Below are 57,671 nucleotides of genomic sequence, written 5' to 3' on the forward strand. Positions count from 1 at the left end.
ATAGCAACATTTGATAGCGTTCATACAAATTTTGAGCATGCCTTTCACTCGTTGGAATGCCTTGTTCGTTCAATGCTTCGGCAACTTCTGAAACCGTTCGATGTTGCTTAAAGCGCAGTTCCCCAATGAGAGCAAGCACGTCATATCCATATGATGAATGTTTCATGCTAAGCATCTCAGCTTCAGCAGATTTATACGCAACTCCTGAATGTGAACAATCTGGATTCTTGCAAGCATAAGCCATACTCCATGCATGGATGATTCCGTCTCTTGTGACAATTTTTTTCTCCCATGCCGTATGGGTTCTCCGCAATTTCGAATCACAGTGCGGACAGTTTTTAAACTCAGGTCTGAAGTAAACTCTGGGTGCAGCACCCAATCTATTTTTCTCAAGCATGAAGGTCATCTCCTAGGATAAATTCTGACCTCTACACCTTCGACAAAAGATTGGAAATACCTGCTAGTTAATTGTGCTGTCGTAGAAAAAAAAGTAAACCGATGATTTTGAATATGCTCCATCAGGATGATATACAGTCTTTGATTTTAAAGGATAACAGTATGATTGACGAATATTTTAATGAATTCAAAGGGGGTGTGGACCATCGTGCATGATGAGTTTGTATGGGGGATTTTTGTAGCTGAAAATACAGGTCGTTTGCCGAACTTCTTCCCAATAGCTTTATATACAACGAGTGATAGAGCATTAGAAAATATTGTTTTTGCAAGAACACCAGTGCCTTATTCAATCTCATAGAAGGGCAGAGGAAATGGTTAAAGAAGTTCTACCACATTCGAATGAACGTCGCGGCCTTTATGAGGCGCCTCAATGCCAACCCCATGGAAGTCATTGACCGGCTCTGTGTTCGACTGTAAAACAAAAGTTTAATTTATCTTAGTTGGTGCGTGGTGCGGCAGTGGTGGGAGGCGAGTTGCTTGGTGCGGTGAGCAACACTAACTGGTGGGAGTGGTGAGCGACACTAACAGGCGGAGAGCGCGCCTAGCGTCTTCGTCCCTCTGCTGCTGATCTTTTCGTTGTTGAAACATTGGATTTATCCAGTGTTTTCCTCGTTTTTGCGCTTCAGAAACCTCTTTCATTGGGTATTTCCAATGGAATTCCCAGAATTGGCTCTTGTAGAGCCATTCCCTGTTAAAAGATTGGATAAATCCAGTGAGAGGTTGATTTTAACTGCTTTAAAGCTGATTTCATTGGATTAATCCAATGAAACTTTTTGTTTGGTGTCTTGAATTACGAAATGGAGTCCGTTCTCTGCCGAGACGGCGAATAAACGATGTTGATGGTTACAAAGGGAGCAGCACAAGGAGAGAGATCCAGTATGCTGAAGGAAAAGGAAAAATAAATAGGGAACGAGAGCACACGTGGGTTGACTGACGGCAGCTTCATTACTCTGTTGTGCTGACTACTCATAGTAAATCGCATCAAAAGGAAACTCGAGTTGTTTTAACCGATATTCCTTCGGTGTCATAGTCATATACGTTCGAAAAATTTTGCCAAAGTAGCTAGGACTGTCGAAGCCGCAATGTTGGCCAATGTCTTGAATTGGCAAATCTGTGGTTCGAAGAAGAGCAAGGGCAGCCTCCACTCTCCGATCGCGCAGATAGGCTAGTGGCGAGGTTTGTTCGGAGCGCTGAAACAGTCTGCATAGGTAATGTTTATTGATTTCACAGTGCTGAGAGATCATGTCGAGTGTAAGAGGCTTTGCATAGTGCTCTTTCATGAAATTCTTGGCTGTTTGGATTATCGTGCTTGAGTTTGGGCTCATGTCCTTCGTCAGCTCTCGGCTCGATTGGAGCAAGGTTAGCATCCATTCATATACCGCGATTGACAGTTGGTACTTATCGGTGGCCTTACCTTCAGCAACCATGCGCAGCAGCTTCCAGAGTCCTTGAATCAGTGGGGACCCCGATTCTCTGCGAATCACAGGTCCTTCCAAGGCGATCACCAAATCCCAGATGCGGTTCGCCTCATCTCCACGCAAATTCAGCCAAATAGCCTCCCATGGCTCTCCCTGATTTTGATAAAAGTATCTGTGACTGCTTGGCACTTTAACAAGGAAGGCTGTACCTTTCGGCAACGCGATGCTTTGCTGTTCATAGTCAAGATAGCCTTGACCGCTCAGCGTATATTGAAAAATGACATGCCCGCAGTCGGGACGGTTATCGCCGGTGAAACTATAGGCAGAGCTATTGATCGTCTGCCACCCGATAGAATCCATTGTCAGGATAGAGGTATCGTCATTGCGAAAGGCGTACGAAGAAGGTTTCAGCATAGGATTCTCCCGAAAAGTCAATTTTGTTATAGTATAAATCACAACTTTAAGATTGTCGCCTTATTATATGGAGGATACAATCATTCTTAGATAAAGGAGTGATTGTTGGAATGGCTAATCATGAAATAGGAATACAATTATTGCCTGATGAATATTGGTGGGGAGGCCGTGTAGCAGATGGCACAAGTATGCCTTTCGGTAAATCCCTTTTCCATATCGATTTAGCTGCTGACAGCGGAGCGAATCAAGCCAGCCCGCTGCTCATCTCGAGTAAGGGCCGATTTATTTGGAGTGAAGAGCCGTTTGTTTTTCAAATGGATGGAGAGCGTTTGCAAGTGGAAAGCGAGCATGGGCCGCTGATTGTAGGAGAGGGACATGAAAGTTTAAAAGGGGCTTACCTCTATGCGTCTCGCACGTACTTTCCGCCGGTTCCATCCATTCCTGAACCGTTGTTGTTCACGGCTCCGCAGTATAATCTATGGATCGAGCTGCTGTATGAGCCAACGCAGGAGAAAGTGCTGCAGTACGCAAGAGATGTGCTGGCAAATGGCATGCCGCCTGGCGTCATCATGATTGATGACAATTGGCATGAGCCTTATGGTACGTGGATGTTTCATTCTGGGCGTTTTCCAAAGCCTGAACAGATGGTCGAAGAGCTTCATACGTTGGGCTTCCAAGTCATGCTCTGGGTATGCCCGTTTATCAGCCCGGATTCTATCACCTTTCGAAAGCTGGAACCGGAGGGCATTCTTCTGCAAGATCGCGACGGCAAGACGGCTATTCGTAAATGGTGGAACGGGCACAGTGCCGTTCTGGACTGCACCAACCCGCTGGCTGTCGCGTGGATTCAAGATCAGCTTGACGCCCTGCGGTCTGATTATGGCATTGACGGGTTCAAGTTGGACGCGGGCGATTTGGAATTTTACGAGCCTGATGACCGGAGTTACTTAAAAACGACACCAAACGGACAAAGTGAAGCATGGGCTCGCGTAGGTTTGAAGTACCCGCTTAATGAGTATCGTGCATGCTGGAAGCTGGCTGGCCAGCCTTTGGTTCAGCGACTGAAAGACAAGCAGCATAAGTGGGAGGGAAACGGGCTTGATTGCTTGATTCCTGACGGGCTGGCACAAGGGCTTCTCGGCTACGCGTATACATGCCCCGATATGATTGGTGGAGGCGAATTTTTGAGCTTTTCGGTAGAAAAGTTGGATTCAGAGCTGTTCGTTCGCTCAGCTCAATGCTCGGCTTTGTTTCCGATGATGCAGTTTTCGGCGGCGCCTTGGCGAGTTCTTGATTCAGAACATCTTCGTTATTGTGTGGAGGCTGCTCAGCTGCATGCATCCTTCGGTGGGGAAATTCTGGAGCTTGCGAATCAAGCGGCTATATCGGGAGAACCTATTTTACGCCACATGGCCTATGAATTTCCTGAGGAGAGGTTAGAGACGGCCCTTGATCAATTTATGTTGGGAAGCTCACTGCTGGTTGCTCCGGTTATCGTCAAAGGAGCACGTGCTCGTCACGTAATCTTCCCTACAGGGACTTGGGTAGGGGATGATGGCACCATCGTGTCGGGCCCGATCAAGAAGGAGATTGAAGTGCCGCTCGGAAGGCTGCCTTATTACAGGAAACAGTAACCTAAGGAGCAGAGCCGAAGTGCAAGTAGAATCAATCGGCGGGTCACCCTGATGGCGGTTTAACAAACTGCTTATGGGTGACTCTTGTTTTTTTGCTATCTTGAGTACATTTTCATCCTCTAAGTTGCAGCCCTGTTCTTGCATGCCATGTTTGTCAAAAAAAGTGCCGACTGAAAGTCAGATCACTCCACTATGAATAGTGAATCATCTCATTAATAGTTAAAGTATCCGCTTACATTATGAGAGTGAATCTGCTGGCGAGTTCAGGCGTTAAAAGAAAGAGTGGTGCACGGACACAATATCGTCGTCCCTTATCGAGATGAATGCCAGCCGCATATCGCCGTAGCTGTAGATATCCAGATGGAGAAGGTACTGGCTTATGCCCTAGAATCCGGGCCAAGAGATAAAGCCGTGGCAATGATCGATGAATGGTTCTATCTTTATGTGGAACAGGCGAAAACAAGCACCGAGGTGCACGAGAATATTTTGCTCCTGAGCTCACTAATCATTCATATCATAATCGAAGAGAGCATCAACGAAGATATCGGCTTTATGAGGTGGCAGGCAAGTTATATATTAATGCCTCTTACTTATCTAGATTGTTTAAGCAGCATCTGGGGCAATCCTTTACTTCCTATATCGTGGAGTTCAAAATGAAGCTAGCCATGCAGTGGCACCAAAGTATTTCGCAAGATGTGGGGAGTTACACCGGCTGATGTGAAGAATAAAAAATACATTTAGCATGAATGGATGTCAGTTTTATACAGACCGTTATCTAATCCCGACTATGGCACCGCGACGAATTACTATTAAATAAATCAAGTTGATTTTTATCGTATCGGCAAAAAGAGAGGGAGGAGCATAAGCTTATGAAATTAGGGCATATAATGATTTTCGTCAATGACATGACAAAAGCGAGATGGTTTTATTCTGAACTTCTGGGTTTGCAAACATTGTTAGAACAAGAGAATAAGCTTGTATTTGCTCTTGAAGGTTTTCAGCTCACAGCTTTTAAGTGTGAAAAAACTACGGAAATGAGGTCGCATCTGTGGAGCAATCTTTTAAGGAAATGAAGGAAAAGGGTATTCAATTTTTACATGATAAACCTACTCAAGGGCTAAATGCGGCATTTGTTGATCCATTTGGTAACGTGCATGAAATCGCTGAGTAGAGAATTGTAAATAGTAACTTGTACCTTTTTATTATATGATAGTGATATGTCAAATATTGAGAAAATAACGCGTCGTAGATTCTTAAAGAAAAGTGTCATGTGGACGGGTGGTCTACTATCAATACCACCTTTGAGTTACGGGTATGCTACATTGGTAGAGCCACGTTGGTTACAAGTGGAGCGTGTATCGTTGGCGTTTCCTAATCTGCCGGAAGCATTCAAAGGACTACGTGTGGTGCAATTCAGCGATCTTCATTATGGATTCCATCTAGATATAAAGCAATTAACCAACGTAGTAGAGCAAATTCAGGCGGAACAACCGGACATTGTATGCTTTACAGGCGATCTAGTAGATTATGCTCTCGGTCCCCACAGTAAAGACATTCGTGATGTATTAAATACGTTAAAAGCGAAACACGGCTGTTATGCTGTGCTTGGCAATCATGATTACTACGGGGATGCTGATGCAGTGGCAGGCGTTCTAGAGGATGCTGGTTTTCACTGCTTGCGTAATAAAGGTATTAGGGTACAAAAAGGGACCCAATCGATTTGGATTGCTGGAGTTGAGGATATGTGGGAGGGTGTTCCTAATCTAAAGAATGCTATGAAGATGGTGAAAAATGATGAGTGGGTGCTATTGCTATCCCATGCTCCAGATTTTGCCGATATTGCTGCCTTAGAACCCGTTCATTTGCAACTCTCTGGTCATAGTCACGGCGGTCAAGTGAGGCTTCCGCTAATCGGACCGCTGTCTTCGGTTCCTTATGGTGTCAAATATCCATCTGGACTTTATCATGTTGGGAAAGACAAATCGCTAACCCTTTATACAAATCGAGGTATCGGTGTGTCGGTTCATCCAATTCGATTTATGTGTCGACCGGAAATAACTGTTCTAACACTAGTTTAAAGACTTAACAGAGGAGGTATAATGCAGCTTTACGCATTATACCTCCTTTTATCATAATATCGGATTTTTAGTAGAATAATAAAACAGAATAAAGGAGCTGTTACGTTAAATGAAACAGATTACTTTTCGCCAATCCCAAAGTTCCGATGTTGAGACAATTGCTAATTTACGGGTAATTGCATTACGAAGTGATTTAATTAGGTTAGGAAGGTTTGATGAAGAGAAGGTTCGTCAACGGTTCCGTAACTCATTTGACTCAGATCAAACTTGGATTATTGAGTCAGATTCTTCTTTTGTTGGCTGCGTAGCTCTTAAACCAACGTTGGATGGTTATTTATTGGAACATTTTTATATTTATCCCAATTACCAAGGTAAAGGGGTCGGTAGTCATGTATTAAAAAAATTACTCGAACAAGATGAAGTAAAAGGAAAACGTGTAATATTAAATGTCTTACAAGGAAGTTCTGCTAAACGTCTTTATGAACGGTTTGGTTTTAAAGTTGAAAACGAGGATCTCATAGACGTTTATATGTCCTTAAATGACTTTAATGTTTTGGATAAAACGAAGGGAGGATAGGTAAGAAAAAGGGTTTCGCCGCCCTGAGAGATCAGCCTATAGGAAAGTGGAGAGCTTAAAGATTAAGCAACGGGTAGCAGTATAGTTAAAAAAGGAACTTAAATTTATATCTCGAATATCTAATGTAATCGGATAGCTAAAAATATAATGAAGACAGGAGTAGTTACCATGATAAAAGGTTTCGGAGGAATATTTTGGAGAACTAAGAATCTTGAAGTTGTAAAAAAATGGTACAGTGAAGTATTGAAGATTGAAATAGAAAATTGGAATGGGACAGTGATACAACCCCAATTAGGAAATGAGACTATCTTTTCTTTCTTTACCGAGAATGACAGTTATTTTCCAACAGAACAACAAGTGATGTTAAATTTCCAAGTACATAATCTAGACGAGACTATTAAGCATCTTGAACATTTGGGTGTACCTCTTGCCAAGCAAAAAGAGAGTAGTGACTTTGGAAAGTTTATTTGGATTGAAGATCCTGAAGGTCGACTGGTCGAGCTTTGGGAGAAATAACGAGTTGTCATTCATTTGCTATTGAGCAACCGGAAACGATAGCTTTATAAGAACAATCCGAGCAGGCGTCGCGGCGATCCTGCTTTTTCGTGGTAGAAATGCCAAAAGGCTTTGAGACAACTGGTCGAGTTATCATGAATATCGAAACAGCACGCCAGATGATTTTAAATATAGAAGGAAAAGGGTTGCGTACAGGACTTCGAGATATCGTTGAAGTTGTTTACGATCAGTTCACTAACGATGAACGATAGTTAAATATTTGTTACATGATTGAAATCATTGACCCTCAGCTAATTGCTGAGGGTCTCTTTTTACTATTAAACTAAGGGGCAGGATTCTACGGCAAGACATCGAATCAGAACGATTTTGCACGGAAAACTAGCTACAAAACTTCGAAGTATTTGATAGGATAGTTCCAATATGTGGTATTATTATAGCTGTGTAAAGCGACCCCGAAATACATAGAAAAATACACGGAGGTAATTATGCCCATAAATTTTTTAGCAAAGTTTACGAGAATATTATTGGTATACAGCTTAATATTAGCTATTACTTGCTGTAATCTTGTTATGGCTGATTCTGAGAACAAAAGCGGGTGGGCTGGAATTGCAGCATACGGTCTTGCATTTAAACAGGATGGTACGGTTTGGGCCTGGGGGAATAACCAATCAGGGCAGTTGGGGAACGGGGAAGGAGGGAGCAATGCTGCAACCTCCCTTATACCGACCCAAGTCAAGGGATTATCTGATGTGATAGCAGTTGCGAAAGGCCAAGGCTTTTCGCTAGCATTGAAAAAAGACGGAACTGTATGGGCATGGGGCAACAACAGTTCAGGTGAAATTGGTGATGGAACCCAATCCGTTTTCGATGAAAAGACCCATGCAACCTTAAAAAATGAAGATAGATACCTACCGGTTCAAGTAAGAGGACTATCCGATATTACTGCGATTGCAGCTAATTGGAATACAAGTTATGCCGTAAAGAAAGATGGTACCTTGTGGTCTTGGGGAGGAATCTATTATAGAAATAGAGACGGATCATATAGCAATAATACTACTCCCAAGCAGCTTGAAGGTTTTTCTGATATCGTTTCCGTTTCTCTTGGGTGGGGAAATATGATTGCCTTAAACAAGGACGGTACCGTATGGACTGGCTCGTCCGGAAGGGCCGTCCATATTAAAGGAACTTCCGACATAAAAGAAATAGCTGCGGGAGGACAATACTCATATGGGTTAAAAAAAGATGGTACAGTTTGGTTCTGGGGGTCAGGAGGACAAGGCGTTGTAGCAGGTAAGAATACCGCGGATCGGTCACAGCCTCAACTGCTTAAAGGTATTCATGATGTAGTATCTGTCAAAGCAAGTGCAGGAGGCCCCCTTTTATTAAAACGTGACGGAACCGTGTGGGCGAGCGGAGTGAATGACGGTGGTCAACTTGGCATTGGTTCTTACGAAGATAGTGAAGTTCCAGTACAAGTGAAAGGTTTGACGCGAATTAAAGAAATTAACGCGTCCGGAATTGATTTTAAATCAATGGCTTTTAAAGAAGATCATACCCTATGGTCATGGGGAAGCAATTACGTCGGGGACGGAACAGAATGGTATAGAACCATTCCAGTCTGGATCAAAAGCTATGATTCGGAAGTACTCCTGGAAGATCGAATAAGAGTAAAATTAGATGGAACTGAATTGGCATTTGATCAACCTCCTATTCTTATAAATGATGATACAATGGTGCCGTTGCGGAAAATATTCGAAGCGCTGGATGCAGATGTTACTTGGGACAATATCGCCTCAACTGTTACGGCAATAAAAGGTCAAATGGTGATTAATCTTACAGTTGGCAGCAATGAAGCTAAAGTTGACGGTGTTAGTCAAATGTTGGACTCGAAACCTATTCTCATTGGAGATAACATGTTTGTCCCGATAAGATTTATAGCCGAATCTTTCGGGGCAACGGTAAGTTGGGAAGAGGCGTCTAAAACAATTTTAATTAAAAGTAAATTAAAATAAGGGACAAAATCTGTTAAACAGACGAGAGCGATAATTCAATCATGACATTACGGCAGCCTGCACACGATGGATATTTTTGCTGTATTCCAATATTGGTTTTTGGGGTAGGAGTGAGCGAAGCGTACCCCTTCTCTTAATGAAGTAAATAGCATCGGAACTGGGATGCCTTTGTAGTAAAGAAGGAAGAAAGCATAAAGTACATAGGGCTACTAATGAATTGTATGATGCTTATAGACGAGAAAATGGCTACTTTTGCGATTTAATGAACTGAATTGGTGCTAACGAGCGATTTCAGGTGGAATGGTGATCATTTACTTGAAATAGCGCAGATGGAATTCATTAGATTTTCTGAAGGAGCGATTTTGAGCGAATAAAGGTTGCTGAGTTCGTAAGGGGAGATATGAGATTTGAAGATCCATAGAATAGATCATGTGGGTATAATCGTAAATGATCTCTCTGCCGCTAAAGAGTTTTCTCTCGATTTTGGCCTTATGGTGCAAGGGGAATGGGAAATGGAAGGAGAGTTGATGGATCAGGTATTTGTGCTTAATGACACCACTAGGGAGCTCATCCATCAAAGTCACGAAAACAAGAAGAACCAGCGTTAAGACGCTGGTTCTTCTTGTTTTCGCTCATTATGATTTTCTCCCCAAGCACACAACACTTCTGCTACTGGAATCAATGTTCTGCCATATTCACTAAGCGAATATTCTACTTTTGGCGGGACGGTGGGGTAGACCGTTCTTTCGATTACGCCTTCTTGTTCCAAGTCTCGAAGATGTTGCGTGAGCATTTTTTGGGAGACATCTGGTATCAGCTTTTCCAGATCGTTATACCGTTTGGTTGATTCCATCAAATGCCATAAAATCATCGGCTTCCATTTTCCACCTAAAACATGAATGACAGTCTCTATTGGACATTCGCGCTGATGAATCATTGATAAATCACTCCCTTACTTTTAAGTATGTACCGTACTTTAAAGTGCGTTCTTAACAGAATATTAGTACCGATATACAATAAAGTCAATCAAATCAATTGGGAAAAGGAGACAGTCAAATGAGTAAATCTTATTGGGGTCCAAAGACAGTAACATTTTGGTTAGTGGGCGTTGTTACACTGTTGATGTTGTTTTTAGGAGTAAAAGGTTTTATCCAGCCAGAAGCAGTGATTCGAGATTTTGGTATACCCCTGCATGACGTTTCTGATAAATATCTTGTTCTAATAAAAGCAGATCGTGATCTGTTTATTGGAATTTTCTTACTAGCCATGATGATACTTCGTATGAGAAAAGCATTGATCGTTGTTATGCTAACTTCTGTTTTAATGCCTGTAATTGATGCATTATTGGTATTAACGAATGCCGTAGATAAAACACCTTCTTGGATTCATATTATTACTGCGGTATATGGACTTGCAGTAGGTTGGATGTTGTATCGAGAAGAACAGCGAGTTCAAAAAGCAAATACTAGCACAGGATTATCATCAGAAAGGTATATCTAAAATAAGGGGGCAGTTCATGTATATTTACCTGTTGTTCATCCATATTATTTCCGCCGTGGTGGCCATGGCTGCAATCATCTGCTATCCCTTGATTATGAGCAGCGCCAGGACAGTAGGTCAAGCCAAGTTCGCGCTTGCGCTGCTGGAGAAGACGGCGATCCTGCCGAAATTCGGTGGCACACTGTTGCTTCTTACGGGGCTTGCTCTTGGTTTCTTAGAAATCTCTTTGTTCCGAGAGCTGTGGTATGTGTCCTCAATTGCCTTCTTCATTGTCATTCTAATTATCTTTGCTGGCCTAATTCCCTCCGGCATTAAACAGCAACTTAAGCTGCTTCAGCAGACGAAGGGCGATGTGCTACCTGACGCGTACCGATTGAATCGCAGACGCTCCGCTTGGTTGGAAGGGATCGCGAATCTTGCTGCGCTCATCTCGATCCTGCTAATGGTGTTCAAGCCATACTAATGTACTCAAGATAAGTGGAGGAGCTTGCAGTGATGCAGTTCCTCTTTGTCATTAAAGTATATGTTGGAAAAATTGTGCTGTTTCACAGCGTTATTGAAATGTGAGTGACGCGTCAGTAAAAAGGGATTTTATTCAGACTCAATATGAGTTACGATAAATAGTGGAAACATTCCCCAGATGGCAAACGGAGGTACGGAAATGGAAGAAGATTTTGCTTGCCTGTATGTCATTCGCGGTGAGCCCTACCGACCGGGTACCTGCGTGAGTCTGAGCGAGGATGAAACGCTCGTTGGTCGGGTATCCAATCAGTTGACTCCTGATTTGGCCTTTACGAATGCTTTTATTTCCCGGCAGCATTTCACCATTCGCAAGGAGCAGGACAAGGCGGTGCTTTACGATTTGGGGAGTCGCCACGGCACTGAGGTCAACGGCGAACGGCTAACGCCGCACCAGCCATATCTTTTAAATAATTTTGATATCATTACACTTGCCAAAGGGATGACTGTCCTCCACTTTTCCTATATGTTTGCAGATCAAACCCTTGAAATGGAACCGCTTAGCATCACTAGGCGGTTAGAAGTTCCAGAATTGCCACTGACGATTCATTGGGAGAAAAGGGAATGTGTGGTGGATGGTAAGCGGATCCCGATGTCTGAGAAAGAATATTTACTGATTCGCGTGCTGCATGAGAATGCGAACCAGCTCGTTACACTCCAGGAAATCAAATCCAGAGTATGGCCGGAACGACTGCCGGGCGTGAAAGGTGTCTCGAATGTGTCGTTCGATGAATTAAACGCCCTGATCTACCGTGTACGCAAAAAATACGGCAAAGACACCTTTCTTATTAGTGCAGTGCGCGGCAACGGTTACGTCCTTGAGTCGGAATTAATATCGTCATAACGAAAGTAGGAATACAGATATGAAATATATTCAGGCGGAGTATTCAGGCCAGTTGAACGGGAGTGTATATATACCGGGTGCTAAGAACAGTTCCCTTGCCCTGCTTGTCGCGGCTTGTCTGGCGGATGATATTGTTACACTGGGAGGCATTCCGTGCATTGACGATGTCAGTATTATTGCAGGGATCAGCCGAGATATCGGCATGGAGCTGAAACAAGAAGGTGGACAAGTTATCATCGACCCACGCAAGATTCACAGTGCCGTGATAGACCCAGGCAAGGCTTCGAGCTATCGCGCGTCTTATTATTTTGCAGGTGCTCTATTGGCCAAATTCGGCAGAGTCACGATCGGATTCCCAGGAGGTGACGATTTCGTTTCAAGACCGATCGATCAGCATATCAAGGTTTTTCAAGCGCTCGGCGCTCAGGTTCAAATCTTTGACGATTATTATGTAGTCGAGGCCGCCGAGCTGAAGGGCGCAGAAATTTATTTCGACACGGTTACCTCTGGCGCTACGATTAATGCGATGCTGGCGGCTGTGCGGGCCAAAGGGCGGACCCAACTGCATAACGCAGCTGTGGATCCGGAGGTGGTTGATACGGCAGTCTTTCTGAACCAGCTAGGCGCGAGGATTTACGGGGCAGGAACCGAACATATCCGCATCGAAGGCGTCTCCTATTTAAACGGGGGAACGCACGTGGCAATACCAGACAGGCTAATCGCCGGGGCTTTTCTAATGGCGGCAGGGCTCAACGGGGGGCAGGTTACCGTTAAGGATGTCATCCCTGAGCATCTTAGCGCCTGCCTCGCCAAGATGGGGGAGGTAGGCATTCATGTGGAATGCGGCGAGAGCCACATTACGGCATACGGTACGGGTTCGCTCAAAGCAACGCGGATTCGCACAGGCATGTATCCAGGCTTCGCCACCGATTTACAACAACCAATGACCGCGCTTCTGCTGCAGGCCAAGGGAAAGAGCATCGTTACCGACCGCGTCTTTCCGAAGCGGTTCGCTCACGTAGCTCAACTGCGTCGGCTCGGAGCAGAGATTGAGCTGCGGAAAGAAAGCGCTTTTATACGCGGAGGAGTTCCACTGCAAGGAAGCTGGGTACATGCGACGGATGTGCGTGCCGGCACTTGCTTGCTTCTTGCTGGTTTAGCGGCCGAAGGTAGCACGATTATTACAGGTGTCGAGCACATTGAGCGCGGATATGAGGATGTCATCGGCAGCTTCAAATCAATTGGGGCGAAGCTCTCTATGCGCGAGATGGATGCGCAGGAGTTGCCCGGCCTGATCCACCTGAGAGGTTAAAAGTGTGAGTACGAATGAAGAATGGGGGGCAAAAACGTGGTTCCAAAGCATATTGTTTCTGCGGCGGCAATTGTGATCAATGAGCGGAACGAAATATTATTAATAAAAGGTCCTAGGCGAGGTTGGGAAATGCCAGGCGGGCAGGTTGAAGAAGGCGAATCGTTGAAAGAAGCAGCGATCAGGGAAACAAAGGAAGAGAGCGGTCTAGATATAGAGGTAACAAAATTTTGTGGTGTTTTTCAAAATGTAAGTGAGTGTATATGTAACACTTTATTTTTAGGCAGACCAGTCGGAGGAGAATTAACAACAACCCCGGAGGCATTAGAAGTAGGATTTTTTCCAATCGAAGCAGCATTAGAGATGGTGATTTGGAAAAATTTCAGGGAAAGAATAGAGCTTTGTTTAAATGAGGAACTTCATCCATTTTATATTGAGTTTTGACTAAAATCATTACATTGAGGCAGAAAGTGGCATCTAAACAATAGAGTTGATCCAATTGTACCTCCTCAATTTACATGTAATAGAACCGTCAGGAAGTTTTCCTGACGGTTTTTCTTTTTCATCTGACTTCTTTACTTTGCAGGTTTTTGGTCTTAGATTTTCAGAGTGGGCGATTTTTTCATAATCTTAATTCTGGACATGAAGTCGAAAGATTGATGGGGACTCAAATGATAGCGGTTCCATTATAATAACGGATATAGAGCGGTGATCAAAGAGAAGGAGGAGAGAAATAATGAAAACACCGTTCATTCGCGATTTGATCAGTTACAGAACCATGCTGTTAATGCTTGTCCAGGTGAACTGAAAAAATGCAATCCGAATGCTTCACCATAGTATAATTTGATTCGCTCCTGAACGTTGCGAATCCCATATCCACTGCCGGTGGGATTTATGATCTTGTTGCCGGATCGAAGTGCTTCCAGGTGTATGTCGTCCATCCCAACGCCATCGTCAATGACAGACAGGACGATGCGATCTGCTTGGCGTTCGCAGGTTACCGTAATTCCTCCCTCACGGTTCTCATTCCTTAAAATTCCATGAAGAATGGCGTTCTCGATGATTGGCTGAAGGGTTAGCTTTGGAATGAGTCCCTGTTGAAATGCCTCATCGACCTGCAAGTTAAGCTCGATTCTTTGTTCGAAGCGAATGTTTTGGATTTCAACATAATAGGTGACCAGCTTCAATTCGTGTCCAATTGTTATGATATCCTGCCCGTTGCTAAGCGTGAGTTTATAGTATCCGGCTAGCGACTGCACAATTGTTGTGATTTGATCGTTCATCCCGAATTGAGCCATCCAATTGATTTGATCCAGTGTATTGTATAAGAAGTGAGGATTGATCTGGGATTGAAGAGCCATTAATTCAGATTTGATTGCCTTCACTTCTATATCCTTTAACAATGCCAGCTTATGCGACATATAATTATAGCTTTGGATGAGTTCTCCTACCTCATCATCTCCTGACGGCTTTACGATAGGCTCAAGGATTCCAGCCTCCATGGCCTTCATCTTTTGACTCAAGTGAGTAATTCGCCTTGTCATATGAAGGGAGATGAAATGGGCAAGTCCGATGGCTAACAGTCCGACGGCAAGCAAACTAATAAGAAGCTCCTGTTGAAGGCGTGTGCTTCTTGACACAATCTCCTGATGTGGAATCACGGTAACCATAGTCAGGTCAGTTTGCGGAATTTGCAGATGGTGGAATTCTAGCCTTTTGCCTTTTATGAACTGCGTATTATTGCTGTTGGCAGGCTGGAATAATGGAGGTGCGGTGCCTTCAGCAGGAAGATATTGCTCCAGGAGTGCATCATCCGAAGCAATCAGAACCAGACCATCACTACTTTGCAAATAAGTTAGACTATTCTTCACGGTGTTGGCACGAGAAACGATTTCTTTGAGCATTCGTTCATCCATGTCCAAACGCAGAATTCCGATGGTTTCGTTATAGTGATCGGGATGGCGAATGAGGCGGACAAGGGATATGACTGGATCCGTATCGGTCGTATTGGTTGGATAATCAAGTGAGGAGAACCCACATGAGCTTCGCCCTCGAAGTGACCAATTTGGCATACCATGTCGTGCTCAGCACATCTTGTAAGGGGAAGATGCTGCTGCCTTCATTGGCAAACAGGAAACCGTCCGGTAGGTAGAGTCGAATCTTACTTACATCTGTGCCATCGCGAAAGGAAGAAAGAAACTGGACCAGCTTATTTCCGTCTTGCAACTGATCTTGGAGTTTGTAGTCGGCCACGTTGGTGGTCAGTATGCGAGTCATTTGAACCTCGTCCAGTGCGATTAGATCTGAAACGTCGGTTATGCGATTCAGTTTATAAGCTAGAAAGGAATGAGTTTGGCTAAAGCTTTGATCAAATGAAAAGCTAACCATTTCCTGAATAATGCCAGCCACCCTGCCGGATGCATAGAATTGGAGATAGAGAATCGGAAGCAGGATAAGCAGCAGGTAAGAAAGAAGCAGCTTTTGTTTCAATCTCAGCTTTAGAAGTATGCGATTGAAGATATTAGACATCGGCAAGCCGCTTCCTATATTCCGAAGGCTGCAGTCCGGTTACTTTTTTAAATATTTTGCTAAAATATTCTCCGTCCCCATATCCCACCTGCAAGGCGATATCGAACAGCTTTAGCTCCCTGTTTACCAAAAGCTCTTTAGCCCGATCAATTCGATATTCCGACAGGAAATGCTTGATCGTCATGTCGGTACCTTCTTTAAAAACGAAACATAAGTGGGGGACTGTCACACCCACAAACTCGCTGATTTCGTTCAGGGACAGCTGGCGATTCCGGTAGTTTCGCTCAATGTAAAGCGTCACATGACGGATGATCGAGTTACCTTTGCGAGCTTCCAAATAATCAAAAAGCACATCGAGTTCATCGTTCAGGAGTTGATCTAGGTCGTCCAATGTCTGACAAGCGTACAATCGCTCTGCGTATTTAATTACAGAAGCCTCCTGTTTAAAGGAAGGAATACCGCTTTCTTTGCCGACTTGTTGAACCATTTGATAGAGCTGTAAATAAATTCCTTTGGTAAAAGTCACAGATGTATCCGGATATTTCCGAATGTCATTCATCAAATTTGCCAGCCAGTTCTTTGCCTTAGGGGCTCCATCTTGACGGACCCATCGATGAACTTTATCCTCGAAGGAAACATCTTTCTCCGAACGAGAGATCAAATGGATGACGACATGAAAATCGTCTTTCATCATGATAAAACAATTGAAACCTGCCGTCTGTGCAGCCGATTCAAGCTTGTGCAGAAGGCTCTCGGGCTGCTCAATAGGGTGATGCCATTTGAGAATGGAGGACAAACAGGAATTGGATTCACACAACTGCGACCCGATTAAAGGGAATAATCGTGCCAGCTTGTCTGCCTGATAGTGGGGAGAACAAAGCAGTGCGGCTATTTCCCGTTTAATTAGAGGTATGCTCTCTTCCTCGCCCATGTCGGTTTGCCGGTCTTTCTTGATCATGCTGGAAGCGTTGAGGATAGCTTTGCCCAGTTCGTCTGGATGGATGGGCTTTTCTACATAATCAACGGCTTGCATGGAAATAGCGGCTTTCAGGTACTCTTTGTCCGAGAAGCCGCTCATAAAGATGATGCAAACTTTCGGACAAAACATCCGAATGCAGCGCGCTGCTTCAATTCCGTCCATACGGGGCATTCGAATATCGGTCAGCAGGATGTCGGGGCGGAACAGTTCGGCGATCCGAACGGCATCACGGCCATCATCTGCCTGCTTCACTTCATCGATACCGTATTGTTGCCAGTCGGTCTTCATCAGTATCCCTTTGCGAATCAATTGTTCGTCATCCACAAGCAAAAGCTTCATGAAGATCCCCCTTACGGTACACCATAGTTGATAATTTCATTATAATAGGATTCTTGCGAATGCAACACGGAATCTTAATTCAAGACATGAAATCGAAAAATTGAGGGGGTTTTATAACTTACATGGTCGAAATCGTACAAGCAAGAAGTCAAAAACGGAGTAGTGATTTTCCTGTCCAATCACTATGATAAATATATTATTCTTGTTAACAGGCGAAGCCAGCAGATTGCTGGCTTTTTTTATTCGCATAATCCGTCAATAATGAGTAGAGAACAATATGAACAGGGGGAGCATGCATGACAAGCCGTTTTTTCCGAATTCCCTTCAATTCCATTCGTTTCAAACTGATCGTCGGCGTGGTGCTGATTACAGTTCCGCTGAGTTTGCTGCTCATTTATACCAACTATTATGCGATAGGCGTTGTTCGGAGCCAAGTGGCCGATTCCAACAAAAAAATGATGTCGTTGTATATGGGACAAATCGACGAGCAATTACGGTTCGCCGAATCGTCTTTAATGGGCTTGACGATCGCCGAAGCCGACTTTACCGGTATTGAGAATAAAGTTTCGGAGAGCGATCGCTACTTCGCTCTAAGAAGATTATCTAATCGAATTACTGAAAATATGTTGAATTTCAAATCGGTGGACGGCTTTTTTATTTATTCGGCTCCTAATCAATATTACATGAATGCTTTCCGGGAAGTTACGAATTACTCGGAACGCGAATCGGTCAGAAACTTTATTGAGGATGAAACAGGGAAAGCAACGCCCAATTTACCGATTAATAGCTGGTACGTGCAGGAAATCGGAGAAAAATATTATTTGTTGCGTACGATCAAGGTTAGCAATACGTATGTAGGTACTTGGATTTTATTCGACAATTTAATGATGCCGCTAAACCTTATCGGATTAGGAGATAAAGGAGCAGCCTTATTTACAATGAATGATGGTGTGCCTTTGGTGAATGCGGAAATTGTTAAGAATAATCGGCTAGATGTCAATAAAAATCTGCAACACTATTATTTAACCGGAGACGATCACCGTTATTTGGTTGTCGGCGAAAAGTCGGCTGTGGGGAATTTCAACTTGATTGCCCTTATCCCAGATGAACAAATTCTGAAAAATCTACCGATCCTCCGAAACATTGTTAATTTCATTCTCGTAGGCGTTCTCATCTTATTGCCCGTCTGTTTGCTGCTTCTCCGAAAAACGGTGCTTCTTCCAATCAATCGCCTAATTTCGGCGATGAAAAGGATTAAGGACGGCAATTTGGATATGCGGATTCAATCCTTTCGGACTTCGGATGAATTTCAGCTTGTCTATGAAACCTTTAATACTATGATGTCACAAATTCAAGAATTGCGGATCCATGTCTATGAAGAGCAGATGAACAAGCAGAAGGCGGAGCTTCAGCATTTGCAGCTGCAAATCAATCCACATTTTTATTTGAATTCGCTTAATATTATGCACACGCTCGCGCGCGCCAAAAATTATGCGCTGATTGAAGAGATGGCGCTATGTTTGGTTGGGTATTTCCGCTATATGTTCCGAAGCAATTTGACTTTCGTCTCCGTACAAGAAGAATTACAGCATGTGCGCAATTATTTGCGTATTCAGGAGCTGCGTTTCCCTACTCATTTAAAGTGTACGATTCAGGTTCCTGACTATTTGCTGCGTACCCCAATCCCGCCGCTTGTCGTTCAAACTTTTGTAGAAAATGCGATCAAGCATGCGGTAACGATGGACGAACCGGTTCTGTTGACGATCGACATGGAACTTGACGATGCGGCTGCGGCCCCCACTCTCCAAATAACGATACAAGATACAGGGCCTGGTTTTTCGGAGGACGTGCTGGCGGAAATGCGCAGTGGAATCCAGATGACGAGTGCACAAGGTGAACATATCGGCATTTGGAATGTTCAACAAAGGCTGTTGCTATTGTACCAGAGCCGCGCTGACATCTCATTTGCCAATGTGGCTTCTGGTGGTGCAGTCATTGTCATTACACTGCCACTTACACCGGATGTAGGAAAAGGAGAGCGATTTTGATGCAACTGCTTATTGTAGACGATGAAATTTTGTTCGTGGAAGGTCTTAAATCAGATTTGCGCTGGGAGACGTTCGGGGTTTCAACCGTCCATACGGCTTATAATATTAGGCAAGCGAAAGAAGTTTTTGAGAATTATCCCATCGATATGATGCTTTGTGACATTGAAATGCCGCAAGGCAGCGGCCTGGATCTCTTAATATGGGTACGGGAGCATTATCCAAAAACGGAATCGATATTCTTAACTTGTCATGCTGATTTTAAATTTGCGCAGCAAGCCATTCAGCTTGGTTGCTTTGATTATTTATTGAAACCAGTTACTCTTGCTCAGCTGGAAGAAGTGATTGTGAAAGCAGGGGACAAGATCAATAAAGAGAGCGAACTGCAGCAATACAGCCGTTACGGCCAATTTTGGGTCCAGCATCAACCGATCCTGATAGAGCGGTTTTGGCTTGATATTTTGCATGAAACCATACCGTCAAATCTGGAAGCTATTCGAGCGTCTGCCGCGGAGCGCAATATCCCCTTTTCCGAAGAAATGAGGTTTTTGCCAGTTCTGATCAGCATACAACGTTATCATAAAGAGTTGAGTTTGCGAGATGAGAAGATTCTGGAATATGCCATACAAAACAGCGCCGAAGAAATGATCGTTGAACAAAAAGAAAAGGGACAAGTTCTGTTGTTGGGCAGCCAAAATCTGCTTGCAATCGTGTCTTGGGATCAAGAAGCTGAACCGGAGATGGAGCGATTGAAACAAAAGTGCGAAGCTTTCATCTCTTCCTGCAGAAGCTTCTTCTATTGCGATATCTCTTGCTATATCGGGAATCGGGCGTTCGTACATGAACTCCCATCGATGGTTCACGAGCTGTCTCATCGCGAGAAAAGCAATGTTGCCTATAACAATACAATTTTCATGCTATCTGATAAAAAACAATCCTCCAAGCAAGTTGCAATGCCTAATCTGCCTGTGTGGTCGGTCATGTTGAAGGAAGGTTCAATGTCGAAGGTTCTAGCGGAGGCTGAGCGATATTTGGAGAGTATGATGCAGACAGGAGAACTGGATGCAAGGATATTGCATCAATTTCACCACGATTTCCTGCAAATGCTGTATCACGTCATTATGCTGAAAGGCATTCAAGCACGCGAGCTGTTAAGTGATGCTGTTTCGATTGAGCTTGCACCACGTGCTACCCGTTCTGTAACGGATACGATGGCATGGATCAAGCACATCATGGAGAGATCTCTACAGTACGTGAAAACGATTGAGCAAACGCAGTCTGTTGCGGAACGTGTTAAAAATCATATTGCTCTTCATTTGAATGAACAAGAGCTTTCACGCGAGGAAATTGCTAATTATGTCTATTTGAATCCGGATTATTTGGATCGCATTTTCAAAAAAGAAACCGGTATTTCTGTTACTGAATATTTGGTTCAAGAGCGTATGGGAATGGCCAAGGAACTGTTGTCTAAAAGTGGCATGTCGATCAGCAGCATCGCCGCGCATGTGGGGTACTCGAATCTCGCACATTTCTCCAAACGATTCAAAAGTGTGACCGGTATGAACCCGAATGATTATCGACAGCATGGTCGGAATGGTACAAACGGAAAGTCGAAAACGGAGTAGTGACAGTTTCGATGGGTACTTATAATGAAATTGTTCGGATAACAACACATAAAAGGAGTTAACCATGAAGAAAAGATTGAGTTTCTTAAGTTCGATTGTCGCATTGACGGTTATTGTTTCAGGTTGCGGTTCCGAGAATGATGCAGCAAGTCCCAAGAAGCAGGACGACAAGAAGACCGAAGCGCCATATGAGCTTACAGTGGCATTCCCAGTTAAAGGTGCAATTCCGAAAGACATGCAGTTGGTGAATGACGAAATTAACAAGATTGCCAAAGAGAAAATCAACGCCACCGTGAAGCTCCTGCCAATCAGTTACAGTGCCTATGTGAATCAAATGAATTTGATGATGACCGGCGGTGAAAAGCTCGATTTAATGGTGGAATGGGGAGCGTTTTACTCCAGCTATATTGCCAAAGGACAATTGCTTGCACTTGATGATTTACTAAACAAATATGGCAAAGATGTTTCAGAATCATTAGGGCCTGTATTTCTAAATGCCCCGAAAGTGAAGGGTAAAATTTACGGCGTGCCGACCATTCGTGATTTAGCGCAAGATTACGGCTTTATCATGAGAAAAGACTTGGTGACCAAATACAACATAGATTTGAGTAAGGTGAAAAAATTGGACGATCTTGAAAGTGTGCTAAAGGTGCTCAAAGAGAACGAGCCAAGCATGGCTCCTATGACGAATAAGGTGACTAGTTCCCTATATGGTTCGTTTAGCACGAGAGATTCTTTGGGCGACGATTTAGGAGTGCTCCTGAATAATGGACAAGGCGAGTTGAAAGTCGTGAACTGGTACGAGACTCCTGAATATGCCGACATGGTGAAACTCATGAGAAAATGGAACCAAGCGGGATACGCGATTAAAGATGTCGTGACAAACAAAGAAAGTGAAAACACCATTATTAAAGCAGGTAAAGCAGCAGGGAATCTAACACATATGAAACCGGGCTTTGCTGAGCAGCAGTCCAAAATAATCGGTACTGAAATGACCGTGGTCAAACTTGCTCCAGCTGCTGCGAATACAAGTACGGTAAATAGCGTGATGTGGGGAATTTCCCAAGGCTCCAAAAATCCCGAGAAAGCTATGCAATTCCTTAACCTGATGTACGCTAACAAAGAGATTGTCAACTTGTTTTCTTGGGGTATCGAAGGCAAGCATTATATCAAAAAGCAGGACGGTTTGATTAGCTACCCTACAGGAGTAGATGAGAATAATACAGGTTTCGCTTTGAACCAAGGGTTTATGTTCGGTAATTCGTTCCTTGCCGATATATGGGAAGGCAATGACAAGAATATATGGCAGGAAACGAAGAAGTTCAACGAGAGTGCAACAAGGTCGAAAGCGCTTGGGTTTACGTACGACAACACCCAGGTGAAGACAGAAGTTGCCGCAGTTTCCAACGTCGTGAGTCAGTACCGATTGGGGCTGGAGGACGGAGCCTTCGATCCGGATAAAGAATTGCCTAAGTTCATTTCGGAGTTGAAAGCTGCCGGAATCGACAAAATTATTGCCGAAAAGCAAAAACAGTTGGATGTGTGGGCCAAAGAAAATAACGTGAAATAAGTGAAATATCGGAGAAATTCAGGAGGGTAATATGGAAACAGCCTACAAGCAAAGAGTAGAAGAATTAGAGCGCAGAACGAACTTGCGTAATTTAGGTGGATATCACGCAACAGATGGAAGGATCATCAAGCACAATTTACTGTTTCGTTCCGCAGAACTGGCGGAAATGAACGAAGAGGATATTGCTTACTTGCAAGACAATGGTTTGCGTTATATTTGCGATTTCCGTTCGGAAGGTGAACAAGTGGCAAAGCCGAACCCAGTCGTCGTTGGTGCGGAGAACATTCATATTTCTGTTCTGGGTGGTGTTGTCAATCCACAGGAAATGATTGCTGTGATTAAAAACATGGACATAGGCGAGTTCAAGGGAGATTGGCTGGAAAACGTTTATGTACAGTTCGTCTCTGATCCTATTGCTCAGGCTGCTTATCGTCGTTTTTTTGAGCTGGTGCTGCAGGCAGAAGGCAGTCCGCTGCTCTGGCACTGTGCAGCGGGTAAAGACCGAACGGGATTTGCTGGAGCCATCTTGCTGCTTGCACTAGAAGTGCCGATGGAAACCGTCATGGAGGATTTCTTAAGAAGCAACAATAACCGGAAAGAATCGATTGAGCACATGCTTAGCTCGATTCAAGAGAAGCTAGGAGATGACAACAAGCTTGCCAAGGTTAGAGAAATGATGGCTGTCAAACAGGAGTACTTGACTACAGCACTAAATGAAATCCAAAAGAACTATGGGACGATGGAAACCTATATGGAAGAAGTGCTCGGCTTGACCTCCGAGGCGCGCGAGAAATTGAAAAGCTTTTATTTAGAGTAAAGGTGATATTAACCTATTTGTCATAAGAGAAGAGGGACGCTATATGGTTGATTTGCATGCAAAGCCTTTTCATCTAGATGATGATGGGATGGAGTGGGTTAAGAACACTTTGGCCTCCATGGATCTTGCCGCCAAGGTGGGACAGCTGTTTTGTCCGATCGGATTCACCGATGACAAGGAGCATCTTGCGAAGCTGACGCAAAAGATGAGAATTGGCGGCATCCTGTACCGACCTGGTCCCGGGGAGAAAGTCCAGGAAACGCATCGCTATTTGCAGGAAACTTCGGAAATTCCGCTGCTTATTGCCGCCAATCTGGAAGCTGGGGGCAACGGATCCGCTGTAGATGGCACTTTTTTCGGCAAGCAATTACAAGTTGCAGCTACGGACAATACGGAGATGGCTCGCAGGCTCGGCGTTATTGCTGCCCGGGAAGGGAGCGCTGTAGGCGTAAACTGGGCGTTCGCGCCAGTTGTGGATATCGACGTCAACTTCCGCAATCCAATCACCAATGTGAGAACGTTTGGTTCCGACTCAGAGCGCGTTGCTCGCATGGGCAAAGCTTATACGACTGCGGTTCAGGAACATGGCGTCGCTGTTTCGATTAAGCATTTCCCAGGCGACGGCGTGGATGAGCGCGATCATCATTTGTTAACGTCGGTCAATTCGTTGTCGGTCGAAGAGTGGGACGCCACGTTCGGCAATGTGTATCAAGAATGCATTGACGCCGGAGCCTTGAGCGTTATGGTCGGACATATTGCTCAGCCTGCTTACAGCAGGTACCTTCGTCCGGAGATCAAAGATACGGACATTATGCCTGCGACTTTGGCGCCCGAGCTGCTGAACGATCTGCTGCGAGGGAAGCTTGGATTCAATGGGCTTATTACGACGGATGCTACGCCTATGGCCGGTTTTATGATGGCGATGAAGCGGGAGACAGCCGTTCCGGCTTCGATTGCTGCAGGCTGTGATATGTTCTTGTTTAATAAGAGTATCGAGGAAGACTTTTTCTTCATGATGAAAGGGATCGAGACGGGCATCTTGACCGTGGAGCGGCTGGATGAAGCGGTGACACGCATTCTCGGTGTTAAAGCGTCGCTTGGTCTGCATAGGAAGAAGCGGGAAGGAACCCTTGTGCCGGGCGTAGAGGCGCTATCCGTTCTGAAATGCGCCGAACATATGAAATGGGCTGGGGAATGTGCGGATCAATCCGTTACGCTCGTGAAGGATACGCAGCAATTGCTGCCCATTAGCCCAGAGCGTCACAAGCGTATTCTACTCATATCACTCGGCGGCGAGGATGGCTTTTACAAAAGTACGAACATCACACCTTACTTCATTTCCAAACTGGAAGCGGAGGGCTTCGAGATCAAGATATTTGATACGAAAAATTTCGATTTCAGAACGATGTTTGCTGGGGTGAAGGCGATGAGTGAGCAGCATGATGCTGCTATCTACTTCTCCAATTTTGAGACTCACAGCAACCAAACTACGGTCCGCATTAACTGGGCGCCTCCTTATGGTCTAGATATGCCGTGGTTTATTCAGGAGCTGCCAACGATGTTCATTTCCATGGCTAACCCGTACCATCTGCTGGATGTACCGCGCATCCCAACGTTTATTAATGCGTATTCAGCCAGCGAGCATGTCGTGGACGCGATTATTGAGAAGCTGCTGGGACGCTCCTCTTTCAAAGGGATTAACCCAGTAGATCCATTTTGCGGCTATTGGGATACACGTCTGTAAGCAACTGTAAGCAATACATGCAAGCCGGACGATGAAAGGGGATTTCTACCATGTCGATACTTGCCGTTATTTTTGATTTGGACGGCGTGCTTGTGCATACAGATCAGTATCACTACCAAGCATGGAAGCGAATGGCGGACGAAGAAGGCATTGTATTCGATGAGTCCGCGGGTGACCGACTGCGTGGCATTAGCCGGATGGAGAGCCTGGAAGTCATCCTTGAGAAGAGCAGCAGAACATATACAAGCGAGGAAAAAGAAGCTTTGGCTGCGAAGAAGAACGGCTACTACCGTGAACTGCTTGAGCAATTGACGCCTGCAGATGCGGCGCCTGGTTCTCACGAGATCATCGCTGCCTGCAAGCTGCAGGGGACTAAAGTCGCGATCGGATCATCCAGCCGGAATACGCCGGTCATTCTGGAAAGGCTTGGCCTTACGCACTTGTTTGAAGCAGTGGCGGATGGTAATGAGATCGATAACAGTAAGCCGGATCCTGAAGTATTTCTGCTCGCAGCGAAAAAGCTTGCCATTGATCCCGAATGCTGTATCGTCGTAGAGGACGCAGAGGCTGGTCTTGTCGCGGCAAAGCGTGCCGGTATGAAGTCGGCTGCCATAGGTACTGTGATAAACAGCCCGGCTGCTGCTGACTATCGGCTTCATCGTTTGGAAGAGCTGACAGCTGTAATCTGGGGTTAGATAAACTTATGAAGAAGGAGCGGACGGTGGCTCCTTCTTTTTTTACCATATAAGCTTTTATATGTTTATGAGGGTGTGCGAAGCTTACCCCAGCTACCTCGCCCTGAGATAAGGGAACGTCAATCCGCTATTATTGAAAAAAGTGGAATTATAGCCTGTTTTCTCATATAACGTCTCATTTTACATAAGGAGAGAATGGCAGGTCGGAATCGTACAAACGGGAAGTCGAAAACGGAGTAGTGACGGTCACGCCTAATTCCTATAATGAAAGTGTAAGCAACCAATAGATGCCATGAAGTGGAGGAAGTGAGCATGATGACACAAGCAATAACGAATAAATCCTCAACGAGTAAAAGGCGCAGCAGGTGGAAAAATTATTTTCCACTTTACCTTTTGATGATTCCAGGCGTGCTTTACTTGCTCATTAACAATTATGTACCGATGTTCGGTGCTATCATCGCGTTTAAAGATATCAATTATCAGGCAGGTATTCTCGGCAGTGATTGGATCGGCTTTAAAAATTTTGAATACTTATTCAAGACGAAAGATGCCTTAATCATTACACGCAATACGATTCTGTACAATTCGCTTTTTATCGTTGTACACACAGTAATAGCTATATTTGTGGCAATTTTGCTGAATGAAGTGAAGAAGAAATTTTTATCCCGTTTTTATCAAAGTGTCATTCTGCTTCCATATCTGATTTCCATGGTCATTGTCAGCTATCTCGTCTATTCCATGTTAAGTGTCGAATCAGGCTTGATGAACAAGGCTATTCTTCCGCTGTTCGGAATTGACAGCATTTCTTGGTATTCAGAAGCGAAGTACTGGCCGTACATTCTGACACTGGTGCATATTTGGAAAGGTGTCGGATTCCTATGCGTCGTTTATTTAGCATCCATCATTAGCATCGACACGGAATATTACGAGGCAGCGACACTGGATGGCGCTTCAAGATGGTATCAGATTCGTTCCATTACCATTCCTTTGATCATGCCTGTCATTATTATGATGACCATGATGGCGATCGGACGCATTTTTTATTCGGATTTCGGCCTGTTTTATCAAGTGCCAATGGACTCGGGCGCGTTGTCCAAAACGACAAATGTCATTGATACCTACGTGTATAGAGGCCTGATGAACCTCGGGGATATCGGGATGTCATCGGCAGCCGGTCTGTACCAATCGCTTGTCGGATTCGTGTTGGTACTTGTATCCAACTATGCGGTGCGCAAATTCAGCAAAGACAATGCCTTATTTTAGAGGGGGAAAAGAGTCATGGCACAAGATAGTAAAGCGCTGCAGTGGACTACTCATATTGTTCTGATCGCATTATCCGCTGCAAGCCTTCTGCCTTTTTTACTGCTCATCATGTCCTCCATTTCAAGTGAGAGAAGCATAATTCAACATGGATACTCTCTGTTTCCGCAAGAATTTAGTTCCAAAGCGTATGTGTATTTACTGGATCACTGGCAAGAGTTGGGCCGTGCGTATGGGATTACCGTGTTCATTACGGTAGTGGGCACCACTGCAAGCTTAGCCATCACGTCGATGCTGGCGTATCCGATTTCCCGTCAAGATCTGCCATGGAAGAAATTTTGGGCCTTCTTTGTTTTCTTTACACTTTTATTTAATGGGGGCCTTGTCCCTACGTACTTGATTTATACGCAGGTTTTGCATGTGAAAAATACGATTTGGGCGTTGCTTATTCCTGGACTGCTCATGAACGGATTTAACGTCCTGCTCGTCCGCACATTCTTCCTGACGTCCATTCCGCCAGCGCTTATCGAAGCAGCCAAAATCGATGGGGCGGGTGAGATTAAAACGTTCTACCAAATCGTTCTCCCGCTGTCGGTTCCGATCATGGCGACCATCGGTCTTTTCGAGGCCATCCTGTATTGGAACGATTGGTTTAACGGAATGACTTATGTGACCAACCCTAAGCTGTTTAGCATTCAAAATATTTTGAATCGGCTCATTCAAGATGTCCAATTCTTGAGCAGCAACTCCGACATGGCATCGGGCGCTGGGGCGAAGGTCGCAGAGCTTCCGAGCACATCGGTAAAAATGGCGATTGCTGTCGTCGGCGTACTACCGATTCTGGTGGCGTATCCGTTCTTCCAAAAGTACTTCATCAAAGGGATTACAATTGGTTCTGTAAAATAGCAGGAAATGACGGAGGGTGAAATTATGAGAGCAGTGATGCTCATGTTTGATTCTTTAAATAAACATATACTGCCGAATTACGGCTGCGAGTGGATTCACGCTCCCCACTTTCAACGTCTGTCTGAGCGGACGATGACATTCGACAAATGCTACGCGGGCAGCTTGCCCTGCGTGCCGTCACGGCGTGAGATTCATACAGGACGTTACAACTTTTTGCATCGAAGCTGGGGGCCGCTTGAGCCTTATGACGATTCGATGATCGATTTACTTCGGAAAAGCGGCGTGTATACGCATTTAACGACCGATCATACTCATTATTTCGAGGACGGGGGAGCTACGTATCACACGAGGTACAATTCTTGGGAATTTGCCCGCGGTCAAGAGGGAGATCCGTGGAAAGGAAACGTGGAGGATCCACACATGCCGGAAAGCTTGAGCGGTCCCAAGCAGGGCGATTTATGGAGACAGGATTGGGTGAATCGAAAATATTTGGATAGCGAGGAGAAGATGCCACTTGCGGTAACGGTCAATCGGGGGATTGCATTCATCGAGAAAAACCGTAATCAAGACCGCTGGTTTTTGCAAATCGAAGCTTTCGATCCTCATGAGCCTTTTTTTACCCAGCCCAAATATAAGGATTTGTATCCTCATGATTATCAAGGCAAACATTACGACTGGCCGGATTATTCGAAAGTCACGCAGCAGCCGGAGGAAGTTCAGCATATGAAATATGAATATGCGGCGCTCGTCAGCATGTGTGACGAATATTTGGGTAAAGTACTGGACGTATTTGATCAGTACGACCTTTGGAAAGATACGCTGTTAATCGTGAATACCGATCATGGATTTTTGCTAGGTGAACATCGCTGGTGGGGGAAAAACATCCAACCTCTCTATAATGAGATCACCAACCTCCCGCTATTTATTTGGGATCCCAGATACGACGTGCGAAGCAGGAGAACAGACGCACTCGTTCAAACGATCGATCTTCCTCCAACGCTGCTCGAGTTTTTCGAGGTGGACATTCCTGCCGATATGCAAGGCAGTTCCATCCGTCCGATTATCGAATCGAATAGTCCCATTCGTGTAGCTGCTTTATTTGGCATACATGGCGGTCACATTAATTGCACCGATGGAAGGTACGTTTACATGCGGGGACCGAAGGATATAAACAACGGCCCACTGTATGAATATACGCTGATGCCGACGCACATGCATCATATGTTCGATCCGAAAGAGTTTGCCGGAATGGAGCTCACCGCTCCATTTACGTTCACGAAAGGCTGTTCCGTGATGAGGCTCCTAGCGTCAAACTTTTTGAACCCGTATCTATACGGTGATTTATTGTTTGATCTTGAATCCGATTCGTCACAGGAGACCACATTGAAAGATCCGGTTGTGGAGGCGACCATGATCGGCCATATTGCAAGGCTAATGCGAGAACATGATGCACCGGCCGAGCAGTATGAGCGTATCGGAATTCCGAAGGATGGAATGGTGACGGTAGAGGAACTTGAACGAGAAAAAGAAACGAAGCGGAAGCAAAACGATGTTGATTTGGGGCTAAAAGAGCGATGGGTCGGGAAGTCGAAAGAAGCTTTTTTCACCCTGAGCTGCCTGACGCCGAATCCGATGCGATCGATGCTGAACGCGAAGCTTGCGTTGATGGTGCAGAGAAAGGCGTCACCGGAAGTAAGTGAAGATGACGTTCTCCAGCTTGCTACGAGTTTGTTTGGCAATCACGCGCCTAGGCTTGTCGGTTTTCTGAAAATGTTATTGACGTAGTGGACAAGGCAGCCCCTATGCCAAGTGTCGAGTGACAAGAAAATAAACCGATAAGCATCCGCAGAAACTGGCAGTCATTTTCTTGAATAGTCTTCCCAAATAGGCTCGAGACATGCAAACGGTTTCGGCCACACTAACAAGGGATAAGTTTGGATCCATGTATTGTTCCTGTACGAGATTGGATGAAAGCTCTTCATAGCGTGATTTTTTCTTATCTTCAATAGGTGAAACGATATGTTCCTGATCCTAAAGTCAGCGAGACACCCAAGTCGGTAGGATTGATGGCTTGAATTCCTTCCGTTTGCTCCAACGCCATGCCATTCTCACGGAGCATGGTCTCTTTGGCATTCGGAAGATGCACGGATGCCTTCGTATTCGGTGGAATGCTAACCCTGATGTCCATCGATTGATCTTCCAACCGCCGCCATGCTGAATGGATCAACCCATACATGGATTCCAAGGAGGCTTCCGCCCATGTCAGACCTTCGCCTGGCAGCGGTTTAATGTGAAAATGCTTGTACCCTGGCGCATCTTCATCAACATGAATACCGGCAACACAGCGATACAACCATTCGCCAACGGCGCCATAAGCATAATGATTAAATGAATTCATATCCGTGCTCCAGAAGCTTCCGTCCTCCTTGATGCCGTCCCAATGCTCCCAAATCGTGGTAGCTCCTTTGGTAATCTGGTACAGCCAAGACGGATAATCCGTTTGAAACAATAGCTTGTAAGCCGCATCCGTATGACCTGTTTGACTTAACACGAGATTCAGATAGGGGGTGCCGACAAATCCGGTCGTTAGATGGAATTCGCTTTCTTCCAGAAGCTCTACAAGTTTATGGACCGCACGTTCCTTAGCGTTGCCATCCACTAGCTCGAACATGAGCGCCAATACGTGTGCCGTCTGCGTAGGGACAGACAACCTTCCGCCCGGTGTAACAAACTCTTGTTGAAAAGCATCCCGTATTTGCGTATGCAGCTGCGTATAGCTTTCTGCATCTTGATCTTTTTGCAGCACTTTAGCTGTTTTGGCGAGCAGTGAGACCGAGTGGGCATAAAAAGCGGTTGCAATGAAGTCGCGGTCGGTAGCGCCGATATAGCTGCCCGGCTTGGAATCCAGTCCTAACCAATCGCCAAAATGGAAGCCCGTATTCCATAGAAAGGTGTTTTCACTCTGTCTGTGTATATATTCGACCCAGGCTTTCATGCTCTCGTACTGCTGCTCGAGAATTCGCTTGTCGCCGTAGAGTTGATAAATCTCCCATGGACAAATGACGGCCGCATCGCCCCAAGCTGCTGAAGAGTGGCTGTTTTCACTGAGCACATGGGGAATGACGAAAGGAACGCCACCGCTTGCAAGCTGGTCTGCTTCTAAGTCATGCAGCCATTTGCTGAAGAATGGAGCTACATTCATGAGATGCGCGGAGGTGCGAATAAACATTTGCGCATCTCCGGTCCAACCCAGACGCTCATCGCGCTGCGGACAATCGGTGGGCACATCGAGGAAATTGCCTTTCTGCCCCCAAAGGATATTGTGCTGCAGTTGATTCACCCGTGGATCCGAACATTGAAAATCGCCTGTCCGTTCCATATCGGAATGGAGCACTATACCGGTGAATTGCGCAAGCTGAATCTCCGCCCCAAAACCGTTCAGTTTCACGTAACGAAAGCCTTGAAAGGTGAAGCGGGGCTCGTAGGTTTCGGGCTCGCCGCCTTTCAGCACATAGCGGATCGTCTGCTTAGCCATACGCAAATTATCCGTATAAAAGTTGCCGTCCTGGTCCAACACTTCGGCATGCTGCAGCGTTACTTCTTGACCAGAGTGGCCTTGAACCGTGAACCTCACCCATCCGACCATATTTTGGCCCAGATCGATAACCGTTTCTCCGGATGGTGTCATCAGCAAGGCGATAGGGGTGATCTCCTCGATTTTCCGCACCGGTTCATTTTCTTGAGCGAGAAGGGCATCTTTGGCGTGCGGCAGCGTATCCACGACCATCCATTCCGCATCGTCGTAACCGGCCATGCTCCAATCGGTTTTCTCCAATCGAGCATCATACGTTTCCCCGTCATATAGTTCCGACATCAGGATCGGGCTTTCCGCTGTCTTCCAGTCGCTATCCGTCATGATGACATCTTTCGTGCCGTTCTCATATTCAATATGCAGCTGCATCAGGAAAGCTGATCTTTCACCATACACGTTCGGCCTATGCTTCCCGGTTAATTTACCCTTGTACCAGCCGTTTCCGAGTACAGCGCCGAGCGCATTGTCACCTGTCAAAAGCAGCTCCGTTACATCATAAGTTTGATATTGGAGACGATGCTTATAGCTGGTCCACCCGGGCGTGAAGTAATAGTCGCCCACTCTGCGGCCGTTCAGCAGCATTTCATACAGTCCCAAGCTGGTGGCATAAATGCGGGCGGTTTTCACAGGTTTACTGATCTGAAATGAGCGACGCAGTAGCGGACAGGACTCCACTCCCCACAATCCTGTCGGAGCGCTGATCCACGCAGCTTGCCAATCTTGAACATCGAGCAGCCCCATTTCCCAGAATGCAGCGTCCGACCAATCGGTTTCCTCTCCCTGATCGCTCCAAACCTTAACGCGGTAGTAGTAGCGCTCACCTGGCTGCCAAACCAAAGCTGTCAGTTCGACATGGATCGATTGATCGGTATGCACCTTGGCAGAGTCCCAGAGAAGGCTGGGGAATGAGGGATCGCGCGAAATTTGTATGTGATAAGCGGATTGCAGCCACGAACGTGTATCCGACTGAATCTGCCAAGAGATCCTTGGATGCTGGATATCGATACCGATTGGATTTTCCTTATACTCGCATCGCAGCTTGTTTACTAATGCCATGAGGCTCACTCCTTTTGATTTCAATGTCCAATTTACCATGTGTTTAATTTCTATTATAATTATAAAAGCGTTCCAAATTGCTTTTATGTAGGTATTTAGGACATCTAATATAGGTTAAACGGACATTTTATACAAAAGGGGGACAAGCGCCATCGAGCATTCGAAGCATACACTTAAAGGGGATCTTTTTTTCCCGCATCATCAGATGCTTTATGTTAACCGAGTAACGGAAACTTTCCGGTTATCCCAGCATTCGCATGAGTTTATCGAGCTGGCTTATGTTGGGGAGGGCAGAGGGTTTCATTATATTGAAAATGAGGTTCATCGGGCAGAGCGAGGCCAGCTCTATGTCATCCCGATCGGGGTTTCTCATGTCTTTCGCCCATCGTCAGCCGATGACTCGAAAGAGCCGTTAATTATATATAACTGCATTTTCACTCCGCAGTTGCTCGAAAGCTTCCTGCCTGGCGTAACCGATCCGCCAATCGCGGCGTTTATGCAACTATTAAAAGATGAGGCGTACGAATTTGATTCGATCGTTGATGTCGATGCTTCGATTGAGAAGCTGTTCCTTGCGCTGTATCAGGAGTTTTCTTTACCGCAGAGCGGGTCCACAACTTATCTGAACAGTCTCCTGCTGCAGCTGCTTGTTACGATTTACCGATTGATTAACAGGGAGCAAAGAGCAGGGCTGCCGGCTGAATCCGCTCAACCGGACAGGTTTCTCCAAGTCCTTCTTTATATGGAGCAGCAGTATGCTGAAGAGTTGACGTTATCTCATCTGACGCAGAAATTTCAATGGAGCGAACGGCAGCTTCAGCGTTTGTTTAATCGACACACAAGTCAAACCTTTCATTCTTATCTGCAAAGCTTGCGTATCCGCAAAAGCTGCGAGCAGCTGCGCGATTCATCGCATAAGATTAGATCGATTGCGGAATCAGTAGGGTATAAGGATCAAAATTCGTTTATCTCCATTTTTAAAAGGATTGTCGGCATGACGCCGAGGAGCTATCGAAATCAGTTCGAGTGAGTCGCTAAACGGCGACCGCTTATGCCTATAATCGCAACAGAGGTCAGCAATAAGCCAGCGCATATGCCATACATATAAGAGTAGGACAAATGATCGGCAATCGTGCCCATCACGATGTTGCCAAGTACAGAACCAAGATCGGATACGGCAATGAACACACCGATTAACGTATTGCGGGAGGACATTGGCAGTACAATGGTCAAATACGTCACTAAATGGGGGTAGAGCAGTGCCATGCCTAACCCTATCAACATGGAACCCGCATACATGAATGAGGCTCCGCCATATACGGCTAGTGCCAATAGTTGTAAGCCAACAGCCATACTTAGCAGTAAGCCGACTAGAAAGCGGGGATGCCATTGGCCGTCTGAAGGAACTTTTTTGCGTAAGGCGAATCTGCAAAAAACCATCACGCCAGCTTGAAGCATCAAGTAAATGCCGGCATGACCGACACCGCTTTGTTTCGTATAGAGCGCAATAAACGTTGTAACAGCCCCAAAGGAGACAGAAGCAATCAGCATGGCTATACTGCATACGAGAAATGCACGATGGGTCCACAGTTGGCGTAACTGAGAAGACATGGAGCTTGCTTGCTGTTGCTCATCCTGAGTGACTTGCGAACCGGAGGGCAGTGGAGCCGTGAAGCCTAAGATACCTGTGGCAAGGGCAATAACGATCATAGATGTGGTGAATGCGTTCATTCCGCCCCAGTCCCACAAGGTCAATGCCAGAATAGGACCGATTACCGTAGGCAGCATGCCCGCTAACAAATACAGTGATATACCCTGAGAACGATCATTGTGGGCCAGCTTATCAACAATACCTAGTTGCAGCGATAAGGAGAAAAATGCGGTCGTTACCCCCTGCATAGCACGAAGAGCGAAGTACCATTCCAGCCCAGATATTGTATACAGAATTAGAATAAGGCCATTTGCAAGTAATAAAGCGCGTAAGACAGACAGCGGTCCGAAGCGCTGAACGATGCTGCCCGCCCACGGACGGAAGAGCATGCTCGTTATCATATAAGCGCCCATCATGACGCCGATTGCTGCATTGCTTGCACCTTGAGCTTCACTGCGCAGAGGCACAATGATATTCAAGATCGGATTCGCGCTAAAAAATAGAAAAGTAATGACGTATAGCTTGATAAAAGGTAAAGATAAGGGGCCGCTTTTGTTCATAGCGCCCGACATTCCGCTTTAACGGACTTGATTTTCCGGGCTCGGGGATGCTCAGCAAGGACGGATTGCAACAAAAGTTTCACAGCAGGATGTGACGATGTGAAAATCGATTCCTTATTTTCGAACTGCCCCACGAGCTCTCCCTGATCCATGACCGCTAACCGATCCGAAAGGGCGTAAGCAGCCTTGATGTCATGGGTGATGAACAGATAAGAAAGCCCAAATGATAGCTTCAAGTCATGCAACAATGCTAAGATTTGGCTTTGATTAACCATATCCAAGCTGCTAATCGGCTCATCTAACACGATGAGTTTCGGGTTCAGCGCAATCGCCCTTGCAATGTTGATTCTTTGCAGTTGGCCGCCACTGAATTGGTGGGGGTATTTCACCATGTCCGCTGCCTGTAGACCAACTCTCTCCAACAGCTCGCCGATCGCTCGCTTTTGTTCAAGCGACGACATGGAGTTGTAGTTGCTGAGCGGCTCTCCAATGATCTGTTCGGCACACATGCGTGGATTAACCGCCGAATAACAATCTTGAAAAACAACTTGCAGATCTCGACGAATCTTTCTGCGGGCTGTTGCATTCATGCTGTACATATCGTGCCCCATGAAGATGATCTTGCCTTGCTGTGGCTTCTCCAAACCAAGAATGACTTTGCCAAGTGTACTTTTCCCAGCTCCGCTGCTGCCCAATAGACCTAGACAAACGCCTTCATCGACAGAGAAGGAAATGTTGGAAAGGATTGGCGGTTGCTGGCGGGTTGAGCCAAATAATCGATTTTTCCTGTAAGTATGACTGACTTCCTGTACTTGCAACAAACTCATTGTTATTACCTCATTTTTAAAAGTTTACAGCATACTCGACCGTCTGCTCGTTAGACAGATTGGGCAGCTGCAACCTCGCGTTTAGCAATTTTTTGGTATAGGCATTTGCAGGGTGATCGAAAAGCTCAAAGACATTGGCTTGTTCGACAATTCTCCCATGCTGCATAACGATAACTTCATCGGCCATCTCTGCAATGACGCTTAAGTCATGAGAAATTAGCAAAATGGTTGTGCCACATTCCGATCGCAGCCGTTCCAGCTGGGTTAACACTTGCAATTGATTGACCATATCGAGTGCAGTTGTAGGTTCATCAGCGATGACGACGGCGGGTTTCAGGCACATGCACATAGCAATCATCACTCGCTGCAGCATGCCTCCGCTCAGTTGAAAAGGGTACATCTTGAGAATCTCGTAAGGCTGGGGCAATTTCACTTTGTCTAGAGAAACGGCTGCCAGCTCATAGGCTTCTTTTTTGCTCAGCTTGCAGTGCGTACGGATGGTCTCGATAAATTGATTGCCAATTGAATACACGGGCGTGAAGGCATTCATCGGATTTTGCCTAATAAAGCCTATTTCTTTGCCGCGAATGCGCCGCATCTCCTTTGGATCCAAGCCGTTAAGCTCACGGCCACCCAGTTGAATGCTGCCTTCGACGATGGTATGTTGATCCATCAACTGCAAGAGTGAATGGCATGTAATGCTTTTGCCGCAGCCGCTTTCGCCGACTAGACCGAGAATTTGCCCCTCATTTAAATCAAAATGAATATCATGAAGAAGCTGAAGCTGGCCTTGATCTGTTGTGACTTTGACGTTCAGCCCACTTACCTGCAAGACTTTGCGAGATGTGTCCATCTAAGGGCCTCATTTCTTGTTTAAAATCGTTTTGTTACCCCAAATTTATGCGATAGCGCTTCACCGAGCAGATTGAAATTAATGACGACAAGTAAAATAAAAAATCCGGGGTACATCATCAGTTCAGGATGGCTCCGAATGTAGCTCTTGCCCTCATGAATCATGGCGCCCCACTCCGGGGTAGGCGGCTGAATGCCTAAGCCAAGGAAAGACAGCGCAGAGATATCCATAATCGCCCAACCAATCTCAAGTGTCCCGATTACGACAATAGGGGGCAGAACGTTGGGAATGATGTGTTGTCTCATAATGGTCCATGGCGAGGACCCGCTTATCATAGCAGCCGTAATATACTGACGTTCTCTTAAACTGACAACAAGGCCGCGAAACATACGAGCATAGGTTACCCACTGAACAAGAAGCAGGGCAAACACGATCTGCATAATACCGGGACCTAGCATCGCTACAATTCCGAGCACAAGCACAAGGTTCGGAAAAGCCATAACGCCTTCACTGAAGCGCATGAGGAAGGTATCGATCCATCCGCCTGTGTACCCCGCAACCGTTCCAACGATTAGCCCTATGGTTAATGATATTATAAACACAAGGAAAACTAAGCCTAACGATATGCGAGCTCCGTACAACAGTCGGGATAATAGATCACGGCCCAAATGATCCGTACCTAATAAATAGTCAGAAGAAGGAGGCTGCAGCTTCAATGCCAGATTGACCTTGATTGGATCATGTGGTGCCAGCCAAGGTGCCAGAATCGTGATTAAGAAACAAAGCAGCAGGAAGCAAGAACACGCGATGATGGTCTTCCGACCTGAGAGAAGATTCTTCATAGGTTTAATCACGAATCGGTTCTTCCTTTCAAAGAAATTCGAGGGTCCATATACATTTGAACGACATCAACGATCAGGTTGCAAAGAAGGAATGCGCATGCAGCGAGAAGCACGTAGCATTGAACGACCGGAATATCTCGATTAAAGATGGCTTCAATGAAGTATCTGCCAATCCCAGGCCATGAAAACACTTGCTCTACAATAATCGTACCCGTGAGCAGCTTGCCGAAATTCATACCTAAGCCGGTAATGACGGGGGAGATGGCAATTTTCATTACGTGTTTAAGCATAATCACTTTTTCATGCAATCCACGGGTTCTGGCATACAACACATAAACTTCTTGCAATTGCTCCACAATGCTTGCCCGCAAAAGTCGACTATAGACAGCGATAAGTGCAAGTGACAGGGTTAGTGAAGGCAGGACTAGATGCTTCCAGCTTCCCATGCCATTAACGGGCAACCAATCCAATTGGACAGCGAAGAAAAAGATCAATAAATAGCCGAGCCAGAATTGCGGGATAGATGCGCCAAAATAGGAAAGTGCTTTGCTGAAATAATCCACCCAGCTATGGGAGTAAACAGCTGATAAATACCCCAGTCCTATGCTGACAACAATCGTTAAGATGATGCTGCTGAAAGCAAGCAGGAGGGTGGCTGGCAATCGCAGCGCCACCTCGTCCCATACAGGTTTATTGGACAGATAAGATGTTCCGAAATCAAGCCGGGCGATTTGGGTTAACGATTGCAAGTACTGCAAATAAAGCGGTTGATCCAGTCCCAGTTCGTGCCTCTTCTCAGCAAGCAGTTCCTCCGTCGGTTGAATATGCGAAGCGGAGAAATAAGCTTCCGCCGGGTCTGCCGGCGAAAGCTGAATCAAGATAAATGTAAGCAGTGTAGCGAAAATAACCAAAGGAATAATGGCGAGCAGTCGCTTCCCAATATAGCTACTTAATTCCATTGAAAGGGTGATCCCAACGGCTTGCAGGGAAGGTAACATTGGATAAGGATTTATTGTAAACAACGGTTTGTTTAATGTAAGAAATGGGCACGATGACGGACTGCTCATGCAGAGTTGTCAAAATTTCCGTATAAAGCTTCTTGCGTTCGAATTCATTCGTGGAGGCAAGTACGGTCTTTATCTTCTGGTCCAGCTCCTGCTTCATAGGAATGCGTGAGTGGGCTTCCGCTACGCCAAAGCTTGGTTCTTTCACAGCATTAATTAGCGTATGGGGATCATAAGGAACACCGGAATTAAACCAGAAACGAACGTCGAACTTGCCTTCTCGGAGCAGCTTCGTTGCGGTTGTTAATTCCACACCGGCTATGTTCAGCTTAACGCCAATCTCTCCCCATGCCGCCTGCACGGCTTCTCCCATTACTTTTTGAATCGGATCGGTTTTATCGTACACTAAGTCCAGCTCTAATTTCTTGCCGTCTTTTTCCCGAATGGTTTGCCCCGGAGCCAGTTTCCAACCAGCTTCATCCAGATATGCCATTGCTTTGGCTGTGCTATAATCAATCGGTTTAACTTTCAAATCCACGTACGGATAGTTGTTAGATAAAAGAGAATCGGCTTTTTGTTCTACACCGCCTGTAATACCATCCACGATGCTCTGTTTATTCACGCCATGTTGGAGAGCAAGACGCACCCGTTGATCTGCAAGCTTCTCGTTGGTGGAGTTCAACAATATATTTCTAGTACCTACCGGATCAGAGAGAGCTGTTCCATATTTGCCTGTGCCTTGCAGTTGTTTATAGGCATCCAGGCTGATCGCGCCTTCGCCGAATATCATATCCAACTCGCCTTTTTCAAAAGCTAAGACACGCGTTTCGCTGTCAGGAATGATTTTAACCGTTACCTTATCAACCTTTGGCTGCTCACCCCAATAATTAGGGTTTCTAGTGAATACGGTGTATTGATCTTGTTTGTACTCTGTAATCATCCACGGCCCTGTGCCTATTGGCGCTTTTAGACCTTTTAGGGTATCATCGCCTTCAGGGAAACCAGCCTCACCTAGGAATCGAAAAGGCCGAACTGTCGCCAAATCCTGTAAGGTTGGATAATACGGCTCTGAGAGCGTTAATTTAATCGTCTGTTCGTCAACAATTTCGGTTTTCTCCAGCACCTTTGCTATGCCAAGCCAAGCATGCGTGCTTTTGTTTTTCAGGATGGCATCGAAATTTCTTTTCACGATAGCAGCGTTAAATGACGAGCCATCCGAGAACTTAATATTTTTACGAAGTTTGAACGTGTACTCCTTGCCATCCGTGGAAATGTTCCATGACTCGGCAAGGTAAGGTTTAAGCTCTCCGCCTTCGTTATAGCTGACAAGCGGCTCGTACATCATCGATTGTGAAAACAATTGATTAGGGTAGTAGGCGTGAGGATTCGACGGGCCCAAATCTCTCATCCAGGAAACGGTGATCTCCTTTGGTTTCTGTGCAGGAGCTGCTTTATCGTTGGCTGCTGGCTCTGGTTTCGCGCAACCTAATACAGTGATAAGCAATGCGAATAGCACCGCTATTTTTGATAGGAAGCGAGTTGATTTTTTACGGATCATCGGATTAATTCCCCTTTGTATTGTGGTGATAATGATTATCATGCTCGTTTATATTATTTTGTTTTGCTATACTTAACAATGGAGAAATAGCTGTTTTTTTATTGGACAAAAAAGAGAAGATATCCCGAGACACAAGCAGGATGGGCTGGAAAAGGAAGGGAACCCGCACATGCATATATACGATATATTAGAAGTTAAAATCATAGATTTGTTGTCCAACAAGTTGGTTATACCCACGGATAGGACGGGTCATCGGATCATTTGCTTTGCCCGAATGGGAGGCAATCTTCGTCTGGCCGGACATATCCTCTATGCGGATCAAGGATCTTGTATGCTTCTGGCCCCAGGGGACAAGGCGGAAATAGAGATTAGCGGCGGAAGTGATCTGCTAGGAGCTGTGTATATGATTCGCTTCCATGCCTATGCAATGGGGGAGAAGGAACCGTCGATGGATATTGGGCCCTGTGTTCCCTATGAGACGAAGATTGATGTGATGCCATTGTCGCGACTTGTCGATTTGCTAGAACAGGTTGCTCAAGGAGCTAGCGATGGCTCGAGACATGAGTACGTAGAACGTTGTAAGCAGCAGATTCGTCTACAAGAGCTTCTTGTATTGCTTATGGAAAATGTCCAAACCATGCATTCTTTCACCGATGATACATCAGCTGTTCAACACACGATTAACTATCTCAATCACAACTATCGGGAAGAAATTACGGTTGAGCTGTTATCGCGAATGTCGGGTGTTGGTCGTTGGAAATACAGTGATTTATTTCAGTCGTTGATTGGCAAAAAACCGCTTGAATATTTGACGGAAGTACGCATTAACAGAGCCAAGGAGCTGCTTCTCCAAACGGATGACCCTTTACGCGAAATTGCTCGCCGAGTTGGCTTTAAGGACGAATATTATTTCTCCCGCAAGTTTCGGCATGAGATGGGGATGACCCCCAAACAATATGTCCGCTCAAAAAGCAACAAAGGGGTAACCAATGAACGAAGCGCAAGCCCTTTCACAAGAGTTGTGGCAGTGGGTGCTGTCCTTGGTGATTTATTGGCTCTAGGCATTAGGCCGATTGGTGCAGATATGACGGTAATTGGCAAAAAAGTCGTCTATCGCGAGGAATTGAACAACATCGCAGATGTCGGGCTCTTAGGTGAACCGGGCAAAGTGAAAGCGTTGAATCCCGATCTTATTGTATATAGTGGTTTCCGGCTCGATTGGATCGATAAGCTGTCCGATATTTCTCCAATCGTAGCTATTGACCGGTTTGAACATACGTATGATCGGCTTATTAAAGTAGCTGATTTATTCGGTAGGACCAACCAGGCGCGCAATTGGGTGGAGAGCCATAAGATGAGATCCACGGAGATATGGAAGCAGCTGTTTTCGTATCCTATGGATAAACGGAAACAAGCCACAATTTTTGTCGTGAACGATGGTGTTATCTATGTCATGGGAATGAGAGGTGTAGCGTTTACGTTATATCATCCATCATCTGCTTTCGAGCCTTCTGACAAAGTGAAAGATTTGATTGCTAGGAACATTCCATTCTTCGCTATTGAACATGAGATGATCAAGGATTACGAGGCTGACCATCTGTTTCTTCTTGTGGATGAGTGTAAGCGATCGAAGCATAAGGCGCAGAAAGTGACTAATCATCCTTATTGGAAATCACTGGGGCAAGATCACGTTCATGTGCTTGAAGCGAAATGGAATTTTGACGATCCGATTACGATGGATCGACTTCTCCCTTTATTGCCGCGAATTATTAAATAGAGGGCAGAACAAAGTCATTCATAAAATAATTAATTTGACAAAAAAATTGGTTTATTGCTACTATAGCAATATTACATATCTGATAATGAATATCATTATCATAAGAGTAAGTTGTTTTAAGAGAGATCATTCTCTTTTTTTGCGAAACTATTGAGAATGATTATCCCTATCAATTAACTGGGCTATTTCGAGAGGAGAAATGAGCACTAAGGATCAGGTTTAACAGCTACAGATTGATTTATACCAACAAGAATGCTGAAAAGGAATGTGAGACAATGAAGAAAAGCAAGTTAATATTTTTGAAATGTGTTTTGTCAGCTACTGTAATGACGTCCGCACTGTACGTCGGATATGGAGAAAAGGCGTTCGCTGCTCCTGTGTTTAGTCAATGGGGAGAAGATGGCGAAGAGGAGGGGCAATTCAGTTTTCCCCAAGGGATGGCGATTGATCAAGCAGGAAATCTTTACGTCGCGGATACAATGAACAGCCGGGTACAGAAATTCACATCAAATGGGCAGTTTCTGCAAGCATGGGATATTGACGGAATGGTCTTCGGAATGCCGCGGGCCATTGCGGTTGATCATAGCGGGCTTGTCTATGTCAATAATGGACAAGGTAACATTCGGGTATTTCAGTCAGACGGCACCGAACTGAGGCATTGGGATGATAGTAATTTTCTGAATGCCGGTGTATTGGGAATGGCAGTCGACCAACAGGGTAATGTGTATGTATCGAATGCCGGATTGCATCAGATACGCAAATATGATCCGATGGGTCAAACTTTGCTCACATGGGGAGCGCGTGGGGCCAATCCCGGTCAATTCAATGCGCCGTCTGGCATCGCGGTCGACCGCGATGGCACCATTTATATCGCGGACCCGGGCAACTTCCGCATCCAGAAATTCGATAACATGGGCCAGTATCTTGGACAATGGGGAGAGACGGAAAGCGCCGAACCGGGGAAATTCAGTTTTCCACAAGCGCTCACCTTTGATCAATTCGGAAATCTGCATGTCATGGAGACGAAGAATTATCGAATTCAAGTGCTTGATCCTTATGGGAAATCAATCAGGATGTGGGGAAAAGAAGGCTCAGCTCCTGGAGAATTTGAAGTTACATTCGGTGTTGCCGCCGACAATGCTGGGAATATCTATGTAGATGATTCCATGCTGCGCCGTGTGCAGAAATTTTCACTCACCTTGGTCAGCCCACAAATCGTGACAACTTCAAACCAAGCGACCGTCACATGGTCTGTGGTAGAGGGGGCAACCGATCTCGAACTTGAATGGTCGCAAGACGGAAAAAGCTGGAGCAAAAAAGCCTTGGCTGCCAATGAAACGCAGACAACGATTGCTGCATTGACAGACAATACAAACTATCAATTCCGCCTGAGCGCCAATTTTGCTCCAGGCTACAGAATGGCTTCCAATCTGGTGGAAGCTAGAACCGCGAACCTGCCAGTGCAACCGTCCCAACCGGATACAGAAGAGTCATCAACACCAATCACGCCACCTATTGAAACCAAATTGACTTCAACGAATGGTCAAATGACTCTTCCCGTGGGTACAATAGGCGAGGTTAGTCTTGAAGATAAGATCGGAATCTCGATTCCGGCTAATGCAACAAATAACGAACTGAAATTAACGATAGAGAAAGTCCTAAACCCCCAGAATATGCTAAATAATAAAGAGGTTTTGGGCAGTTCCATATTTGAAGTGCTGAAAAATTTCCCGGAAAACTTCAGTAAACCGGTAACGATAGCTCTAACATTTGATCCTACAAGTTTGAAGAGCAATCAATCGGTGGCTGTCTTCTATTATGAAGATGGGAAGAAAGAATGGATAGGTGTCTTCGGGGATAAGATCAACGGCAACCGCATTAGTGTGGAAGCTAATCACTTTGGAAAGTTTGCGGTACTCGTTGTTGATAAAGCTTCAGGGAAGCCAGTAACGAACCATCCAACGGAAACGCCACCGACAGAAAAGCCAAAGGAAGTTACGATTAGTGATATCTTTGAGCACTGGGCAGAGGCGAACATCAAGCAAGCAATAAGCAGTGGAATTGTCGCGGGTTATCCGGATGATACATTTAAACCGAATCATACCGTGACTCGTGCTGAATTTGCTGTCATGCTAATGAATACGTTGAAGCCAGAAGGAGCAGGAGTAGCAACGACCTTCTCAGATTCTGGCGAAATCGGAGCTTGGGCGCAGAAGGCGGTCGCGCAAGCGGTACAAGCCAGTATCATTAATGGCAATGAGGATGGCACGTTCCGTCCGAATGCAGAAGTTACACGAGCGGAGATGGCCGTGATGATAGCTCGCGCTATGAACTTGTCTATCGAAGCAAATGCCGCAACTGACTTCGCAGACGACAAGGATATTCCGACATGGGCGAAAGGCAGTGTCGCTAACGTGAAGCGAGCAGGTATTGTGCAAGGTAAAGACGCGAACCAATTCGCCGCTCAAGACCATGCAACAAGGGCTGAAGCCGTAACGATTCTGCTGAAAATGTTGGCTCAGAAGAGCAAGTAAAGAAGTAACGATAACAAGCTTGGACGGTCCTAGTGGACCCTCTAAGTTTGTTTTTTTGTATTTGGTTTCATGAGAAAGCCATGTACCCAAAAGGGTAGGTATTCAAAGTAACGAACGGCTATCTGGGTAAGTCTTACAACTAATAGTTGCAATAGCATCCTATTTGCTGTATTTTTAAATTAGTTGCAATAACATACTATTGAAGGAGGGGATCCTGTGAGCGAACATTGGAGGCAGAATGACAAGGACGCATCGGAATCGCACGGTCCATACATCTCAGCTATTTATCGACACATGCAGGTAGCGATCTCAGCCGAACTGGCACCCTATCGAATCGGAAGCGGACAGTATATTTTTCTGATGGCGATTGCGTTTCAGCAACCGATTACTCAGAAGCAGCTAAGTGAAAAACTGTTCATTGATAAAACGACTACCGCCAAAGCGATTACCAAGTTGGAAACAGAAGGTTATGTACGGAGGGAAGTCGATCCCGCCGACAACCGCTATCATCTGCTCTATTTGACGGACTCGGGACGTGAGGTTGTACCTAAGGTGCAGGAAGCGCTGGCCCGCGTTAAGAACAAAACGCGGAACGGTATTACCGATGAAGAGTATGACTTGTTACTAAGCTTGCTCACAATTGTGCTGCGTAATCTGACCAAATAAAAATTGAAGGGTGAGATGAAAAATGATTAACGAGGCATTCCCCTATGAGAAAAAGCGAACTCAAGTATTCGGATTAGAGATGGCCTATGTGGAGGAAGGAAGCGGTGACCCGATCGTCTTCCTACACGGTAATCCGACATCCTCCTATCTCTGGCGCAACATTATTCCTCATGCCCAGAAGTTTGGCCGCTGCATTGCGCCTGATCTCATTGGAATGGGAGATTCGGCAAAGCTCCCGGATAGCGGGCCTCACGCGTACACCTTTGACCAGCACCGCCGTTATCTTGATGAACTACTCAATCAGCTTGGCGTGGGCGAGCATGTGACCTTCGTGGTGCACGATTGGGGATCGGTACTGGGCTTCGACTGGAGTAAGCGCCATCCGGGCGCGGTCAAAGGGATCGTTTATATGGAAGCGATTATTAAGCCGCGCAGTTGGAGTGAAATGCCGGAGAATGGACGTAAGATCTTCCAAACACTCCGGACGCCGGAAGGGGAGCACATGGTGCTAGAGCAAAATTCGTTCATCGAGTTCAACCTGCCGGTCAACATATTGCGCAAGCTGACGGACGAAGAGATGGCACAGTACCGTCGACCGTTCCTGGAGCCGGGCGAAAGCCGCCGTCCAATGCTCAGCTGGGCACGCCAGCTTCCATTCGTTGGAGATCCGACTGATGTACCGGAGATTGTCACTGAGTATGGAGAATATCTGGCGCAAAGCGCTGTACCCAAACTGTTCATTCAATGCGACCCCGGCTTATTGCCGCAATCCCACATCGATTTCTGCCGTACATGGCCATCGCAAACCGAAGTTACTGTGCCAGGCCGCCACTATCCCCAAGAAGACGCACCTGATGAAGTTGGCGAAGCGCTTGCCGCATGGCTGAGAAATTTGCCAAAAGTGTCATTATCGGGAGGTTGAGGGTTGAGGGAACTAGGATCCGCTATTTCTCCATTTCCCGGTCGGAATTAGCATTTTTTGCTAAATAGCATACCTCAGTTCCCTTTCATGCTACTTTTACCCCGGTTCCCGCCAATTAGCGGATCATAGTTCCTTTTCACGCTACGTTCTGTGTTGCCGCAGAACTGGCAGATATGGTGAAGCGTTTTTCCCTTCCAAAGCTGGCAATGCACATAGGAATCAACTCTCTGGTCGTATCTAGTAACTTTTGGTCGAATCCACGTATTTCAGCGTGCCAACCGGCGCTAAAGCCCATTTGCCTTCGTGCGAAGGAATGTACCCATGTGAAAGTCACCTCAAAACAAAAAGAAAGCAGAGAACACTCCCCTTGCACCCCGTTACTTGCCGTAAGGCAGGGCTCTGAATAATCCAGTTTGAAAAGAACAGCTGCCTGTATAGAAGAGCACTTGACAGGCTCACTTTAATGATGCTGTAAATGGAACTCCGTGCAAAGAGTAGCAGGTTTCGTTTATACCAATTAATTCCTGACAAACGCGTATTATTGCCGCATGATGAGCCTTTTTCCTTTATGTGGTATCTCTTATTACGGACCAAAGGAATGCGATGATCTCGAAATATATAGGAATTAACCTATGAGGGGGTCATTTATCATGAGAATTCATTCAGGCGTTATAAAAGGTATCAAAATTACATTATTCAGTATGGCATTGCTCTATACAACATCTGTTCACGCTGATGAAAGTCCTTCGCCTTCTGTATATTTGGACGGTCATCCGCTGTCATTTCAGACACCTGCTGTGATTGAAAATGGATATAGCCTCGTTCCGATGCGCACTCTTTTTGAGGCTGAAGGTGCCCAAATTTCTTGGGACGAAAGCACGCGAACGGTTACAGCTAAGAAAAATAGTGATATATTTACATACCAAATCGGTGCAATGGCTGCTTATAAAAATCAACAACGACTAGAGCTGCCCATAGCCGGTAAAATTATTGATGGTTCTACAATGGTTCCACTCCGATTTATAAGCGAAGCGCTTGGTAATCTCGTGGCATGGCATGATTATTCCCGATCAATTACGATTTCGTCTGTTCATGACTATGAAACTGCGATTCAATACGGCGTCAACCTGCGCGACACTCCAGATACAGATACGACGGACGCCAGCGTGCTCCGAATGCTTCCCAAAAGCGATAAAATTCACGTAATCCGAGAAATGGACCCGAATTGGTTGGAGGTTCAAACCCAAGACGGTACAATTGGATTTATCTCTGCCGCTCCGATGTATTCCGATTACTTGAGCCAGTCGTTGGCTTCTAAGAAAGCGGAGGAGTTGATCACATTCGGAACCAAATTCCTAGGAACACCTTACGAATTTGGCGCCGCAACAGGTCAAAACCATACATTCGATTGTTCATCTTTTGTTAAGTATGTTTTCAGCGAGGTGCTGCACATTGATCTCCCGCGTGTTTCCTACGATCAGGCGCTAACAGGGAAAGAAGTTGGGATCGACGAAATCCGCAAAGGTGATCTCTTGTTTTTTAGCGCTCGCGGGCTTGATATTGGTCACGTAGCCATCTATGCAGGAAATAATCAGTTGCTTCATACCTATTCGAAAGACCTTGGCGTTCACATAGAGAATTTCGATGATAAGTGGAAGAAGCGTTTTGTTACGGCACGAAGATTATTCTAAAGGCAAGAGGACGGGCAGGGGATAATTCAGAAATAACTGGCATATTCATCGTGATGGATTTCAATTTTTATTGGTAACTGGTGGCCAACTTTATGGATACAAAGTGTGGATGTCTGGCAGGGTTACCATGGAATAACACTTCAGTGGCATGGACGCTTCTCGAAAATTAAGATGGACTAAGGGCCGAGTAAATCACGGATTTTTGGAATAATAGCCGGAAAGTATAAATTTGGGGTCCATTTAAAATATGAAACAGGACATCCTACACCGAATTTTCTTTAATGAGAATCGCTACTATGAAGCCTTTAAAAGCAAGCATAGCAAAAAGATACGTCCCGTAGTGCTGAATGAAAATCTGGAAATTTCGAGATTGTGGAGACCCGAAAAAAGGGTTTAAGCTGCTCGCATGTGAAGGGTGCCACGATCTTAAGGTGGTGCCCTTTTCGGTGCATGGGACGTTTCTGCACGACGTATTTATACGCAGAAACGGAAGAGTGGAGCCCGTGTCTTGTCTGAGGACGTATGTCAAGTCAACCATCGGCAGGTTATCTTGACCATCGACGAAGGTCTAAGAGACATGTTTTTGGGTTGGGGTGAGTGAAGCTAGCCCAGAATTTAAATGTTGGAGATTGACGCCAGTCTCCAGGCTTGGGTTGTAGGCGACCCCATCACAACGGAGTGGTTCGATGCGATGAGATGAGAATAAGGTAGCTGTGAACGTACTTATTTGTTCGAATTGCTGCTGGTTTGGAGGTATAAACAAGCTATTTGGCAGAATGAGATCCTCTAGCTTTGCTATCGCGTGGAGATAAGGGAAAGTTAAGCCGCGATACTAGAAAAATGTGTCAGGATAGCGAGTTTGAGGGAACTACAGTACGCTATAATTTTGAAAACGGCTATATTCCACGCCAGAGGGAACTATGATCCGCTATTGCACCATTTCCCGGTTGAAATCAGTAGGTTCCGCTTAATTAGCGGATCTCAGTTCCCTTTCAGGCTATTTTTACCCCAGTTCCCGCCAATTAGGGATCATAGTTCCGTTTCACACGACGCTCACAGTCTTTGTAAAGTAGGATCCGCTAGTATGAGTATATTGACAAGTGGGGTGAGCGGTTTGACTTTCTCCCAACAGGATGGACACTTGGCGGAAATGTTATCGAGCTCCGTGTGAAACAGGGGAAAAGCTGGAGATCACATCACATATCTCTAGTGAAACAAATAAACCGGATTCCTAAGCGTACAGGAATCCGGTTTATTTGCGTGAAAAATGGCTTAGTGTGCGAAATCCGCGGTTCGTTGACTAGACCCATCGTGTCTTATAGAAAAGGATGCGGATGCGGATTGAGTTGTCCGGCCTTCAGCGGCTTTTTCGCATATCCAAGCTCCGCCGGCACCCGAAGCGCTCTCTTCAGCCCCGTCAAGCGTTGCAAATGATGTCCGAACGTCATCGGCAGCATTCCCGGAATCAGAACTTTTACACAATGCAGCCCGTTTCGCAGCGTTTCCAGCGACGACTGATCCACCGCGATCACATCTAGGTTCAAGCGGCGGAACACCTCGATCATCTCCTTCAGATCATCGGTCAGATCCGCATGGTTTGCCTTACGCTTGAACTCCTCGTCAAACGTTCTGAGCGGACGCTGTCCGTCCAGCAAAAATTGCAGCCGTTCCTCTGCTTGCGGCAAACCGTACAGCATGGCATGATCCTCCATCTGCAATACGAGAAACGGATCGTCGAGCATTGGCTTATAATGTTCCATGCCTGCCTCAAATTTCTCTTGCAGGAAGATCAACCTGCCTGCCAATTCGTGAATGGCGCTTTTCGCGGCCCGTACTGGATCCAAATGAGCTCCCGCCGCACAGATAAGATTCACCTTCCCAGGGCTGACGCTTTTCGCGAGCGCCCAAATGCTCGGAATCCCATTCTCCATTGTCATGTTAAACAAATGTATATCGTATCCGGCAACTGCGCGCAACCTTTGGACCATAAGCAGCAGTTCCTGATCGTTAGCGGAGTAGGGGTCAAGGCGCGGGATAGGCAACTGCGCGTACCAAGTCATCAGGAACGAGTCGCGCTCAGCCACTTCTAAAATTCCGTACAAGATGGCTTCCTCCAAGCTTCCGCCTAACGCACACCCGTTGGAGCCTTCTTGAACAAAGCCGCTGCCGAAACCGGAACTGTAATAAGCGAGACTCTCTGGAACAAGGATCGGACGCTCCTGCACTAGCGAATAGCCCCATATCCAATCGATCGGGAGGTCGGGATCAAACGGTTCGAATGCGAAATCAGGCTGCGAGTACTGTTTCTTTGCATATAACCCAACCTTTTGAGGGGCGAGCGCATGATCCGCAACATGGTTGAAACTGTCATAAATTACGGTCCGTTTGCCACGGGGGGTTATACCGCAGTGTCGTTCCAATCCTTCCAAGATCGCGGTCAATTCGCTTTCCGCATAAGAAAAGCTGCGGCCTCCTGTTACTTCATCTCCCATCAGAAACGATGGCAGATTGACCGCCACCCCGGCAAACGGAGACATGAGGTCAAGCATCTTGGCATTAAAAACGCCGGTCCGGGAATCCATATAGTCTTTGGCCAAATGTTGTTTCAGGTCGTCTATCGGACGCCAGCGGTAACTGTCAGCGCTTATCTTCGGTCTCGGCTTGAGCGAAATGTTGGCCGCCGCCGATGAATCATCGGGCAAGCTGCCGCACATCTCACAGAGCGGGTCAGGCAGTATGAAATGGAGCGAGCTATCCAGAGTTTGCAGGTTAACGATATATATATGATCCTCCGTAAGGGCTCGGCTGCCCTGCAACACTCGCTGCGTCTCGGCAATCAGCAAGTAAGCTGTATGCCAAAGTCCTGATAGCGAAAATTTCACGTGTTGTGTGTCCCCTGGCGACGCCGTGAAACGCCTGTTATCTGCACACTGGGAGCATCCCGGCGTACCCGGACGAACTAGAGGCCCGACTATGCCCTCATCCATTGAAATAAAGCCCCTCAACCAAGGGATACCAGCCTGCTGCAGAGCCTCTTCAGCCTCGAAGTATCCGGAGGAAGGCCATTCATCGTGCAACACCACAACCAATCTCGCCGCTCTCGGTATGTCTGAAGTGAAATCTGTCTGTCGAACGACCTGACAACGGTCCAATAGCTCTTCGCATACATAGTCGGCCAATAAACCTTCTCCGACAACTGATATGATAGCATTCACGCAATTCACCTCATCTCGCAGCAATGTGCCCCGCTCGTTTCGGCGGGTTTCTCCGCTAAACTCCTCAAGGCATAAGAGAAGGAACTGCCGATCGGCAGCCCCTATGATTGCTATATGGTTTGCTTCCCGATTGTAGAACTTCTGGGGCTTTCCATAAAGTATAAGACATGAGGGACAAATAGCTGCACATAAAATTACTTAGGAAGAGTTGGGGCAGATCGGGAAGTACGAGGAGGAATAAAATGACAAATCTGAACCATTCTCCACATCAATTGTCGGAAAGGGTTCTCAAAGAGTCCTATCGTCAGGCTAAAGTATTGATGGTCGGCTCAGGGCCATTTCTGATCTCGGTCATTTCTGCACTGCTAGTATCCGGAATGCCCAAGTTTCACGTGCTAGTCTCTGGCTCAGGGCCGACTGATCGGCAACGAATGCTAGAACTGGCTGCACATGCCCGTAATACAGATCCCGAGGTGACAATAGAAGAAGTTACCCTGCTGAAGGAAGGGGTTAGTAGTTGGCGGGAGGCTGTTAGGCCATTTGCTTCCATTTTGTATGTGTCACAGGAGGGGGATATCGAGGAATTGCGGGTTCTTCACGCGGTTTGCAGGGAGGAGCGAAAGTTGTTTCTTCCCGCAATATGTCTGCAGCAGGTGGGTCTAGCGGGTCCGCTAGTGCATCCGGACTTAGAGGGATGCTGGGAGTCAGCGTATCGCAGCATTCACGAATCTGCGATTTATAAAGACCCTGAGCTGCACACCTTCTCTTCCACAGCGGGAGCGATGTTAGCGAATGTGATTGTGTTTGAATTGTTCAAAAAAATTACGGGAGCGAACGATGCGGAACAAAAGAATCAATTCTTCCTGCTTAATCTGGAGACATTGGAAGGGAAATGGCATTCGTTCATGCCCCATCCGCTTGTGACCGGATGTACCGCAGCTGAATGGATTCACGATGTCGATCTGCTTTGCGAACGGGTATCAAGCACAAGCGAAAACGGATTGCTTCCTTACTTCAGCCGGTTGACATCGACTGAATCAGGGATATTCCACATTTGGGAGGAGGGAGACTTAAAGCAACTGCCGCTCTCTCAGTGTCGCGTTCAGGCAGTCGATCCGCTATCAGAAGGTCCGGCGGGGCTTCTGCCAGACATTGTTTGTACAGATTTGACGCATGAGGGAGCGAGGCGGGAAGCAGGGCTGGTAGGGATTGAAGCGTATGTGTCGCGAATGGCCAGTCTGCTCGTTTCGACGCTTCCATCCGATCAGGAATCAGAGGGCAATAGGATAGACCCGCAGGAATTTATGGGCGTTGGAGCGGGGGGAACGGTTGCGGAAGGCATTGGCCGAGGATTGCAATGTAGCTTGGCCGAGTTACTGGGCAAGCGACTGGCATGTCAGTTGCCTACTGTCATTCGAGTACAGTTGTCTGCAATAGAAGATAAACACTGCCAGTTTTATTTGCAGGCTCTGACGACGATGAAGGGAGCACCCATGTTTGGTTTAGGGGAGGAAGTAGCCGGATTCCCTGTGATGTGGGTCGGTACAAGTGATCGTTGGTATGGCGGTGTAGGCTTGAATGTGACCCTGGCATTGCGGAATGCTCTACAGCAGGCTTTGTTGGAGGCACAAAACCGACCAGCTTGCCTCACATCGAAAGGGTTGGAGGTATCGTCCGTGCATCTAGCTGAACAGCTGCCGCTAATCGTTGAGATCCCTTCTTGTGAAGTGACGTTAAAATCGGATGTTCTGCAGTCCGCTTTGCAGGTCTTGGAACGGAACCGTATGAGGCTCTTGGTCTTGGATCTGGCAGTAGTACCATTTCTGAAAGTGGAAATGGCAGGAGTGTTTGGCGTGTTGCTGCGAGAGGGGGAATCCCGGTGAGATCAAGCGCTATGCATAAAAAAGTCACCCTAAGATTAAGGGTGACTTTTTCTTCTCGTTGTTCTTTGTGTTAGATTAAGGAATTACCAAACAAATGCGGATGTGATGATGACCAAAAGAATAAAAAGAACCAAAATAGCTGCTGAACTGTTACCATAACCTGCACAACTTCCACCATAACCTACTGCTCCCATGTTTACTCATCCCCTTCTGGTGATTTGTTACTACGGTATAAAATATGCTCGTTAAATAGTAATTGATTGGACGTATGTACCCTATTGAGCCTTGGAATATTAGAATGCAGGAACTACTGAAACTCCATACTTGTCTTGGATAAACTTCTTGACATCGGAAGAGGTCAAAGCAGCACCCAGTTTCTTGATTTCGTCACGGTTTTCGTCGCCTTTGCGAACCGTAATTACGTTGGCGTAAGGAGAGTTTGCATCTTCTCTGAATAAGGCTGTTTTGGGATCGATTTTAGCCTCAATAATTATGTTTGTATTGATAACCGCGCCATCAAGATCTTGTAGGGATCTAGCTAAAGTAGGGGGTTCAGCTTCCACAAATTTCAGGTTCTTTGGGTTGCTGATGATGTCCTTAGGTGTTGCTTGGTAGGTAGTGAGACCTTCTTTCAACTTGATTAATCCTTGCTGTTGAAGGAGTACAAGCGCTCTATATTCGTTGGAGGGGTTGTTTGGAATACCAATTTTCGCGCCATCCTTAATCTCATCCTTTGATTTGAGCTTGGTGGAGTAGAAGCCGATAGGCTCAACGTGAACTTTAATTGGATTCACAAAGTCGAAGGCTTTTTCAGTTTTGACTGAATCGAAGTAAGGCACATGTTGGAAGTAGTTTGCGTCGATTTGCTTATCTTTGAGCAACTGATTCAAAAGACCTTCATCCGTGACTTTAACAACAAGATTAATTCCTTGTTCCTTCAGCTTCGGTTTAACGAAATTAAGAATTTCCGAATGTGGGATTTCGGCGGATCCGATGGTTAAAGTGACTTCCTTTTTGGGTGCTTCTGTTGGAGCGCTGCTTGGTGCTGCCGCAGTTGCCGCTGGTGAGGATGCTTTAGGGCTGCTTGATGCTACCGTACTGCTAGTAGCACCACACCCAGCAAGGATAACACTAAAAGCTGCGAATAATGAAACGATAGAAAATAATCCCTTTGTAACCATGGATAACTCACTCCTATTTCTTATATGTATATTTGGTCATGCAATGAAACCGATAGGAACAACAATGCTTTTAATTTTAATCAAGCTTGAAGCGTTTTTTATTTATTGACCTAGAGATGTAGTCTCCAGTCCACTGAAAAATTTGTACGAGAAGAATAATGATTATGACAGTTGCGATGAGCACGTCTTCACGAAATCTCTGATATCCGAATCGGATGGCCAAACTGCCCAGTCCTCCAGCACCGATAGCTCCAGCAATGGCAGTAAACTCGGTGATGGCGATGATGGCAATCGTTACTCCGCGTACAAGCGCTGGCAGGGATTCCGGAATAAGTACTCGAAAAATAATCGTAAACGGGGAAGCTCCAACGGCTTTGGCCGCTTCTATTTTCCCAATGCTAACTTCCTTCAGCGATGTTTCTATAATCCTGCCTAAGAAAGGTGCGATACCGATCGAAAGCGACACAATAGCTGCGGTAGGACCCAAGGTGGTTCCGACAATCATACGAGATAAAGGCAGCAGCAAGACGATTAGGATGATAGAAGGAATAGAGCGAATACAGTTAATGACCATATTAATGACTCTATGCAGCCCTGTAGCTTCAAGAATACCGCCTTTCTCCGTTACCACTAGAGTGACGCCGAGTGCAGAACCCATAATTAATGCGAAAATGGAAGACCATAATAGCATATAGAGTGTTTCTAAAAGAGCAGGCCAGAGTAATTCGATTAATTCTTGAATCATAGGCTGACTCTCACCCTTTCTTCGAGATGATGCTTATTGCGATAGAAATCTAAGATTTTCACGAATTTCTTGGCCGTATCGCTTGCTGGATTCAGGAAAAATTGGTCCACGGAGCCTTGTTCAACGATTGTGCCTTTTTCGATGACCGCAAAGTTTTTGCATATGTGCTGCAGGACATCGAGTTCATGGGTAATCAGCACAATCGTCAAATTAAGCTTACGGTTGATGTCTTTTAGCAGTTCTAGAATGGAGTAGGTCGTTTGCGGATCAAGCGCTGATGTGGCTTCGTCACTGAGCAGGACGTCTGGCTCATTCGCGAGAGCTCTGGCGATGCCAACTCGCTGCTTTTGACCTCCGCTCAACTGGGATGGATGGACATTTTCTTTATCACTTAGTTCTACAAGTTCCAGTATTTCTCTAACACGCTGGTAAATGTACGATTTGGGATGGCCTGCAACCTTCAAAGGGAAGGCCACATTTTCAAATACAGTCTTGGAATCAAGGAGGTTAAACTGTTGGAAAATCATACCGATTTTCAGCCTAGCTAAGCGCAGGTCTTTGTCTGACAGATCTGTAATGACCTTGCCTTCAATCTCAATGCTCCCGGAATCAGGTTCCTCCAACCGGTTTAGACATCGGATTAGTGTTGATTTGCCTGCACCGCTAAACCCGATAATGCCAAAGATATCGCCTTTTTCAATCTCAAGGTTGACGTTCTCTAAGGCAGTGAACACAGATTGGCGTGTTCGGTATGTTTTATTGAGATTTTTGATGACGATCATAATAATCCCTCACTTTTAATACCAAGTAATCCTAGTTTATTAGTATAATTTAAATGACAACCTAAATTCTGTCAAGAAAATTTCTTTTGCTACTTGTTCGGGCTTATCATCCTGGGATTGACGATTATTAGAGAGGGTGGTAAATTAAAACATATTATGTTTATTAATTTACTCGGAATTTAAGGAGGAGATCTCATGTCTCGTAAAAGACAAATAAAGCTGTCCGCCTATTTAGTAGGAACCGGTATGCACGTAGCATCTTGGAGACATCCTGATGCTCAGGCGGATTCCAGCATTGATATTGATTATTACAAACATTTGGCTCAAATTGCGGAGAAAGGGAAGTTTGATATTGCCTTTATTGCAGATAGCTTGGCTATCAATGAGGAGTCGCATCCGAATATTTTGACCCGCTTTGAGCCCATCACCTTAATTACAGCTTTAGCAGGGGCGACTTCAAAGATCGGAGTTGTCGCAACAGCCTCCACTTCTTATGTGGAGCCTTTTAATCTGGCGCGACAATTCCTGTCCGTTGATCATATCAGCAAAGGCAGAGCTGGTTGGAACATTGTAACGACAAGAGATTTGTCCGGGAATACAGCACTTAACTTCAATGGCCGTGAGCATTTGGAGCATGGCTTTCGATATAAGCGGGCAGAAGAGTTTATTGACGTGATTAAAGGCTTATGGGATTCCTGGGAGGATGACGCTTTCATCCGCGACAAAGAAAGCGGGCAGTTTTACGACCGCAGCAAGCTTCACAAGCTGGACCATGTAGGGGAGTTTTTCTCGGTGCAGGGGCCGTTAAATATTCATCGCTCTAGACAAGGCCATCCTGTGCTAGTGCAAGCTGGATCTTCAGAGGCTGGGCAACTGTTTGCCGCGAGGAGCGCGGAAGTCATTTTTTCACATAAAAATAGTCTCGAGGACTCTCAGGAATTTTACCGTTCTTTCAAAAATAAGGTCGTCTCATTCGGCCGCTCCCCCGATGAAGTGCATATTCTTCAGGGTATTTCACCGATTATTGGGGAAACTGAAGAGATCGCACAGCAGAAGCTTGCCTACTTAGAATCATTGATAACCGACGAAACGGGCTTGAAGTTCCTGACCGATTATTTTGGAGGATTGGATTTGAGTGAGCATACGCTAGAAACCAGAACGCTTGATATTGGATTTGGCGAGCTGACGGGTGTTCGATTCGAATATGAAAAGTTTCGTCCTTTCGTGATCAAAGAAAACCCCACACTTAGAGAACTGTATTCTTTGATAACCGGGTCTTATACCGTCAACGACTTTGTAGGAACGCCTGAACAAATAGCCGATAATTTAGAAAAATGGTTTGTTCAAAGAGCTGTAGACGGCTTTATGCTGATGTCTCCGCTTTTACCGAACAATTTAGAAGATTTCGTGAATCTGGTCGTCCCTCTTTTGCAGGAGAGAGGTTTATTCCGGACCGATTATGAAGGTGACACGCTTCGCGATCATCTGAATTTGCCAGTGCCTCCGAATCGGTATAGCTTACAAAAACAAAGGCAGCCGATCTGATTGGATCGGTTGCCTTTTTTACTCAAGCAGCAACTAGGGAGTAGCCGACAATCATCAACAGTAGCACCGTGATGTGATTTAGCGAGAAAATGAACATTGAACGGGCCCACTGGTCCTCCTGCTTCCGACGATAACCGTTGATGCTCAGAATCAACCAGCCCAAACTCAAGAGCGCATTCGCTATGGCAATGTACGGATTAAATGACCAGAACAAAAAGCTGCACAGGAACAGTACAACCAGATACGCGTTCATCTGCACGTAAGTTCTACGAATACCCTTGACAACTGGGAGCATCGGAATGTTGGCCGCCCGGTACTCCTCCATACGCCGAATTCCAATTGCGTAAAAATGCGGCATCTGCCAAATCAGCATTAACAGGAACAATGCAATCGCATGGGGATGCAAAATATCAGGAGAGATCGCGGCCCAACCGATCAACGGAGGCATGGCACCCGACAAGCTTCCAACCTCTGTATTATAGATTGTTCTGCGCTTTGTCCACATGGTATAAGGAATGACATAGAGAAACAGCCCCAAGAAGCCTACAAAAGCGGATAGCGGAGAAGCTATATACAGTGCCACAAGACCGCCGATCGCGATCCAGATCCCAATGATTAGCCCGCTCCCGATGTCTACGATACCGGAAACAGTCGGCCTATTTTTCGTCCGTTCCATAATGCGATCGATATCGCGATCATATAAGTTATTAAAGATACCGGCCGCTCCGATCACCAAGGAAGATCCGATGAGTGCCAACGTAATGTTGCCGATCTTATCGAGGAGAGGTATACCATGAACGAACAATGCCATGCTAAGGCCTGCGATCATGGCGATAAGGTTCGACTTAATAATGCCAATTTTTATCGTTTCGAAAAGTACCTTCGTGATTGAGGTCGGAATTCGTTCGATACTAGCCATATTGCTTTGGATTTGCATGACGCTAACACACCCTTACAAGTAAATTAACTTCTATAGGTTAAGGTTACCATATAGGTGTTGT

Annotated in this window: 48 protein-coding genes and 3 pseudogenes; 32 read left to right on the plus strand and 19 right to left on the minus strand. The window is 45.8% G+C overall.

The window, feature by feature from the left end; genetic code table 11:
* A pseudogene (locus IEY34_RS21725) lies at window positions 1–397 on the minus strand (transposase); the annotation flags it as partial.
* A 165-nt stretch (window positions 398–562) separates the two neighbouring features.
* Between IEY34_RS21725 and IEY34_RS21730 the strand changes: the two are divergent.
* Window positions 563–754, plus strand: a complete 192-nt coding sequence (locus IEY34_RS21730) for a hypothetical protein (RefSeq protein ID WP_189015059.1) — start codon at window positions 563–565, stop codon at window positions 752–754.
* Between the two features lie 664 nt (window positions 755–1,418).
* On the opposite strand, the gene IEY34_RS21735 is transcribed toward IEY34_RS21730, so the two are convergent.
* A complete protein-coding gene (locus IEY34_RS21735; RefSeq protein ID WP_189015061.1) occupies window positions 1,419–2,288 on the minus strand; it encodes an AraC family transcriptional regulator in 870 nt (289 codons plus the stop codon).
* Between the two features lie 110 nt (window positions 2,289–2,398).
* Between IEY34_RS21735 and IEY34_RS21740 the strand changes: the two genes are divergently transcribed.
* The 8 genes and pseudogenes from IEY34_RS21740 (at window position 2,399) to IEY34_RS21775 (ending at window position 9,713) form a co-directional block, all read left to right on the plus strand.
* Window positions 2,399–3,922, plus strand: a complete 1,524-nt coding sequence (locus IEY34_RS21740; protein ID WP_189015063.1) for a glycoside hydrolase family 31 protein — start codon at window positions 2,399–2,401, stop codon at window positions 3,920–3,922.
* Window positions 3,923–4,350: 428 nt separating this feature from the next.
* Window positions 4,351–4,638 carry an AraC family transcriptional regulator gene (locus IEY34_RS37905; RefSeq protein ID WP_373291307.1) on the plus strand — a complete coding sequence of 96 codons (288 nt, stop codon included), beginning with the start codon at window positions 4,351–4,353 and terminating at the stop codon, window positions 4,636–4,638.
* 153 nt (window positions 4,639–4,791) lie between these two features.
* Window positions 4,792–5,093, plus strand: a pseudogene (locus tag IEY34_RS37575) (VOC family protein).
* A 190-nt stretch (window positions 5,094–5,283) separates the two neighbouring features.
* Window positions 5,284–6,000 carry a metallophosphoesterase gene (locus IEY34_RS21755; RefSeq protein ID WP_229757776.1) on the plus strand — a complete coding sequence of 239 codons (717 nt, stop codon included), beginning with the start codon at window positions 5,284–5,286 and terminating at the stop codon, window positions 5,998–6,000.
* Window positions 6,001–6,109: 109 nt separating this feature from the next.
* On the plus strand, window positions 6,110–6,577 hold the full coding sequence (locus tag IEY34_RS21760) for a GNAT family N-acetyltransferase (RefSeq protein ID WP_189015068.1): 468 nt from the start codon (window positions 6,110–6,112) through the stop codon (window positions 6,575–6,577).
* 168 nt (window positions 6,578–6,745) lie between these two features.
* On the plus strand, window positions 6,746–7,093 hold the full coding sequence (locus IEY34_RS21765) for a VOC family protein (protein WP_189015069.1): 348 nt from the start codon (window positions 6,746–6,748) through the stop codon (window positions 7,091–7,093).
* A 485-nt stretch (window positions 7,094–7,578) separates the two neighbouring features.
* Window positions 7,579–9,105: a stalk domain-containing protein gene (locus tag IEY34_RS21770; RefSeq protein ID WP_189015070.1), complete on the plus strand. Its 1,527-nt coding sequence runs from the start codon at window positions 7,579–7,581 to the stop codon at window positions 9,103–9,105.
* Window positions 9,106–9,512: 407 nt separating this feature from the next.
* On the plus strand, window positions 9,513–9,713 hold the full coding sequence (locus tag IEY34_RS21775; protein WP_229757777.1) for a VOC family protein: 201 nt from the start codon (window positions 9,513–9,515) through the stop codon (window positions 9,711–9,713).
* Here IEY34_RS21775 and IEY34_RS21780 read toward each other — a convergent pair.
* Window positions 9,710–10,042, minus strand: coding sequence for a winged helix-turn-helix transcriptional regulator (locus tag IEY34_RS21780; protein ID WP_189015071.1), 333 nt, complete (start codon window positions 10,040–10,042; stop codon window positions 9,710–9,712). The two genes, IEY34_RS21775 and IEY34_RS21780, sit on opposite strands and share 4 nt — an antisense overlap.
* Before the next feature lie 119 nt (window positions 10,043–10,161).
* On the opposite strand from IEY34_RS21780, the gene IEY34_RS21785 reads away from it, so the two are divergent.
* The 5 genes from IEY34_RS21785 (at window position 10,162) to IEY34_RS21805 (ending at window position 13,721) form a co-directional block, all read left to right on the plus strand.
* Window positions 10,162–10,605 carry a DUF4267 domain-containing protein gene (locus IEY34_RS21785; RefSeq protein WP_189015072.1) on the plus strand — a complete coding sequence of 148 codons (444 nt, stop codon included), beginning with the start codon at window positions 10,162–10,164 and terminating at the stop codon, window positions 10,603–10,605.
* Between the two features lie 16 nt (window positions 10,606–10,621).
* Window positions 10,622–11,068 (plus strand): DUF2269 family protein, encoded by a 447-nt coding sequence (locus IEY34_RS21790; RefSeq protein ID WP_189015073.1) that lies wholly within the window; start codon window positions 10,622–10,624, stop codon window positions 11,066–11,068.
* 198 nt (window positions 11,069–11,266) lie between these two features.
* Window positions 11,267–11,968, plus strand: a complete 702-nt coding sequence (locus IEY34_RS21795; protein ID WP_229757778.1) for an FHA domain-containing protein — start codon at window positions 11,267–11,269, stop codon at window positions 11,966–11,968.
* Window positions 11,969–11,987: 19 nt separating this feature from the next.
* Window positions 11,988–13,280 carry a UDP-N-acetylglucosamine 1-carboxyvinyltransferase gene (murA, locus tag IEY34_RS21800; protein WP_189015077.1) on the plus strand — a complete coding sequence of 431 codons (1,293 nt, stop codon included), beginning with the start codon at window positions 11,988–11,990 and terminating at the stop codon, window positions 13,278–13,280.
* Between the two features lie 21 nt (window positions 13,281–13,301).
* Window positions 13,302–13,721 (plus strand): NUDIX hydrolase, encoded by a 420-nt coding sequence (locus tag IEY34_RS21805; RefSeq protein WP_189015079.1) that lies wholly within the window; start codon window positions 13,302–13,304, stop codon window positions 13,719–13,721.
* Between the two features lie 320 nt (window positions 13,722–14,041).
* Here the strand turns inward: IEY34_RS21805 and IEY34_RS21810 are convergent, their stop codons facing one another.
* From IEY34_RS21810 to IEY34_RS21820, 3 genes are read right to left on the minus strand one after another with little or no spacing between them, the layout of a single operon-like run.
* Window positions 14,042–15,349, minus strand: coding sequence for a sensor histidine kinase (locus IEY34_RS21810; protein ID WP_189015081.1), 1,308 nt, complete (start codon window positions 15,347–15,349; stop codon window positions 14,042–14,044).
* Window positions 15,297–15,806, minus strand: a complete 510-nt coding sequence (locus tag IEY34_RS21815; protein WP_189015082.1) for a hypothetical protein — start codon at window positions 15,804–15,806, stop codon at window positions 15,297–15,299. Before IEY34_RS21815 ends, IEY34_RS21810 begins: the two co-directional genes overlap by 53 nt.
* On the minus strand, window positions 15,799–17,124 hold the full coding sequence (locus IEY34_RS21820; RefSeq protein ID WP_189015083.1) for a response regulator transcription factor: 1,326 nt from the start codon (window positions 17,122–17,124) through the stop codon (window positions 15,799–15,801). The genes IEY34_RS21815 and IEY34_RS21820 overlap by 8 nt, the downstream gene beginning before the upstream one ends.
* A 296-nt stretch (window positions 17,125–17,420) precedes the next feature.
* Here IEY34_RS21820 and IEY34_RS21825 point away from each other — a divergent pair, with 296 nt between their 5' ends.
* The 9 genes from IEY34_RS21825 to IEY34_RS21865 all read left to right on the plus strand — a co-directional run bounded on the left by IEY34_RS21825 (window position 17,421) and on the right by IEY34_RS21865 (window position 29,571).
* The gene (locus IEY34_RS21825) at window positions 17,421–19,172 is read left to right on the plus strand and encodes a sensor histidine kinase (protein WP_189015084.1); all 1,752 of its coding nucleotides are present in this window, start codon (window positions 17,421–17,423) and stop codon (window positions 19,170–19,172) included.
* Window positions 19,172–20,794: a response regulator transcription factor gene (locus IEY34_RS21830; protein WP_229757779.1), complete on the plus strand. Its 1,623-nt coding sequence runs from the start codon at window positions 19,172–19,174 to the stop codon at window positions 20,792–20,794. The genes IEY34_RS21825 and IEY34_RS21830 overlap by 1 nt, the downstream gene beginning before the upstream one ends.
* 64 nt (window positions 20,795–20,858) lie before the next feature.
* Entirely contained in the window at window positions 20,859–22,364 is a 1,506-nt protein-coding gene (locus tag IEY34_RS21835; RefSeq protein ID WP_189015086.1) for an ABC transporter substrate-binding protein, read from the plus strand.
* A gap of 31 nt (window positions 22,365–22,395) precedes the next feature.
* Window positions 22,396–23,181 (plus strand): tyrosine-protein phosphatase, encoded by a 786-nt coding sequence (locus IEY34_RS21840; protein ID WP_189015087.1) that lies wholly within the window; start codon window positions 22,396–22,398, stop codon window positions 23,179–23,181.
* Between the two features lie 43 nt (window positions 23,182–23,224).
* Complete coding sequence (locus tag IEY34_RS21845; protein ID WP_189015089.1) at window positions 23,225–24,925, plus strand: glycoside hydrolase family 3 protein; 1,701 nt, start codon at window positions 23,225–23,227, stop codon at window positions 24,923–24,925.
* A 50-nt stretch (window positions 24,926–24,975) separates the two neighbouring features.
* A complete protein-coding gene (pgmB, locus tag IEY34_RS21850; RefSeq protein ID WP_189015091.1) occupies window positions 24,976–25,620 on the plus strand; it encodes a beta-phosphoglucomutase in 645 nt (214 codons plus the stop codon).
* A gap of 315 nt (window positions 25,621–25,935) precedes the next feature.
* Window positions 25,936–26,883 (plus strand): ABC transporter permease, encoded by a 948-nt coding sequence (locus IEY34_RS21855; protein WP_189015213.1) that lies wholly within the window; start codon window positions 25,936–25,938, stop codon window positions 26,881–26,883.
* A 15-nt stretch (window positions 26,884–26,898) separates the two neighbouring features.
* Window positions 26,899–27,786, plus strand: coding sequence for a carbohydrate ABC transporter permease (locus IEY34_RS21860; RefSeq protein ID WP_189015093.1), 888 nt, complete (start codon window positions 26,899–26,901; stop codon window positions 27,784–27,786).
* A 24-nt stretch (window positions 27,787–27,810) separates the two neighbouring features.
* Window positions 27,811–29,571 (plus strand): sulfatase, encoded by a 1,761-nt coding sequence (locus tag IEY34_RS21865; protein ID WP_189015095.1) that lies wholly within the window; start codon window positions 27,811–27,813, stop codon window positions 29,569–29,571.
* A gap of 217 nt (window positions 29,572–29,788) precedes the next feature.
* Here IEY34_RS21865 and IEY34_RS21870 read toward each other — a convergent pair whose 3' ends face one another.
* Window positions 29,789–32,434, minus strand: coding sequence for a family 78 glycoside hydrolase catalytic domain (locus tag IEY34_RS21870; protein ID WP_189015097.1), 2,646 nt, complete (start codon window positions 32,432–32,434; stop codon window positions 29,789–29,791).
* A gap of 205 nt (window positions 32,435–32,639) precedes the next feature.
* Here IEY34_RS21870 and IEY34_RS21875 point away from each other — a divergent pair, with 205 nt between their 5' ends.
* Window positions 32,640–33,464, plus strand: a complete 825-nt coding sequence (locus IEY34_RS21875; protein WP_189015099.1) for an AraC family transcriptional regulator — start codon at window positions 32,640–32,642, stop codon at window positions 33,462–33,464.
* On the opposite strand, the gene cntE is transcribed toward IEY34_RS21875, so the two are convergent.
* The 6 genes from cntE to nikA are packed head-to-tail and all read right to left on the minus strand — an operon-like array spanning window position 33,452 to window position 39,729.
* A complete protein-coding gene (cntE, locus tag IEY34_RS21880; RefSeq protein ID WP_189015101.1) occupies window positions 33,452–34,645 on the minus strand; it encodes a staphylopine family metallophore export MFS transporter CntE in 1,194 nt (397 codons plus the stop codon). The two genes, IEY34_RS21875 and cntE, sit on opposite strands and share 13 nt — an antisense overlap.
* Window positions 34,642–35,472 carry a nickel import ATP-binding protein NikE gene (gene nikE / locus IEY34_RS21885; RefSeq protein ID WP_189015103.1) on the minus strand — a complete coding sequence of 277 codons (831 nt, stop codon included), beginning with the start codon at window positions 35,470–35,472 and terminating at the stop codon, window positions 34,642–34,644. Before nikE ends, cntE begins: the two co-directional genes overlap by 4 nt.
* 16 nt (window positions 35,473–35,488) lie before the next feature.
* Window positions 35,489–36,325, minus strand: a complete 837-nt coding sequence (locus IEY34_RS21890) for an ABC transporter ATP-binding protein (protein WP_189015105.1) — start codon at window positions 36,323–36,325, stop codon at window positions 35,489–35,491.
* A 20-nt stretch (window positions 36,326–36,345) separates the two neighbouring features.
* Complete coding sequence (nikC, locus tag IEY34_RS21895) at window positions 36,346–37,179, minus strand: nickel ABC transporter permease subunit NikC (protein WP_373291310.1); 834 nt, start codon at window positions 37,177–37,179, stop codon at window positions 36,346–36,348.
* Window positions 37,176–38,126, minus strand: a complete 951-nt coding sequence (gene nikB, locus IEY34_RS21900; RefSeq protein WP_189015107.1) for a nickel ABC transporter permease subunit NikB — start codon at window positions 38,124–38,126, stop codon at window positions 37,176–37,178. Before nikB ends, nikC begins: the two co-directional genes overlap by 4 nt.
* Window positions 38,113–39,729, minus strand: coding sequence for a nickel ABC transporter substrate-binding protein (gene nikA / locus IEY34_RS21905; protein WP_189015109.1), 1,617 nt, complete (start codon window positions 39,727–39,729; stop codon window positions 38,113–38,115). The genes nikB and nikA overlap by 14 nt, the downstream gene beginning before the upstream one ends.
* A gap of 169 nt (window positions 39,730–39,898) precedes the next feature.
* Here nikA and IEY34_RS21910 point away from each other — a divergent pair, with 169 nt between their 5' ends.
* The 6 genes and pseudogenes from IEY34_RS21910 to IEY34_RS38155 all read left to right on the plus strand — a co-directional run.
* Entirely contained in the window at window positions 39,899–41,506 is a 1,608-nt protein-coding gene (locus IEY34_RS21910; protein ID WP_189015111.1) for a helix-turn-helix domain-containing protein, read from the plus strand.
* 275 nt (window positions 41,507–41,781) lie between these two features.
* On the plus strand, window positions 41,782–44,040 hold the full coding sequence (locus IEY34_RS21915) for an S-layer homology domain-containing protein (RefSeq protein ID WP_189015113.1): 2,259 nt from the start codon (window positions 41,782–41,784) through the stop codon (window positions 44,038–44,040).
* 216 nt (window positions 44,041–44,256) lie between these two features.
* On the plus strand, window positions 44,257–44,706 hold the full coding sequence (locus tag IEY34_RS21920; RefSeq protein WP_189015115.1) for a MarR family winged helix-turn-helix transcriptional regulator: 450 nt from the start codon (window positions 44,257–44,259) through the stop codon (window positions 44,704–44,706).
* 22 nt (window positions 44,707–44,728) lie between these two features.
* The gene (locus IEY34_RS21925; RefSeq protein ID WP_189015117.1) at window positions 44,729–45,628 is read left to right on the plus strand and encodes a haloalkane dehalogenase; all 900 of its coding nucleotides are present in this window, start codon (window positions 44,729–44,731) and stop codon (window positions 45,626–45,628) included.
* Window positions 45,629–46,278: 650 nt separating this feature from the next.
* Entirely contained in the window at window positions 46,279–47,319 is a 1,041-nt protein-coding gene (locus IEY34_RS21930) for a stalk domain-containing protein (RefSeq protein WP_189015119.1), read from the plus strand.
* A gap of 247 nt (window positions 47,320–47,566) precedes the next feature.
* Window positions 47,567–47,905 (plus strand): annotated as a pseudogene (locus IEY34_RS38155) (transposase zinc-binding domain-containing protein); the annotation flags it as partial.
* Window positions 47,906–48,635: 730 nt separating this feature from the next.
* On the opposite strand, the gene IEY34_RS21935 reads toward IEY34_RS38155, so the two are convergent.
* Complete coding sequence (locus IEY34_RS21935; RefSeq protein ID WP_189015121.1) at window positions 48,636–50,534, minus strand: TOMM precursor leader peptide-binding protein; 1,899 nt, start codon at window positions 50,532–50,534, stop codon at window positions 48,636–48,638.
* A gap of 242 nt (window positions 50,535–50,776) precedes the next feature.
* Between IEY34_RS21935 and IEY34_RS21940 the strand changes: the two genes are divergently transcribed.
* Window positions 50,777–52,417, plus strand: a complete 1,641-nt coding sequence (locus IEY34_RS21940; protein WP_229757780.1) for a bacteriocin maturation protein — start codon at window positions 50,777–50,779, stop codon at window positions 52,415–52,417.
* Between the two features lie 83 nt (window positions 52,418–52,500).
* Here the strand turns inward: IEY34_RS21940 and IEY34_RS21945 are convergent, their stop codons facing one another.
* The 4 genes from IEY34_RS21945 to IEY34_RS21960 all read right to left on the minus strand — a co-directional run bounded on the left by IEY34_RS21945 (window position 52,501) and on the right by IEY34_RS21960 (window position 55,125).
* Window positions 52,501–52,611, minus strand: coding sequence for a YjcZ family sporulation protein (locus IEY34_RS21945; protein WP_189015129.1), 111 nt, complete (start codon window positions 52,609–52,611; stop codon window positions 52,501–52,503).
* Between the two features lie 99 nt (window positions 52,612–52,710).
* Entirely contained in the window at window positions 52,711–53,598 is an 888-nt protein-coding gene (locus IEY34_RS21950; RefSeq protein ID WP_189015131.1) for a MetQ/NlpA family ABC transporter substrate-binding protein, read from the minus strand.
* A gap of 76 nt (window positions 53,599–53,674) precedes the next feature.
* Window positions 53,675–54,343, minus strand: coding sequence for a methionine ABC transporter permease (locus tag IEY34_RS21955; protein ID WP_189015133.1), 669 nt, complete (start codon window positions 54,341–54,343; stop codon window positions 53,675–53,677).
* Window positions 54,340–55,125 (minus strand): methionine ABC transporter ATP-binding protein, encoded by a 786-nt coding sequence (locus IEY34_RS21960; protein WP_189015135.1) that lies wholly within the window; start codon window positions 55,123–55,125, stop codon window positions 54,340–54,342. Before IEY34_RS21960 ends, IEY34_RS21955 begins: the two co-directional genes overlap by 4 nt.
* A 195-nt stretch (window positions 55,126–55,320) precedes the next feature.
* Between IEY34_RS21960 and IEY34_RS21965 the strand changes: the two genes are divergently transcribed.
* The gene (locus tag IEY34_RS21965) at window positions 55,321–56,670 is read left to right on the plus strand and encodes an LLM class flavin-dependent oxidoreductase (protein ID WP_189015137.1); all 1,350 of its coding nucleotides are present in this window, start codon (window positions 55,321–55,323) and stop codon (window positions 56,668–56,670) included.
* 22 nt (window positions 56,671–56,692) lie between these two features.
* Here IEY34_RS21965 and cyoE read toward each other — a convergent pair whose 3' ends face one another.
* Window positions 56,693–57,607 (minus strand): heme o synthase, encoded by a 915-nt coding sequence (gene cyoE, locus IEY34_RS21970; protein ID WP_189015139.1) that lies wholly within the window; start codon window positions 57,605–57,607, stop codon window positions 56,693–56,695.
* Window positions 57,608–57,671: the final 64 nt, after the last annotated feature.

Source organism: Paenibacillus marchantiophytorum, assembly GCF_014640555.1.
Taxonomy (GTDB): Bacteria; Bacillota; Bacilli; order Paenibacillales; family NBRC-103111; genus Paenibacillus_E; species Paenibacillus_E marchantiophytorum.

Bases quoted from the DNA above. Each gene is read 5' to 3' on its own strand.
- IEY34_RS21740 (WP_189015063.1), top strand. From the start codon at position 2,399: ATGGCTAATCATGAAATAGGAATACAATTATTGCCTGATGAATATTGG.
- pgmB (WP_189015091.1), top strand. From the start codon at position 24,976: ATGTCGATACTTGCCGTTATTTTTGATTTGGACGGCGTGCTTGTGCAT.
- IEY34_RS21735 (WP_189015061.1), bottom strand. From the start codon at position 2,288: ATGCTGAAACCTTCTTCGTACGCCTTTCGCAATGACGATACCTCTATC.
- IEY34_RS21780 (WP_189015071.1), bottom strand. From the start codon at position 10,042: ATGATTCATCAGCGCGAATGTCCAATAGAGACTGTCATTCATGTTTTA.
- IEY34_RS21830 (WP_229757779.1), top strand. From the start codon at position 19,172: ATGCAACTGCTTATTGTAGACGATGAAATTTTGTTCGTGGAAGGTCTT.
- IEY34_RS21760 (WP_189015068.1), top strand. From the start codon at position 6,110: ATGAAACAGATTACTTTTCGCCAATCCCAAAGTTCCGATGTTGAGACA.
- IEY34_RS21815 (WP_189015082.1), bottom strand. From the start codon at position 15,806: ATGTCTAATATCTTCAATCGCATACTTCTAAAGCTGAGATTGAAACAA.
- IEY34_RS21855 (WP_189015213.1), top strand. From the start codon at position 25,936: ATGACACAAGCAATAACGAATAAATCCTCAACGAGTAAAAGGCGCAGC.
- IEY34_RS21795 (WP_229757778.1), top strand. From the start codon at position 11,267: ATGGAAGAAGATTTTGCTTGCCTGTATGTCATTCGCGGTGAGCCCTAC.
- IEY34_RS21805 (WP_189015079.1), top strand. From the start codon at position 13,302: ATGGGGGGCAAAAACGTGGTTCCAAAGCATATTGTTTCTGCGGCGGCA.
- cyoE (WP_189015139.1), bottom strand. From the start codon at position 57,607: ATGCAAATCCAAAGCAATATGGCTAGTATCGAACGAATTCCGACCTCA.
- IEY34_RS21875 (WP_189015099.1), top strand. From the start codon at position 32,640: ATGCTTTATGTTAACCGAGTAACGGAAACTTTCCGGTTATCCCAGCAT.
- murA (WP_189015077.1), top strand. From the start codon at position 11,988: ATGAAATATATTCAGGCGGAGTATTCAGGCCAGTTGAACGGGAGTGTA.
- IEY34_RS21965 (WP_189015137.1), top strand. From the start codon at position 55,321: ATGTCTCGTAAAAGACAAATAAAGCTGTCCGCCTATTTAGTAGGAACC.
- IEY34_RS21825 (WP_189015084.1), top strand. From the start codon at position 17,421: ATGACAAGCCGTTTTTTCCGAATTCCCTTCAATTCCATTCGTTTCAAA.
- IEY34_RS21790 (WP_189015073.1), top strand. From the start codon at position 10,622: ATGTATATTTACCTGTTGTTCATCCATATTATTTCCGCCGTGGTGGCC.
- IEY34_RS21860 (WP_189015093.1), top strand. From the start codon at position 26,899: ATGGCACAAGATAGTAAAGCGCTGCAGTGGACTACTCATATTGTTCTG.
- IEY34_RS21910 (WP_189015111.1), top strand. From the start codon at position 39,899: ATGCATATATACGATATATTAGAAGTTAAAATCATAGATTTGTTGTCC.
- IEY34_RS21770 (WP_189015070.1), top strand. From the start codon at position 7,579: ATGCCCATAAATTTTTTAGCAAAGTTTACGAGAATATTATTGGTATAC.
- IEY34_RS21925 (WP_189015117.1), top strand. From the start codon at position 44,729: ATGATTAACGAGGCATTCCCCTATGAGAAAAAGCGAACTCAAGTATTC.
- cntE (WP_189015101.1), bottom strand. From the start codon at position 34,645: ATGAACAAAAGCGGCCCCTTATCTTTACCTTTTATCAAGCTATACGTC.
- IEY34_RS21950 (WP_189015131.1), bottom strand. From the start codon at position 53,598: ATGGTTACAAAGGGATTATTTTCTATCGTTTCATTATTCGCAGCTTTT.
- nikE (WP_189015103.1), bottom strand. From the start codon at position 35,472: ATGAGTTTGTTGCAAGTACAGGAAGTCAGTCATACTTACAGGAAAAAT.
- IEY34_RS21820 (WP_189015083.1), bottom strand. From the start codon at position 17,124: ATGAAGCTTTTGCTTGTGGATGACGAACAATTGATTCGCAAAGGGATA.
- IEY34_RS21940 (WP_229757780.1), top strand. From the start codon at position 50,777: ATGACAAATCTGAACCATTCTCCACATCAATTGTCGGAAAGGGTTCTC.
- IEY34_RS21785 (WP_189015072.1), top strand. From the start codon at position 10,162: ATGAGTAAATCTTATTGGGGTCCAAAGACAGTAACATTTTGGTTAGTG.
- IEY34_RS21960 (WP_189015135.1), bottom strand. From the start codon at position 55,125: ATGATCGTCATCAAAAATCTCAATAAAACATACCGAACACGCCAATCT.
- IEY34_RS21945 (WP_189015129.1), bottom strand. From the start codon at position 52,611: ATGGGAGCAGTAGGTTATGGTGGAAGTTGTGCAGGTTATGGTAACAGT.
- nikB (WP_189015107.1), bottom strand. From the start codon at position 38,126: ATGGAATTAAGTAGCTATATTGGGAAGCGACTGCTCGCCATTATTCCT.
- IEY34_RS21930 (WP_189015119.1), top strand. From the start codon at position 46,279: ATGAGAATTCATTCAGGCGTTATAAAAGGTATCAAAATTACATTATTC.
- IEY34_RS21810 (WP_189015081.1), bottom strand. From the start codon at position 15,349: ATGCCAAATTGGTCACTTCGAGGGCGAAGCTCATGTGGGTTCTCCTCA.
- IEY34_RS21865 (WP_189015095.1), top strand. From the start codon at position 27,811: ATGAGAGCAGTGATGCTCATGTTTGATTCTTTAAATAAACATATACTG.
- IEY34_RS21870 (WP_189015097.1), bottom strand. From the start codon at position 32,434: ATGGCATTAGTAAACAAGCTGCGATGCGAGTATAAGGAAAATCCAATC.
- IEY34_RS21845 (WP_189015089.1), top strand. From the start codon at position 23,225: ATGGTTGATTTGCATGCAAAGCCTTTTCATCTAGATGATGATGGGATG.
- IEY34_RS37905 (WP_373291307.1), top strand. From the start codon at position 4,351: ATGGTTCTATCTTTATGTGGAACAGGCGAAAACAAGCACCGAGGTGCA.
- IEY34_RS21835 (WP_189015086.1), top strand. From the start codon at position 20,859: ATGAAGAAAAGATTGAGTTTCTTAAGTTCGATTGTCGCATTGACGGTT.
- nikA (WP_189015109.1), bottom strand. From the start codon at position 39,729: ATGATCCGTAAAAAATCAACTCGCTTCCTATCAAAAATAGCGGTGCTA.
- IEY34_RS21955 (WP_189015133.1), bottom strand. From the start codon at position 54,343: ATGATTCAAGAATTAATCGAATTACTCTGGCCTGCTCTTTTAGAAACA.
- IEY34_RS21890 (WP_189015105.1), bottom strand. From the start codon at position 36,325: ATGGACACATCTCGCAAAGTCTTGCAGGTAAGTGGGCTGAACGTCAAA.
- IEY34_RS21765 (WP_189015069.1), top strand. From the start codon at position 6,746: ATGATAAAAGGTTTCGGAGGAATATTTTGGAGAACTAAGAATCTTGAA.
- IEY34_RS21915 (WP_189015113.1), top strand. From the start codon at position 41,782: ATGAAGAAAAGCAAGTTAATATTTTTGAAATGTGTTTTGTCAGCTACT.
- IEY34_RS21840 (WP_189015087.1), top strand. From the start codon at position 22,396: ATGGAAACAGCCTACAAGCAAAGAGTAGAAGAATTAGAGCGCAGAACG.